This is a genomic window from Stenotrophomonas cyclobalanopsidis (assembly GCF_008710035.1).
GTDB classification, from domain to species: Bacteria; Pseudomonadota; Gammaproteobacteria; order Xanthomonadales; family Xanthomonadaceae; genus Stenotrophomonas; species Stenotrophomonas cyclobalanopsidis.
The window spans coordinates 39,920-97,038 of the sequence record NZ_VYKI01000009.1 but is presented as its reverse complement, the minus strand read 5'-3'; the positions used below and the strand labels follow the sequence as shown (position 1 = coordinate 97,038).

Here is a 57,119-nt window from a genome sequence, read left to right as displayed (position 1 = left end):
CGCTTCCTGCGCGACCAGGAACTGGCCTGCGATGCGCGCACCGTTGCCGCGCAGCCGACGCAGCGCCGTCTTTATGCCAGCACGCTGCTGAAGGCGCAGCTGGTCCACCCGGTTGCACCGATGGCCTGTCATTGGCGCAGCCAACCCGTGTTGAAGGAGCGTATCGCCATGTTGAAGCAGTCGAAGCGGAAGGCATTGCCGAAGGTGTCCGGCCAGGTGTTGCTGATGGGGTTGTGCATGGGTGTTGCTGCGTTGGCCTGGGCCAGCCAGGGCGCGGTGAAGGGCACGCCGTCGGTCAGCGCCGAACCGTTCCAGCACGCCGCGGCGGATGCCGCCAAAGCCCGCCTGGACAGCCCGATCCAGGCCCAGAAGATGTCACCGCCGAGCTATCCGGCCGAGGCGTTCGAGAAGGGCCTGACCGGTGTGGTGAACCTGATCGTGTCCGTCGATGCCAAGGGCACCGTCGCCGACGTGAAGGTGGAAAGTGCGACCAACCCCGGAGTATTCGAAGCTGCCTCGATCGCAGCGGCGCGTAAGTGGACCTACACGCCGGCGATGAAGAATGGCAAGGCGGTGGCCGGCAAGCTGCGCATCCCGATCACCTACGCCATGGACAACACCGAGGCTGCCGGCGGCCAGACGCAGTGAAGGCAGCGATGAAGGGCGCACCGCTGTGCATCGCAGCGGTGCTGCTGGCAGGCTGCGCCAGCCATGAGCGGCTGACCACGGTCGACACCCGCAACGAGAACGTCGGCCACCAGCGCCTGCAGCCCGATGCCGGCGGTGGTGCTGGGCAGATCCAGCCGTATACGCTGGCCGCCAGCGAGGGCTACCGGATGCCGCAGCTGTACGCGGCACCGGACCCGGTAGTGGGCGAGAGCGACCCACGCACCTCGCTGCCACCGACCACGGTCTGCCTGCAGGTGGTGGTGGACGCGCAGGGGCGGGTTGAGCGCAGCCAGCCGCTGACCGACCGCAGTGAATGCAGCGCAGGGGCAGTGGCGGAGAACGGACCGCTGCTGCAGGCCGCACGGGATGCGGTCGCGCAGTGGAAGTACTCGTCAGCGGCGGTCTGCCGTTTCGCGCCCGGGAAAGCGCCCAAGGACCGCAGCGACTGCCAGGGCGCCGACAGCATCCAACCGGTGGCGGTCACCCTGCAGTACGCCTTCACTTTCGAGATCGTGCAGGGCCAGCACGTGGTACGCACGCAGGGCCGGTAGCGCCGGGCCACGCCCGGCGGTTTTCGGCGGTCGTGGTCAGGCACCGCCAACGATGTTGGCCTTCACCGCCGGCTGCATCAGCTTCGGCTCGGCCAGGGTAACATCACGCGCTTCGCGCACGCTGACGAACGTCGCTTCATCCACGCCGTCGTGCACGTGGATGTTGTGCGCGCGCTGTTCGCCGATGGTGGTTTCGTTGGCGAACGCGCGTCCGCCCGGACCGTAGTCGTGGCAGACGAACACGCGGGTGGCATCGGGCAGGGCAAGCAGGCGCTGGATCGAGCGGTACAGCTGCGCGGCATCACCGCCGGGGAAATCGCAGCGGGCGGTACCGCCGTCAGGCATGAACAGCGAATCGCCGGTGAAGACCGCATCGTCGATCAAGTAGGCGATGCTGTCGCTGGTATGGCCGGGCACGGCGATGATGCGGCCCTGCAGCTGGCCCAGCGCGAAGGTCTCGCCATCGGCGAACAGGTGATCGAAGTGCGCATCCTGCGCCGCCAGCTGCAGGCCGTAGCGCGGCGCGAAGGTCGCCTGCACCGCGCGGATGCCTTCGCCGATGGCCAGGGTCGCCTGCGGGAAGCGCTGCTTCAGCCGTCGCCCGGCCGACACATGGTCGGCATGGGCGTGGGTTTCCAGCAGCCAGCGCAGCTGCAGGCCCTGCAGTTCGATGGCGTCCAGCAGCGGGCGCACCGGCGCGTCGCTGCTGGCATCGGTGTCCGGGTCGTAATCCAGGACCGGATCGATCAGCGCCGCCTCCCTGCTGGCCGGGTCGACGACCAGGTAGCTGAAGGTATTGCTGTCGCGGTGGAAGAAGGATTGGACCTGGACCGCCATGGGAACCTCCTCAGCGCGTGCCGAGCACGCGGTTCAGCAGCTGCGCGAGATTTTCGCCGGCCAGCCGCAGCTGTGCTTCGGCCACCGGGCGATAGCGCTCGGTGTACTCATCGCCGATCTTGTGCGTGGCCGGGTACACGCCCGGCTGCACCGAGATGCGGCAGCTGGCTTCGGCCCAGCGCTGCGGGTCGCGCTGCGGGTTGGACTGGCGCGCCAGCTTCGGTGCCGGCAACGCACGCAGCACCGGCAGGTAGCCGGCGTCATCCAGCTTGCGGGTGTTGAGCATGCCGCTGTCCCACAGCGAATGCAGGTTGGTACCGCGGTTGCCGAACTGCAGCTGGAAATCGTTGCCGCCCTTGTCGTGGCCGTAGCCGGCGTGCATCGGCTGGTGCACGTCACCGACCATGTGCACGACGAACTTCAGCGCCTGCAGGCGCTCGCCGTCGGTCAGGCTGTGGTCGCCAAGAATGGCGCTCTGCGCCTTCAGCGCCTCGACGATGCAGTTGCCGTTCCTGCAGTGCTTGGCCGGCTCGTACTGGCAGCCGTCCTCGGCGATGTTGACGTAGTGCCAGCCGGCGGAGCGACGGCCCAGGCCGGGGTCCTTGGCACGCAGCTGGTCGGCCCACGGCGCGATGCTGGCCAGGGTGGCGCCGGGCTCGGCGGCCAGCAGGCGGTCGACCTCGGCATGTGCGGCCGGGTTGAGACGGGTGTCGGCCACTTCGGCCACCAGGCGATGGCCTTGCGCGCCCCAGGCATGGGCGGGGGCGGACAGGGTCAGCAGGGCCGGCGCAAGGGCGGCAGCGAGGATCAGGGAGTGCAGGGCTTTCATGCGCCCATTCTAGCGGGGGGCGCGGGGACTGGATTGACGCGATGGGGCCAGTCGCCATCCGGTGTTGACAGTGGACGGGGTAGGGTGGGGCCCGATTGAGGGGAGGGATGGATGATCATTGAAAACAGCCGCGCCGAAGCGGCTGCCAACGCCGACCAGGACTTTGCCGACAGTTTCAACGCCCAGGTCCTGTGGCGCATGCGTTGCGCCTGCATCCTGGCGGCGTTGCTGGCGCTGGTCTTTGCCGTGCTGGACCGTGGCTGGCTTCCGCCCGACGTGAATGCCGCCGTATTCCGTTGGCGCGCCGGCCTGCTGCTGCCTGCGCTGCTGATCGGGGTAATGCTGACCTTCGTGCCGGTCTTCCGCCGTCGCCTGCAGACGCTGGGGGCCTGCGTCGTGCTGGTGGCAGGCCTGGCGCTGGTCATGATGGTCTGGACCGCCCATCGCGCGGGGGTGAACTATCCCTATGAAGGAATCAGCCTGTTCCTTCTGCTCAACTACTTCCTGTGCGGCCTGCGCTTCGCGGTCGCGGCGGTAGCTGGCTCCGTGGTCAGCGCGGCCTTCGCCCTGGCCGAGTTCAGCCTGGGCTGGCAAGGGGCGCTGCAGGGGGTGATGTTCGTGCTTGCCAGCAACACGGCGGGCATCGTGGGCAGCTACATTTCCGAACGACAGGCCAGGGCCACCTGGCGGGCCGAGCGTCAGCTGGATGCCATGGCCAACCATGACGCGCTGACCGGTCTGCTCAATCGCCGGGCCTTTGCCCGCCGCGCCCGCGAGATCTTCCAGGGCTATCTGAAAACGCCCCACGCACCCGGCGCGCTGCGGATCGCGATGATCGATATCGACTATTTCAAGCGTTACAACGATCACCACGGTCATCCGGCGGGCGACACGGTCCTGCATGCGGTTGCCCTCACCCTGGCTGCGCAGCTGCAGGGCACCGGCTCGGTGGTGGCGCGCTATGGTGGCGAGGAATTCGTGGCGCTGGGTTACTGGACGCCGGGCGAACCGGAAACGGCACCGTTCGAGCAGATGCGGCAGCGGGTGCAGGCGTTGGCGATCACGCACGTGGCTTCGGATGCGGCGCCCGTGGTGAGCGTAAGCATCGGCGTAGCACGCTGGCATGACGAGGGTGGCGACACACTGGAGCAGGCGTTGCAGCGTGCCGACAAGGCCCTGTACCGAGCGAAGGCAGCCGGCCGCAACCGGGTGGAAGTTGCCGCAGACCCGTAGGTCCACGCCCTGCGTGTAGGCTTTCAATGACCGCGGCGAGGCAGAAAAAAGCCCCGGCACACACACCGGGGCAATATGCTGCGAGGGTTGCGGGTGTCTTAGAACTTGAAAACGTAGGACACGCCGTAAGCGAGCGGGTCGATGTTCACCGTGCCGATCTTCTCGCCATTGAGCTTCACCTTGCTGTCGATGTCGATCCAGCGCAGGTCCACGCGCAGCGCACCCTTCTCGCCGATGGCGAAGTCCACGCCGGCATGCGCGGCCAGGCCCCACGAATCCTGCAGGTTCAGCTTGCTGCCGGCCAGTGCGCCGGTGGTGTCTTCGCTGAAGAAGGTCGTGTAGTTCAGGCCCGCGCCGAGGAAAGGCGAGACCTTGCCCGCGCTGTTGAAGTGGTACTGCAGGCTGACCACCGGCGGCAGGTGCTTGGTGCTGCCGACCCGGCCCAGCCCATCGATGCTGATGTCGTGCTTGAACGGCAGGGCCGCCAGCACTTCAATGCCCAGATTGTCGGCAATGAAGTATTCGCCGGTGATGGTCGGCTTGATGTCACTGTCGACGTCCACCTTCAGGGTGCCACCGGCCAGCGAGCCGTTGTTCGACTTCGGGGCGACCTGGTGGACCCCGGCCGAGACGGTCCAGTCGCCCTTGGACTGGGCCATGGCCGGGGCGGCGGCCAGCGAGAGGGCGGCGGCCAGGCCGGCCAGGATCAGGGGGGAGGTCTTGCGCATGGGGGTGTTCTCGTTGCGGGGTGGATGTGGCCAGTCTCCGCCTCACGCCGCGCTAACGCTTTGATCCGGATCAAATCCTGTCTGGCCGCCTTCCGGGCCGGGCGGCTGGCCCGCGGTGGCCAAAGGTGTGCTGCTAGACTTATGGGCCCTATCCATCCCGCCGCACCTGTCGCGGCTGCAGGAGCTTCTGAACATGGCAATCAAGGTTGGTATCAACGGTTTCGGTCGCATCGGACGCAACGTCCTGCGCTCGGCGGTGCTGAACTTCGGCGATGACATCGAAATCGTGGCCATCAACGATCTGCTGGAGCCGGACTACCTGGCGTACATGCTGAAGTACGACTCCGTGCATGGCCGCTTCAAGGCCGACGTGGCCGTGCAGGGCAACGACCTGCTGGTCAACGGCAAGAAGATCCGTCTGACCCAGGAACGTGACCCGGCCAACCTGAAGTGGGACGAAGTCGGCGCCGACGTGGTGCTGGAAGCCACCGGCCTGTTCCTGACCAAGGAAACCGCGCAGAAGCACATCGATGCGGGCGCGAAGAAGGTCATCCTGTCGGCTCCGTCGAAGGACGACACGCCGATGTTCGTGTTCGGCGTGAACGACAAGACTTACGCTGGCCAGGCGATCATCTCCAACGCCTCGTGCACCACCAACTGCCTGGCCCCGCTGGCCAAGGTCATCAACGACAAGTGGGGCATCAAGCGTGGCCTGATGACCACCGTGCATGCGGCCACCGCCACCCAGAAGACCGTCGATGGCCCGTCCAACAAGGACTGGCGTGGCGGCCGTGGCATCCTGGAAAACATCATTCCGTCGTCCACCGGTGCAGCCAAGGCCGTCGGCGTGGTCATCCCGGAACTGAACAAGAAGCTGACCGGCATGAGCTTCCGCGTCCCGACCTCGGACGTGTCGGTGGTCGACCTGACCGTCGAGCTGGAAAAGGAAGCCACCTACGCCGAGATCTGCGCCGAAGTGAAGGCACAGAGCGAAGGCGCGCTGAAGGGCATCCTGGGCTACACCGAAGACAAGGTGGTGGCCACCGATTTCGTCGGTGAAACCCACACCTCCGTGTTCGATGCCGACGCCGGTATCGCTCTGGACGGCACCTTCGTCAAGCTCGTGTCGTGGTACGACAACGAGTGGGGCTACTCGAACAAGTGCCTGGAAATGGCCAAGGTCGTCGCGGCCAAGTAAGGCCCGCGACGATCCGCACACGAACCCCGGCTTGCCGGGGTTCATTGTTTATGGGTCCCGGCCTGGCCGGGGTTCGTCGTATCTGGGCCCGGCTGACGTAGCATGGGCCACGGACCGCTGCCGCTGGGGCGCGGCTGCGTTGGGGTATAGACGAAGAATGGAAGCACTGATCGTCCTGTTGGTTCTGGCCCTGCTGGCGATACCGCTGCTGCTGGTGGTGGCGCTGGTGATGATTGTCGGCCTGCGCCGGCGCGTGACCGCGCTGGAAAGCGCACTGGCCGAGGGCATCACGGCCGTCGCCGCACCGCTGCGTGAAGCCGAGGCTCCCGTGCTACCGGCTCGGCCGGCCGCCGCCACCGTGGAGACCAGCGAACCGTCGTTCCTGCGCCCGGCCGCCGCCGCGCCGCCGCCGGTTCGGCCCCCCGAACCTTCCGTTGCGCCGCCCGCACCGGCACCTGTCGCACCGCCTCCGGTGCCGGCATGGCCGCCATTGCCAGCGGAACCGGCGATGCCCAACGTGATCGAACGCGCCGTGGGCGCGGTCAAGCGCTGGTTCACCGAAGGCAACGTGCCGGTGAAGATCGGCATGCTGGTGCTGCTGGCCGGCGTCGCCGCGCTGCTGAAGTACGTCAGCGACCAGGGCTGGCTGGTGCTGCCGATCGAGCTGCGCCTGGCCGCCATCACCGTGGGTGCGCTGGGCCTGCTCGGCTTCGGCTGGCACCAGCGCGAACGCCGCCGGTTGTTCGCGCTGGCCCTGCAGGGCGGCGCCATCGGCGTGCTGCTGCTGACCATCTTCGCCGCGTTCAAGCGCTTTGAACTCATCAACCCCGGCTTCGCCTTCGCCAGCTCGATCCTGCTGGTGGCGGGCCTGTGCGTGCTGGCCGTGGCACAGAACTCGCGCACGCTGGCGGTGCTGGGCATCCTCGCCGGCTTCATGGCGCCGCTGTGGCTGTCCACCGGCAGCGGCAATCACGTGGGCCTGTTCAGTTACTACGCGGTGCTCAATGCGGGCATCTTCGCCATCGCCTGGTTCCGCCCGTGGCGCGCGCTCAACCTGCTGGGTTTTGCTTTCACCTTCGGCATCGGCACGTTCTGGGGCGTGCTGCAGTACCGCGCCGACAAGTTCGCCAGCACAGAGCCGTTCCTGCTGCTGTTCTTCGCCTTCTACCTGCTGATCCCGCTGCTGTACGCACGCCGCCAGCCGGCCGAGCGTCGCGACCTGGTCGACGGCAGCCTGGTGTTCGGCACGCCGCTGATCGCGTTCTCGCTGCAGGCCGGCATGCTGCACGAGCAGCCGATGACGCTGGCGCTGTGCGCGCTGGGCCTGGCCGCGATCTATGCGGTGCTGGCACGCGCATTGATCCATCGCACCTCGTACAGCGTGCTGGCGCAGTCGCACGCGGTGCTGGCGGTGGGCTTTGCCACCCTGGCGGTGCCGCTGGCGCTGTCGGCACGCGCCACCGGTGCGGTGTTCGCGCTGGAAGGCGCCGGCCTGGCCTGGCTGGGGCTGCGGCAGCAGCGCTGGCTGCCGCAGGTGGCGGCTGCGCTGCTGCAGCTCGGCGCCGCGTTCGCGTTCGTGGTGGGTGCCGACTACTGGCACGGCGACACGCGGTTCCTGCTCAACCCCACCGCCATCGGCGCGCTGCTGCTGGCCGTGGCCGGTTTCGCCACTGCGTGGAGCTACCAGCGCCGCGCGCGGCATGACGTGGCCGTGGTCTATTACCTGTGGGGCCTGCTGTGGTGGCTGGGCGCGTTCGTCCATGAGATCGGCCGCTTCATCGAGCACGCGGCGCAGGCCGACGCGCTGCTGGTGCTGGCGGCGGTCACCGCTTGGCTGGCAGCCGAGGTGCAGCGTCGCCAACCGGCACGCGCGCTGGGCATGACCGCACTGGTGATGCTGGCCGCCGGCTTCCCGCTGGCCCTGCTGCAGAGCGATGCGCACCAGCAGCCGTTTGCCGGTTACGGCGCGCTGGGCTGGGCGGTGTTCGCCGTGCTGGGCGTGCGCACCCTGCTGTGCCTGCGCCAGGGCGGCGACGGCGTGGCCCGTGTCGCCCAATTCCTGTGGTGGCTGCTGTGGCCGTCGCTGCTGTCCTTGCTTGCGCTGTGGAGTAGCGATACCGCGCACTTGGCCCAAGGCTGGAGCGCGCTGCTGGTGACCCTGCCGTGGCTGCTGCTGGCGGCGTTGTCGCTGTGGCGCTGGACGTGGCTGCGCTGGCCGCTGGGGGATGCCTTCGATGCCGCGCGCGTGGCGCTGCAGAGCGTGGTGGTCGGCGTGCTGGCCTGCGCCTGGTGGATCGGCATCAGCCTGGCCGGCGATGCCGCACCGCTGCCGTGGCTGCCGGTGCTGAACCCGGCCGAGCTGGCACAGTGGCTGAGCCTGCTGCTGGCCGCGCGCTGGCTGTTCGGCAGCGAGGCCCCGGCGCTGTTGCAGCGCCTGCGCGTGCCGCTGATGGCCCTGGCCGGTTTCATCGGCCTGACCAGCACCGTGCTGCATGGCGTGCACCACTGGGGCGGTGTGCCCTGGGCGCCGTCGATGGCCCGCGAGAGCCTGGCCCAGACCAGCCTGACCGTGCTGTGGAGCGTGCTCGGCGTGATCGCCTGGGTCTGGGGCTCACGCCGGGGCCAGCGCGTGCTGTGGATGGTGGGCGCCGTGCTGATGGCCGTGGTCCTGGCCAAGCTGGTGCTGATCGACCGCCAGCACCTGGGCAACCTGCTGGGTATCGCATCGTTCATCGCCTACGGCCTGCTGTGCACGGTCGTGGGCTATCTCGCGCCGGCGCCCCCGGGCACCGCGCCGACCGTGGAGAACACACAATGAAGAAGTGGAGCAGGGCATTGCTGCCGATGTTGCTGGCGCTGGCCGGCGTCGCATCCGCGCAGGCCACCGACTACCGCGCGCACTACGCCGAGCAGTGGCCGTTGAGCCTGTCCAGCGCGCAGTCCGGCGCCTACCGCGTGGTGCTGGAGCCGGCCATCTACCGCCGCGCCGGCAGCGCCGATCTCAGCGACCTGCAGGTGTTCAACGCCGCGGGGCAGGCGTTGCCCTCCGCGCTGCTGGCTCCGGACCAGCCGCTGGCGCAGCCACCGGTGCAGCGCGAGCTGCCGTGGTTCGCGCTGCCGCCGTTGGCCGAGGCGCAGCGCAATGACCTGCAGCTGCTGACCGAGCGCGACACCGATGGCCGCGTGCGCCGGGTCGAAGCGCGCGTGGGCGGCGGTGCCGTGGCGAACGGGCAGGGCGGTTGGCTGATCGATGCCAGCGTGCTGGGCCAGCAGCCGCTGGCGGCACTGGTGCTGGACTGGGCCGACAGCGGGCAACCGCTGCAGGCGCAGGTGCAGCTCGATGCCAGCGACGACCTGCAGCACTGGCGCGTGGTCGCGCGCGATGTGCCGCTGGTGGACCTGCAGCGCGCCGGCAAGCGCCTGCTGCAGCGTCGCCTGCAGGTGGATGGCAACGCACGCTACCTGCGCGTGCTGCCGCAGGGCGACGCGCGCCTGCCGGCCCTGCGCAGCGTACTGGCCGAACTGCCGCCGGCGCCGGCGACGCTGCCGTGGGAGTGGCTGTCGCTGGAACCCACTGCTGCCGGCAAGGGTGAATACACCTTCGAGCTGGATGGACGCTTCCCGGTCAGCAAGGCCGACGTGGCCAGCACCGACAACAGCCTGGTGCAGTGGACGCTGTACAGCCGCGACGATCCCGGCGCCGAATGGCAGCGCCGCAGCGCGCCGTGGATCGCCTACCAGGTGCAGCAGGGCGCCGCGGGCCAGCGCCAGCAGTCGGCCGCGCAGTCACTGGGCGGCCCCTGGCGTGACCGCTACTGGAAGTTGGTGGCCAGCCCGGCGGAAACGGCCACGGCACCGACCCTGCGCCTGGGCTATCAGCCAGAAGTGATGGTGTTCCTGAGCCAGGGCGCGGCGCCGTACGCGCTGGCCGTGGGCAGCGCCACCGCACGCCGCGCCGAAGCACCGATCGCGGTGCTGATCGAGGAACTGCGCCAGCGCAACGACCCGTCGTGGCAGCCGACGCTGGCGCGGCTGGAAGGCGCGCCGGAGACGCTGGCTGGCGACGCGGCGTTGAAGCCGCAGCGCGACTGGAAGGCGTGGTTGTTGTGGGCGCTGCTGGGCTTGGGCGTGCTGGTGGTGGGTGGTTTGGCGGTCAGCCTGCTGCGGCAGAAGCCTGCGCCTTCGGCGTAGGGTCCTGCGAACGGCGCAGCCCCTCGTGGGTGGGCAGTCGGTAGAGTCGACTGTTAGTCGACTGGCCTTGCGAGGTAGGCCGGGCGGGTGGGTTGTCTGGGGGACGCCGTGAATTGGCTAGGCGCTCTTTGTAGAGCCGAGCCCACGCTCGGCTGCTCTGCGCGAAACCTCCAGCCGAGCATGGGCTCGGCTCTACATTCCTTCTCCATTCGACATCAGAAACCGCTCTTGGCTTTGCCACCCACACCGCCCTGGCCCCGCACGGACAACCCAGAGCCGGCCATGCGGGCTGTTGCTGTTGCTCTGCGCCTCTGCCTGCCGCAGGCATCGCCACCCGATACAATGCCCGTCTGCCGTACACCGGCATCCTGTCCCCGAGCCAAAGAGTTGCCCATGTCCATCGTCCGCATGACCGACCTCGACCTCTCCGGCAAGCGCGTGTTGATCCGCCAGGATCTGAACGTGCCGATCGAGAATGGCCGCATCACCTCCGAACAGCGCATCACCGCTTCGCTGCCGACGCTCAAGCGCGCGCTGGAGCAGGGTGCCGCCGTCATGGTCACCTCGCACCTGGGCCGCCCGAAGGAGGGCGTGTGGAGCGAAGCCGACTCGCTGGCGCCGGTCGCCGCACGCCTGTCCGAGCTGCTGGGCCGCGAGGTTCCGCTGGTGCGCGACTGGGTCGACGGCGTCGATGTGCAGCCGGGCCAGCTGGTGCTGCTGGAAAACTGCCGCATGAACGTCGGCGAGGGCAAGGATGACGAAGCCCTGTCCAAGCAGTACGCCGCGCTCTGCGACGTGTTCGTGATGGATGCCTTCGGTACCGCACACCGCGCCCAGGCCTCCACCCACGGCGTCATCCGTTTCGCCCCGGTCGCCGCCGGTGGCCCGCTGCTGATGGCCGAGCTGGACGCGCTGGCCAAGGCGCTGGACGCACCGGCCAAGCCGCTGCTGGCCATCGTCGCCGGCAGCAAGGTCAGCACCAAGCTGGAACTGCTGGCCAACCTGGTCGGCAAGGTCGACCAGCTGATCGTCGGTGGCGGCATCGCCAACACCTTCATCGCCGCCGCCGGCTACAAGGTGGGCAAGTCGCTGTACGAACCGGACCTGCTGGATACCGCGAAGAAGATCGTGGCCGATGCGCAGGCACGTGGCGCGGCCATTCCGCTGCCGGTGGACGTCGTCACCGCCAAGCAGTTCCTGCCCGATGCCGCCGCCGAAGTGAAGGCCGTCGACGCCGTGGCCGAAGATGACCTGATCCTGGACATCGGCCCGCAGACCGCCGCGCAGTACGCGCAGCTGATCGAGAAGGCCGGCACCGTGGTCTGGAACGGCCCGGTCGGCGTGTTCGAGTTCGAGGCCTTCAGCAAGGGCACCGAAGCACTGGCCCGTGCCATCGCCAGCTCCAAGGCGTTCTCGATCGCCGGTGGCGGCGACACCCTGGCGGCCGTCGACAAGTTCGATATCGCCGGTGATGTCAGCTACATCTCCACCGGTGGCGGCGCGTTCCTGGAATTCCTGGAAGGCAAGACCCTGCCGGCCGTGGCTGCGCTGGCCGCACGCGGCGCATGAGCGCCAACGTGCGTGCTGACGGAGAAGAGCGTGCAACGCTCTTCTTCGACATGGATGGCACCCTGATCGATTCGGAAGTGGGCATCACCACCTGCATCGCCTATGCGCTGCAGAAGATGGGCCACCCGGTGCCGCCGCAGGAAACCCTGCTGGGCTGGATCGGGCCGTCGCTGCGCACCACCTTCGGCCCGCTGTTCGGCGACGACGTGCGGGTGGAGGAGGCCGTGGCCTTCTACCGCGAGCGTTTCGACGTGGAAGGCTGGCGTGAGCACACCATTTACCCGGACATCGAAGCGACCGTGCGCGCGCTGCACGGTCGCGGCCACCGCCTGGCCGTGGTGACCGCCAAGAACGAGCCGCACGCGCGGCGCATCGTCGAGCACCTGCCGTTCGGCAGCCTGTTCGACGAGGTGATCGGTTCGACGCCGGATGGTTCGCGCAGCAGCAAGCCGCAGCTGGTCGGCGAGGCGCTGCAGCGCCTGCAGCTGCAACCGGCGCAGTGCTGGATGATCGGCGACCGCCGCATGGACATCGAAGGCGCGCGCCACCACGGCCTGCGCAACGTGGGCGTGCTGTGGGGCTTCGGTGGCGAAGCCGAGCTGACCGAGGCCGGTGCCAGCCACCTGGCCCGCGAACCGGCGCAGTTGCTGGCCCTGCTGGCCTGAGTTTTGGCGCTCCCGGTCGCCGGGCATGGCCCGGCGCTACCGGGGCGGATCGACAGGTAGCGCCGGGCCATGCCCGGCGGGCCTCGGCCAGCCTATGTCCGGAACATGTCCGTTCGATGTCCCGCAGAGTCAGGCGCGCCAAGGCTGTAACCGTATACATGGGGCGTGAAGGATGTGCTAATTTCCCACCTTTAACGGGAGAGGCCCAGTCACCATGTTCGAGCGTCAGCGTCGCACCAAGATCCTAGCCACCCTCGGTCCGGCGACCGACCCGCCGGGCGTGCTGGAGGATCTGTTCCGCGCAGGCGTGAACGTGGTTCGCCTCAACTTCAGCCACGGTGACCCGTCCGGCCAGGCCAAGCGCGCCGCCGACGTCCGCGCGGCCGCAGCCCGCGTGGGCGTGGAAGTGGGCATCCTGGCCGACCTGCCGGGCCCGAAGATCCGCATCGAGCGCTTTGCCGAAGGCAAGGTGTACCTGAAGGCCGGTGACCGCTTCGACCTGATCGCCAGCGACAACGCCGGCCCGGGCGATGCCAGCCAGGTGGGCGTGAGCTACCTCGGCCTGCCGCAGGACGTGGGCCCGGGCGATGTGCTGCTGCTCGACGATGGCCTGATGCAGCTGCAGGTGGTTGAAGTGCAGGGCGAGCGCATCATCAACACCGTGCTCAACGATGGCGCGCTGTCCGACCGCAAGGGCCTGAACAAGCAGGGCGGTGGCCTGTCGCTGGGCGCGCTGACCGAGCGCGACAAGGAACTGATCGGCATCGTCGCCAAGATCGGCGTCGACTTCATCGCCGTGTCCTTCTGCCGCAACGCGCAGGACATGAACGATGCCCGCCAGATCGCCGAATCGCACGGCTGCTACGCCGCGCTGGTGTCCAAGATCGAGCGCACCGAAGCCATCGAGAACCTGGAAGAAATCGTCGAAGCCAGTGACGTGGTGATGGTGGCCCGTGGCGACCTCGGCGTGGAAATCGGCGATGCCGAGCTGCCGGGCCTGCAGAAGAAGATCATCAAGGCCTCGCTGGCGCAGAACAAGGTAGTGATCACTGCGACGCAGATGCTGCAGTCGATGGTGGAAAGCCCGATCCCGACCCGTGCCGAAGTGCTGGACGTGGCCAACTCGGTCATCGACGGTACCGATGCGGTGATGCTGTCGGCCGAAACCGCCGCCGGTGCCTACCCGGTGAAGGCAGTCGAAGCGATGGCCCGCATCTGCCTGGGCGCCGAGCGCCAGTTCCAGACCGAAACCGACTTCAACGCCTCGCCGCGCAACCTGGAGCGTGCCGACCAGGCCATCGCCATGGCCACCATGTTCCTGTCGCAGCACGTGGGCGTGCGTGCCATCGTGGCGATGACCGAATCCGGTGGTACCGCCCGTTACCTGTCGCGCTTCCGCGCCAAGGCACCGGTGTTCGCGGTGACCCGCCATGACGGCGCCCGCCGCCAGATGGCGTTGATGCGCGATGTTTACCCGATCAACTTCGACAGCCGTGGCCTGACCCCGCGCGAAGCCGCACGCGGCAGCATCCGCCTGCTGGTGGAATCGGACCTGCTGCAGGCCGGTGACCGCGTCGTGTTCACCAGCGGCGAGCACATGGAAACCCACGGCGCCACCAATACGCTGCGCCTGCTGGAAGTGGGCCAGGACGGGCGTGCCAGCGGCCTGGGCGATCTGTAAGGTACGCGCCATCGCATGCGCGCTGCCGCCCCACGATCTGCTGTGCAGATCGTGGGCCCCTTCTTACCAGCATCCAGACCCCCGCCGCTGCGCGGCCGCCCCCTGACTCAGGGGGCACTCGTCCCGGCATACGGGTTTGCGTGGTACCCACGCTCAGTCCGCAAGGGTCAATGTCTGTCCTGCGCAGACATGGAAGCGTTTCCATCCTGTCCTCGACGGCGAGGCAACGGGCAGCGGGGCTATACTTACGTTTTTCCCGCACCCGCCACAGGAAATACATGAGCATCGAACAGCTGGCTGAAACCGCCCAGGCCATGGTCGCCCCGGGCAAGGGCATCATCGCGATCGACGAATCCACCGCTACCATCGCCAAGCGTTTCGCCGGCGTCGGTATCGAGAACACCGAGGAGAACCGTCGTGCCTACCGCGAGCTGCTGCTGACCACGCCGAAGCTCAACGAGCACATTTCCGGCGCCATCCTGTACGACGAAACCATCCGCCAGTCGACCAAGGACGGCGTGCCGTTCGCCAAGTACATGGCCGACCACGGCATGATTCCGGGCATCAAGGTGGACAAGGGTGCACATCCGCTGGCCGGCTGCCCGGGCGAGCTGGTCACCGAAGGCCTCGACGGCCTGCGTGAGCGCCTGCAGGAGTACTACAAGCTGGGTGCGCGCTTCGCCAAGTGGCGTGCGGTCATCAATATCGGCGACAACACCCCGTCGGGCACCTGCATCGAGTCCAACGCCCATGCGCTGGCCCGCTATGCCGCCCTGTGCCAGGAATGCGGCCTGGTGCCGATGGTCGAGCCGGAAGTGATCATGGACGGCGACCACGACATCGAGACCTGCTACGAAGTCACTGAAGCCACCCTGCGTTCGCTGTTCGATGCGCTGTACCAGCAGAACGTGCTGCTGGAAGGCACCATCCTGAAGGCCTCGATGGTCATCTCCGGCAAGGGCTGCGATGAGCAGGCCGATGTCGAGGAAGTGGCCGAGTCCACCGTGATGTGCCTGAAGAGCACCGTGCCGGCGATCCTGCCGGGCGTGGTGTTCCTGTCCGGTGGCCAGACCGACGAGCAGTCGACCGAGCACCTGAACGCGATGAACCAGCTGGGCAACCTGCCGTGGCCGCTGAGCTTCTCCTACGGCCGCGCCATGCAGCAGGCCGCGCTGAAGCTGTGGGCCAAGGACATGAAGGGCAACTACGCCGCTGCACAGAAGACCGTGTACGAGCGCGCCAAGGACAACGGCCTGGCCGCGCTGGGCAAGTGGAACGGCTGAGCCGCCTGCTTCCCCGCATGAGGTAACACCGCAGGCGCCGGCATCATGCCGGCGTCTGCTTTTGTGGGTATCGTTGCTGCTCCCCTGCGCAGGGCCTGTGCGCCAGGGCTTTCCGCAAAGGCCATGGAGAATCCCAATGCGTACCACCGCAATCGCGCTGGCCATCGCCACGCTGCTGTCCGTGGCAGGCTGCAACCGTACCGTACCGGCCCGGCCGAGCCGGCGGGCAGGGTGCCCGTGCTGCAGTTCGACAGGCCGGTGTCCGGCGAGATCACGGCGCGCAGCGGCATGAACTTCAACAACGGCAGCCGCCATCAGCTGTACCAGATCACCGTGCAGGACAAGCAGCGCGTCGGCATCACGTTGACCGGCACCCTACGCGGCGCGATGACCGTCTTCCACGACGGCAAGGTGGTGGCCCGCAGCCGCACCCACTACGAGGGCGGCGACGTTGCTGTCGCGTTCCGTGCCGAGGGTGGCGGCAGTTACCAGGTGGCGGTGAACGCCAATGCGCCGGAGACCTACGGCCCGTTCCGGCTGCGCGCGGAAGTGCTGAAGCCCCACGACGGCTCGCCGATCATCAACGCGGGCCATGTGTCCGACCTGCTGCTGGAGTCGTCGCAGGCGTACACGCTGCAGGTGGACACGGCCGGCCTCTACACCATCGATCTGCGTTCGGACGTGTTCGATACCCTGCTGGCGCTGGAGGGCGAGGGCCAGGATGCCGAGAACGACGATGGCGGCGAAGGCAGCGATTCGCGCCTCAGCCTGCTGCTGCAGCCGGGCCGCTACACGCTCAACGTCAGCAGCCTGGATGAGGAGGAGAACGGCGCGTTCACCCTGGATGTCCAGCGCAGCAACGCGCCGGCCGAATCGCACAGTAGATCCACGCCACGCGTGGATGATCGGCATCACCGGTAGAACCACGCCATGCGTGGATGGCGTTTCCGCCACCCACCCTGCTGGGTGTCAATGCGCCGCAGCGTACCCGGCATCACCCAGCGGCGGCTGCGGCAGGATGCGTTCGGCCTCTACCGCCTGGCCGGCCGCACTCAACGCCTGCTGATAGGCCTTCGCCGTGGCGGTATTGAACGCCACCAGCACGATGCGCATCGGCTGCGCATGGCTGCGCTGCCACGCCAGCGTCTCGGTCACCGCCACCTGCGCGGCCTGGTACAGCGGGTAGCCGTAGACGCCGCAGCTGATGGCCGGGAACGCGATCGACTGCACGCCCAGCGATTCGGCCAGCTGCAGCGATTTCCAGTAGCAGTTGGCCAGCAGGGCGGGTTCGTCGCGTTGGCCGTCATGCCAGACCGGGCCGACCGTGTGCAGCACGTGCCGCGCGGGCAATGCATGAGCGTCGGTGGCACGCACTTCGCCGGTCGGGCAGCGCACACCCGGGCGCAGTTCCGGCAGGCGTTCGCACTCGGCCAGCAGCCCCGGTCCGGCTGCACGGTGGATGGCACCGTCCACACCGCCCCCGCCGAGCAGGGTTTCGTTGGCCGCGTTGACGATCGCATCCACCGCCAGGGTCGTGATGTCGCCCTGCCACACTTCGATCTTCATGCGTCCGTCTCCTGCCTGTTTTAGTTGCGCGCCGTGCCCGCGCTGGCTGCACCCACCGTAGTGGAGAGGGCATCCATGCTGCGTCATGACCGTCTCACGCGCTGCGATTACGGCCCTTGCGCACGATGGGGGCAATAACCTTCACGCAGGCTGAAGTGGTAGCGCCGGGCCATGCCCGGCGGAAAACGAAAACGCCGGGCAGGGCCCCGCGCTACCGTGGGGTGACCAACCCGTGCCGCTTAGGGCAGGCCGGCCAGCCAGTCGTCGTCGGAACCTTCGTTCACATCGGCGAACAGCGGCGTGGAGAAGTAGCGTTCACCGGTGTCCGGCAGCATCGCCAGGATCACCGCGCCCGGCTCGGCGCGGGCGGCCACGTCCAGCGCGCTGGCGAGCGTCGCGCCGGCGGAGATGCCGACGAAGATGCCTTCCTCCGCCGCCAAGCGGCGCGCGGTGGCGATGGCGCGGTCGTCCTCGACGGTGAGCAGTTCATCGACCACGTCGCGGTTGAGCACGTCCGGCACAAAATCCGGGGTCCAGCCCTGGATCTTGTGCGGCTTCCAGTCATCGCCCTTCAGCAGCGCGGCGCCGGCCGGTTCGGTGGCGACGATGCGGGTCTGCGGGCGCGCGACCTTCAGCACTTCGCCGACGCCGGTGAGGGTGCCGCCGGTGCCCCAGCCGCTGACGAAGTAGTCCAGGCGCCTGCCGGCGAAGTCGCGCAGGATCTCCGCCGCCGTGGTGTTGCGGTGGTAGGCCGGGTTGGCCGGGTTGGCGAACTGGCTGGCGAGGAACCAGCCGTGCTCTTCGGCCAGCTCGCGCGCCCTGCGCACCATGCCGCTGCCGCGTTCGGCGGCCGGGGTCAGGATCACCTTGGCGCCATAGGCGCGCATCAGCTTGCGGCGCTCCACCGAGAAGGTCTCGACCATGGTGGCCACGAACTTGTAGCCGCGCGCGGCGGCGACCATCGCCAGGGCCACGCCGGTGTTGCCCGAAGTGGCCTCCACGATCGTGTCGCCGGGCTTGAGCAGGCCGCGTTCTTCGGCGTCGAGGATGATGGCCAGCGCCAAGCGGTCCTTCACCGAGCCGCCCGGGTTGAACGACTCGACCTTGGCGTACACGGTGACGCCCTGCGGAGCCAGGCGCTGCAGTTTGACGATGGGGGTGTTGCCGATGGTGTCGAGGATGGAGTCGTACAGGGCCATGGAAGCGCTCCGGAAGCGGGCCGCGCCGGGGGGCCGGCGGGCGGAAGGGGGGAGGCTGGCCGTTCAGGCCAGCGGCTGCCGGCTGACCGTAGCGCCGGCTTATGACGCCCGGAAATGACCAGATACCTTTCTTAAACAACGTTTGGTTATAAGCTGGTGATGGCAATAGACCCTAGAGTGAACCTCCGCCCCCCGCGCCCCCGCCCGCCATGACGCTTACCCAGCTGCGCTACCTGGTCGCCATTGCCGACGCCGAGATGAACATCACGCTCGCGGCCTCGCGCGTGCACGCCACCCAGCCAGGCCTGTCCAAGCAGCTCAAGCAGCTGGAGGACGAGCTGGGCTTCCTGCTGTTCGTGCGCAAGGGGCGCAGCCTGGAATCGGTCACCCCGGCAGGTACCGAAGTGATCACCCGCGCCCGCGCGGTGCTGGCCGAGGCCAACAACATCCGCACCTATGCCGCCAATCAGCGCCGCGAAAGCCAGGGCCAGCTGATCCTGACCACCACCCACACCCAGGCGCGCTTCGTGCTGCCGCCGGCGGTGGCAGCGATCAAGCAGGCCTACCCGCAGGTGAGCGTGCACCTGCAGCAGGCCGGTGAGGCCGATGCGCTGGACCGGCTGAACCAGGGTGATGCCGATATCGCGATCATCAGCACGGCCGGTGGCGAACCGACCGATGGCATCGCCGTACCGCTGTTCCGCTGGCGCCGGCTGGTGGTGGTGCCCAAGGGCCACCCGCTGGACCGTGCCGGCCGCGCGCCGGACCTGGTCGCGCTGTCCCGCCAGCCACTGATCAGCTACGAATCCTCCACCCGCCCTAATTCCTCGCTGCAGCGTGCTTTCGCAGCCAACGGTCTGGTGCCGGACCTGGCGCTGACCGCGCTGGATGCGGACCTGATCAAGACCTATGTGCGCACCGGCCTCGGCGTCGGCCTGCTGGCCGAGATGGCCGTGAGTGCCAATGACGAAGACCTGCGCGCGTGGCCGGCGCCGGAGCCGATCACCGAGTGCATCGCGTGGGCGGTGCTGCCGCGCGACCGGGTGCTGCGTGATTACGCGCTGGAGCTGGTGCGTGTGCTGGCCCCGCAGATTGATCCGCGTGACCTGCGGCGGGTGCTGGATGGCAACCAGGCGGCTGCGTGGCCGGTGCCGCCGACGTGGGAGTCGCTGACCCAGACCATCACGGTCTGAGGGGTGGGGTTTTGGCAGGGCTTGCAGCCCTGCACCTGCTGCAATCAACGGCAACGTCAAAAGCGGGCGATCCGTGGGTTGGCGGGTCGGTGTCGGATTGCGGGGACGCCGCAAGTACGTTCCTGTAGGCTTGGCCACCGCATCCATGCGGCGGACACCCCGCAATCCGACACCGCCCCACCTTCGACAGGTTCACGCGGCTGTTGGTAGGTGTCGACCGTTGGTCGATACATCTGTCAGATATCGATATTTAAAATTGGGTCGGAGCCCGGCTGGTAGATCCACGCCATGCGTGGATGAAATCTGTCAGACATCGAATGAACTCATCCACGCATGGCGTGGCTCTACTGTGTGGACTCCGACCCAGTGCCGACCAACGGTCGGCACCCACCAAAGCAGAACGACGGACTGACAGATCGCGGAAAACTGTCGAAGGCGGGGTGGGTCCGGTTGAGGGGGCGTGAGCCGCATGGATGCGGCGACCGAGCTTACATGGACGTACTTGCAGCGTCCCCCTCAACCGGACCCACCCCGCCAACCCACGGATAGCACGCTTCTGCTGTTGAGGTTGCCGGCCAGCGGCCGGCACTACCGCAGGTGCAGGGCTGCAAGCCCTGCCGGGACAAAAAAAACAGGGCCGGACCCCGCCAGGGCCGACCCCCGCCTGGCGCCCTCAGCCAGGCAGCCTCGACTGTACGATGACAGCGCACGATAAAGTGCGCGTGGATACATCCCGACATACGCCGACACTGCCCCGGCGAGCCTTGCACGGAACGGGTTCACGGCGCCACCGCAGGGCCTGTTCCACGCCAGTAAACGCTTGGCACATATCGCTTTCGCAGCCCCTTGCCTACACTCGGCGGCCGTGCATCAACCAGGACCTTTCATGTTGGCTCGTATTGCTTCGATCCTGGCCCTTGGCCTCAGCCTGGCCGTCCTGGCTGGGTGCGCAGGCAAACAGGAGGCCGCCGCGCGTCGGCAGGGCGAAGCGGTGCCGGTCACCGCGCAGGTCGTGCAGCCCTCGCAGTGGAACGACACCCTGCAGGCGCTGGGCACGGCCAAGGCCCGTGAATCCATCAGCGTCACCGCCAAGGTCAGCGAGATCGTCGACCGCGTGCACTTCGAAAGCGGCCAGCAGGTTGCCGCCGGCGCGCCCATCGTGACCCTGCGCGGGCAGGCCCAGGAGGCGGCGCTGGTGCAGGCGCAGGCGACCTTCCACGAGGCCGACCAGCTGTACAAGCGGCAGCGCGAGCTGGCCACCCAGCGCCTGGTCTCCAGCGCCACCCTCGATACCCAGAAGTCGATCCGCGACGCCGCCGAAGCGCGCGTGGCGCAGATGCAGGCGGACATCGGCGACCGTCGCGTACGTGCACCGTTTGCCGGCGTGCTCGGCATCCGCCAGGTCAGCCCGGGCACGCTGCTGACCCCGACCACGGTCATCGCCACCCTCGATGACATCGAGCGCATGCACGTCGATTTCCAGGTGCCGGAAGTGGAAATGGCCGCGCTCTCCAACGGCGACAAGGTCAGCGCGACCAGCGTCGCCTGGCCAGGCCGCACCTTCGAAGGCGAAGTGACCACCATCGATGCACGCGTCGATCCGGCCACGCGTGCGGTGACCGTGCGCGCCGACTTTGCCAACGCCGACCACGCGCTGCGCCCGGGCATGCTGCTGGACGTGCGCCTGTTCCGCCCCGAGCGCCCCGCGCTGGTGGTGCCGGAAATCGCCGTGGTGCAGGTCGGTCGCGATACCTTCATCTACCGCATCAAGGCCGACGACACTGTCGAACGCGTTGATGTGACCACCGGCGCGCGTCGTGCCGGCGTGGTCGAGATCCGCCAGGGCCTGCAGGGCGGCGAGCGCATCGTCGTCGATGGCACCGGCAAGCTGCGCGCCGGCCTGAAGGTCGCCGCCACCGACGCCGCGCCGGCCAACGGCAGCGCACCGGCCAAGGCGCCGGCTGCGGCACCTGCACCGGCCGAGGGCAACGGCGGATGAAACTGTCGGACATTTCCATCCAGCGGCCGGTGTTCGCCGTGGTGATGAGCCTGCTGCTGGTGGTGCTGGGCATCATGTCCTTCACCCGCCTGACCCTGCGCGAGCTGCCGGCCATCGATCCGCCCATCGTCTCGGTGTCGGTGGACTACACCGGTGCTTCGGCGGCAGTCATCGAGAGCCGCGTCACCCAGGTGCTGGAAGATGCGCTGGCCGGCATCGAAGGCATCGATACGATCAACGCGCGCAGCAGCAACGGCCGCTCGCAGGTCAGCATCGAATTCACCTCCAACCGCGATATCGAAGCGGCCGCCAACGACGTGCGCGACGCGGTCAGCCGCGTGGCCGACCGTATGCCCGAAGAGGCGCGTCCGCCGGAAATCGCCAAGGTCGAGAGCGATGCCGATCCGATCATCTGGTTCAACATGTCCTCCACCACGATGGACACGCTGGAACTGAGCGACTACGCCGACCGCTACGTGGTCGACCGTTTCTCCAGCCTGGACGGCGTGGCCCAGGTCCGCATCGGTGGCCGCCAGCGTTACGCGATGCGCATCTGGCTGGACCGCGACCAGCTGGCCGCGCGCGGCCTGACCACCGGCGACGTGGAAACCGCGCTGCGCAACGAGAACGTGGAACTGCCGGCCGGCCGCATCGAATCGACCGACCGCGACTTCACCCTGCGCGTCGAGCGCAACTACGTGAAGCCCGAGGATTTCGCCACCATCCCGCTCGGCAAGGGCAGCGACGGCTACGTGGTGCGCATGGGCGACGTGGCCAAGATCGAGCTGGCCTCGGCCGAGCGCCGCGCGTATTTCCGCAGCAACGGCGAACCCGGCGTCGGCCTGGGCATCGTAAAGACCTCGACTGCGAACTCGCTGGACGTGGCCCGGGCCGCGCGCGCTGAAGCAGAAAAGATCGCCGCGACGCTGCCCGAAGGCACGCAGATCGTGGTCACCTTCGACAACACCACCTTTATTGAAGCAGCGGTTGACCGCGTCTACGCGACCCTCGTCGAAGCAATGCTGCTGGTGCTGGCGGTCATCTGGCTGTTCCTGGGCAGCTTCCGCGCGGCGCTGATTCCGGCAGTGACCGTGCCGGTCTGCCTGGTCGCGGCCTTCATCGCGCTGTACGCCTTTGGTTTCTCGATCAACCTGCTGACCCTGCTGGCCCTGGTGCTGTGTATCGGCCTGGTGGTGGACGACGCGATCGTGGTCGTGGAGAACGTGCAGCGCCGCATCGACCTGGGCGAACCGCCGCTGGTCGCCTCCAAGCGCGGCACCACCCAGGTCGCGTTCGCGGTCATCGCTACCACCGCCGTGCTGGTGGCAGTGTTCCTGCCGGTCGGCTTCCTGGAAGGCAACACCGGCCGCCTGTTCCGCGAACTGGCCGTGGCGCTGGCCGCAGCGGTGGCGTTGTCGGCGTTCGTCGCGCTGACGCTGACCCCGATGATGGCTTCCAAGCTGCTCAAGCCGCACACCGGGCACGCGCCGCGCGGCCTGTATGGCGTCATCAACCGCAACCTGGAACGCCTGGCGTCCGGCTACGGCCGCGTGCTCGACCACCATGTCGACCGCCTGTGGATCTACCTGGTGGTGATGGCGCTGGCGCTCGCCGCCAGCTGGGGCCTGCTGAAGATCCTGCCGTCCGAGCTGGCCCCGGCCGAGGACCGCGGTTCGTTCCAGATCATGATCGACGGCCCGGAAGGCGCCGGCTACGACTACACCGTGCAGCAGGTACAGCAGGTCGAAGCACTACTGGCCCCGCACGTGGGCGCCGACAAGACCATCGCCCGCGCCAACCCGCGCGTGCCCGGCGGTTTCGGTGCCAGCGAGGAAATGCACACCGGCCGCGTCAGCGTGTTTCTGCAGCCGTGGCGTCAGCGCACCGAAAACACCGTGGACGTAGCCAACGACCTGCAGAAGGAACTGGACACCCTGCGCGGCGTGCGCGTGCGGACCCAGGTCGGTGGCGGCCTGGTGCGCAGCGGCGGCCAGCCGTTCCAGATCGTGCTGGGTGGCCCGGAATATGCCGAGATCGCGCAGTGGCGTGACCGCATCCTGCTGCGCATGGCCGACAATCCCGGCCTGGTCGGCCCCGATTCGGACTACAAGGAAACCCGCCCGCAGATGCGGGTGAACATCGACCGCCAGCGTGCGGCCGACCTCGGCGTGCCGGTCACCGCGATTGGCTCTGCGCTGGAAACCATGATGGGCTCGCGCCGCGTCACCACCTTCGTCGACAACGGCGAGGAGTACGACGTGCTGGTGCAGGCCGGCCGCGATGGCCGCGCCAGCCCCGCCGACCTGGCGGCCATCCGCGTGCGAGCCAACTCCGGCGAACTGGTGCCGCTGTCCAACCTGGTCACCCTCAGTGAAGTGGCCGAGGCCGGCACCCTGAACCGCTTCAACCGCCTTCGCTCGATCACCATCAGTGCGGGTCTGGCGCCGGGCTATCCGCTGGGCGAGGCCATCGCCTGGGCGCAGCAGGTCACCCGCGAGGAGCTGCCGCAGTATGCGCAGATCAACTGGAAGGGCGAGTCGCGCGAATTCCAGAGCGCGGGCGGCGCGGTGCTGCTGACCTTCGCGATGGCCCTGCTGGTGGTCTACCTGGTGCTGGCGGCGCAGTTCGAAAGCTTCATCCACCCGCTCACCATCATGCTGACCGTGCCGCTGGGCGTGCTCGGCGCGCTGGTCGGCCTGTGGGTGAGTGGCGGCACGGTGAACCTGTTCAGCCAGATCGGCATCGTGATGCTGGTCGGCTTGGCGGCCAAGAACGGCATCCTGATCGTCGAGTTCGCCAACCAGCTGCGCGATGACGGGCGCACCGTGCGCGCGGCCATCATCGAATCGGCCGTGGTCCGCCTGCGCCCGATCCTGATGACCTCGATCGCCACCGTGGTCGGCGCCATCCCGCTGGTGGTGGCCGGCGGCCCGGGTTCGGCCAGCCGTGGCACCATCGGCATCGTGATCATCTTCGGCGTCACCCTGTCCACGTTCCTGTCGCTGTTCGTGGTGCCGGCGTTCTACGCGCGCCTGGCCCCGTACACGCGTTCGCCCGAAGCAGTGAAGCGCGAACTGGAGAAGCAGGAAGCCGAGTCGCCTTCGGTGGGCGGTCATGCCTGACCGGCATGCACGTGGGGTCGGACCCCTTTCCCCGGGGGAAAGGGCTCTAACCCCAAGCCTGCAGGGCGAAGGTTTCACCCTGCGCCCTGGCACGCCGGCGACCTCGAATCGCTGCTGCACCACGCCAACGACCCCGCCGTCTCGCGCGGCCTGCGCGACCGCTTCCCGTACCCGTACACCCGCGAGGATGGCGAGGCCTTCCTGGCCGGCCGTGTACTCGCCCCCGGCACCCTCAACCTGGCCATCGAGATCGACGGCAGGGTAGAGTCGACTGTTAGTCGACTAACACGCGCGGCGCGGGCATTTCCGCGACTGGGCGTAAGATCAGTCGGCTAACAGTCGACTCTACCGGGCGCGCCAGGGCATCATGACCCGCGTCGTGGCCTTGTTCGCCCCCTGGGTGATGGACGAGCTGCGCCTGTTCAGGCTGCAGGCCGAGGTGCTGGACTTCAACGAAGGCTCAGCCCGCGTGCTGCTGGCCAATGGCTTCATTGAAGAGGGCACTGCCCGCTGCGCGGTGTACAAGCGTGGCCAGCTGCACGATCTGCGCCGCTTCGCCCGGGTACGCAGGCAGCTGCCCTGCCCGGCGGAGAACATGCCCCGCATCTGGCGCTACCGCAGCGACCTTCGATCAGGGAGAATCGGTTCCGTCCCTTCCAGCCGACGGGACGTCCTCACAACCCGCCGACTGGAGAGAGCGCGCGTGGAAGCAACCATCCATTTCATCAACAGCATCATCTGGAGCAAGGCCCTCATCGTGGTGTGCCTGGGCGCCGGCCTGTACTTCAGCCTGCGCACCCGCTTCATGCAGATCCGCGGCTTCTTCGAGATGTGCCGCCTGACCGTGCAGGGCGAGAAGTCCGAGGCCGGCGTGTCTTCCTTCCAGGCCCTGGCCATGTCGATGGCCGGCCGCATGGGCATCGGCAACATCGCCGGCGTGGCCACCGCCATCGCCTTCGGCGGACCGGGCGCCATCTTCTGGATGTGGGTGATGGGCTTCCTCGGCGCATCCACCTCGTACGTGGAATGCACCCTGGCGCAGATCTACAAGACCAAGGACGCCGAAGGCCGCTACCGCGGTGGCCCGGCGTACTACATCGAAAAGGCCATGGGCCTGAAGTGGTATGCGCTGGCCTTCGCCATCGCCACGATCATCGCCGCCGGTTTCCTGATGCCGGGCGTGCAGGCCAATGCCATCGCTGACAGCGTCATCAACGCCTGCCGCGGCACCGCTGTGTGCGGCCCGCTGGATGGCCAGATGCTGGGCATGAGCGCGGTCGAAGCGCTGAAGCTGGGCATCGGCATCGTCGTCGCCCTGCTGCTGGGCGTGGTGATCTTCGGCGGCGTCAAGCGCATCGCCAACTTCGCCGAAGTGGTGGTGCCGTTCATGGCCGCCGCCTTCATCCTGATGGCCATCGTCATCATGATCATCAACTACGACCGCGTGCCGGAAATGTTCGGCATCATCTTCGACAGCGCGTTCGGCACCCATGCCGCGTTCGGCGCGATGATGGGCCTGGCAGTGGAGTGGGGCATCAAGCGCGGCATCTACGCCAACGAAGCCGGCCAGGGCTCGGGCCCGCACGCGGCTGCCGCGTCGGAGGTCTCGCACCCGGCCAAGCAGGGTTACGTGCAGGCGTTCGCCATCTACTTCGACACCATGATGGTGTGCACCGCCACCGCGTTCCTGATCCTGGCCAGCGGTACGTACAACGTTTACTCGCCTGCGGGCGCCAGTGCGCCTCCGATTTTCCAGGGCCTGGCCGGTATTCCGGAGGGCGCCGGCTACGCGCAGGCCGGCGTGGAAGCGGTGCTGCCGGGCTGGGGCGCGGCGTTCGTCTCGATCGCCATCTTCTTCTTCGCCTTCACCACCATCATGGCCTATTACTACATGGCCGAAACCAACCTGACCTACGTCAACCACAACAAGAAGCGCCCGCTGACCGTGCTGGTGCTGCGCCTGGGCATCATCGCCATGGTCGTGTTCGGCGCATTCCACAATGCGACCCTGGCCTGGGCGCTGGGTGACATCGGTGTGGGCCTGATGGCCTGGCTGAACATCATCGCCATCCTCATCGTGCAGAAGCCGGCCATGCTGGCCCTGCGTGACTACGAACGACAGAAGAAGCTGGGCCTGGATCCGACGTTCGACCCTGATGCCCTGGGCATCAAGAACGCGGACTTCTGGCGCCAGCGCAAGCAGGAGAGTGTGTAAGTGAACAACCCTTGGAACAACCGCCGTCCGTCCGCCCGTCCGCCGCGCGCAACGCCGTTGCCGCGCGCGGAGGTGCCGGCCACCGGCGGTGGCGGCCGCGGAGGCAACGATGAGCTGCGCCTGTTCGGCCTGAACGCCGTGCTGGCCGCCTTCGAAGCGCGCCCACAGGCGCTGCGCAAGCTGTACCTGCTGGAGGCGCGCATTCCGCGCCTGCAGCCGTTGCTGAAGTGGTGCGTGGCCAACCGCGTGGGCTACCGCGTGGTGGAGGACGGCGACCTGAACAAGCTGGCCGGCACTACCCACCACGAAGGCGTGGTCGCCGACGTGCTGCGTGCGCCGGCGCTGCCGCTGGCGCAGTGGCTGCAGCAGGTGGGCGATGGCCCGGCACTGGCGCTGTGGCTGGATGGCGTCGGCAACCCGCACAACCTGGGCGCGATCCTGCGGTCGGCCGCGCACTTTGGCGCGAAGGCGCTGCTGCTGCCGGCCGGCAGCACGCTGGCGCTGTCGGGTGCCGCCGCGCGCGTGGCCGAAGGTGGCGCCGAGGCCCTGCCGCTGGTGCAGCTGCCCGATGACGCAGATGCCATGGCGCAGTTGCGTGCTGCCGGCTTCGGCCTGGCCGCAACCCTGGTCGAGGGTGGCCAGGACGTGTTCCGTGCCGAGCTGCCGGCGCGCCTGGTCTACGTAATGGGTGCCGAGAGCGAAGGCATGGACCGCGCGCTGGCCAGCCAGTGCGACCAGCAGGTCTCCATTCCCGGCAGCGGCGCGGTGGAGAGTCTAAACGTCGCCTCGGCGACGGCGGTGCTGCTGGCACAGTGGGCCAGCCGACGCGGCTGAGTTGCCGGATCGGGGTCAGAACCCTCGCGCATGCGAGGGCGCTGACCCTAGGCAGTTGCTAAGCACGCTTTGCAATTCGCAACGCCCGTTGATCATTTGAAACTTTCCTTATTGGTCTGCCATTTCCGGCGACGCAGGGTGGAACTCCATCCCTCGTTGTTACCGGAGTGGCTGTCATGTCCCACCTGCAACGCACCCTGTCCGTCTCCCTGCTGCTGGCCTGTGCACTGGCCAGTGCCAGCGCCCGTGCTGATGCCAGCGAGCACAGCCTGGAAAACGTCAATTTCATGGGGCCGTTGATCACCCCCAATCCCGCCGGCCTGCCGCAGGGCCGCTGGTTCCTCGAACCCTACCTGGTCCGCGTCGACAGCACCGCGCACTACGATGCCGACGGCAAGCGCCGGCGCAGCGCGCAGGACAGTGGTGCCTGGGCGGTGGTCATGCCGGTGATGTACGGCTTCAGCGACCGCCTCATGGGCCAGGTCAACCTCAGCGCCTCGCGTGCCGAATCCGGCGGAGGGCACAGCGGCGGCTTCCGTGCCGGTGATACCACTGCCCGCCTGCAGTACCTGCTGCAGGCACCGAATGCCGATGGCACCCGGCCCGCGGTGTCGCTGGCGCTGACACAGCGCTTCAGCACCGGCAGCCACGACCGCATCGGCGGCAACCCACTGGATGCGCAGGGTGATGGCGTGCAGCGCACGACCCTGGCGCTGGGCATGCAGCAGGTGGTGTGGATGCCTAACGGGCGGCCATTGCGCTGGCGCGGGCAGCTGATGGCCGGGCCTGCGCCCGCGCGTACGGCACTATCCGGCGCCAGCGTCTACGGCACCGAAGCGGGCTTCCAGGGCCACATCGCGCGAGGCTCGGTGCTGGGGCTTTCGGTGGCCGGCGAGTACAGCTTCAACGACCGCTGGGTGGGGGTGATGGAAGTCGCCGCCAGCCGCGAAACCGGCCAGCGCCTGATCGGCTTCATGCCCAGCCCCGACGGCAACGGCCGTCGTGTCAATGAACTGCGCCCGGCCAGCCGCTCGCTGACCCTGGCGCCGGCGGTCGAGTACCACTTCAGCCCGTCGCTGGGCCTGATCGCCGGCGTCGAGTTCACCGTGGCCGGCCGCAACACCGGCCGCATCGTCAGCCCCCAGGTCGCCCTGGGCGTGTTCTTCTGAGGGGCCGCACATGATGAGCATCGAATCGATCGTCAACGTCCTGCTGGGCATCATCTGGAGCCCGTGGCTGGTCGTGCTCTGCCTCCTGGCCGGCCTGTATTTCAGCGTGCGTACGCGCTTCATCCAGCTGCGCGCGCTGCCGGACATGCTGCGCCTGATGTTCCGCCACGAGCGGTCCGCCGCGGGCGTTTCCCCCTTCCAGGCGCTGTCGCTGTCACTGTCCAGCCGGGTCGGTGTGGGCAACATCGCCGGTGTCGCCATGGCCATCGCCTTCGGCGGCCCGGGGGCCATCTTCTGGATGTGGATCGTGGCCTTCCTCGGCGCCTCCAGTGCCTTCATCGAATCGACGCTGGCGCAGATCTACAAGGAGCGCGATGCCAGCGGCCAGTACCGGGGCGGCCCGGCCTATTACATCGAAAAGGGCCTGGGCCAGCGCTGGTATGCGGTGCTGTTCGCGCTGGTCACCGTGCTGGCGGGGGCGATGTTGGCCGGCACCCAGTCCAATGCCATCACCAGCGCGGTGAACGAGGCCTGGGGCATCCCGGTGGCGGGCACCACGGCGGTGCTGCTGGCTGTCCTTGCGGCGGTGCTGTACGGCGGCGTGCGCCGCATCGCCCGCGTTGCCGAGTGGGTGGTGCCGATCATGGCCGTGGCTTACCTGCTGGTCGCCGCCGTGGTCATGGTCATCAACGTCGACAGGGTTCCCGAGGTTCTCGCGCTGGTGCTGCGCAGTGCGTTCGGCGTGGACGCCGCGTTCGGCGCGATGATCGGCACCGCCATCCAGTGGGGCGTGCGTCGTGGCGTGCTGTCCAACGAGGCGGGCATGGGCAGTGGTGCGCATCCGGCCGCAGCGGCGGAAGTCTCGCATCCGGTCAAGCAGGGCCTGGTGCAGTCGTTCTCGGTCTACATCGATACCATGGTGGTGTGCAGCGCAACCGCGTTCCTGATCCTGTCGACCGGGCTGTACAACGTCTACGATCCGGCCGTGAACGGTGTGCCCGACGAGGCACGCCTGCTGTTCGCAAACCTGCCGGGTGTCGAGGCCGGGCCGCGTTACGTGCAGCATGCGGTGGAATCGGCGCTGCCGGGCTTCGGCAAATCGTTCGTCGCGCTTGCGATCCTGCCGTTCGCGTTCACCACGATCCTGGCGCTGTACTACATGGCCGAAACCAACGTCAGCTACCTGTGCCGTGATCGTCCCGGACGCGCGACGGTTACCGGTTTCCAGCTGCTGTTCCTGGCCGCCACGGGCTATTCGGCGGTCAACACCGCAACGGTGGCCTGGGCACTGGGCGATATCGGCGTTGGCATGATGAGCTGGTTGAACATCATCGCCATCCTGCTGCTGCAGCGCCCCGCACTGGCGGCACTGCGCGATTACGAGCAGCAGAAGCGCAGGCGGCGTGATCCCTTGTTCAACCCGCAAACCATCGGAGTGCGCAACACACGGGTCTGGGAGAGCTGAACGAAAGCGGGGTCAGATCCCTCGCCCAAGGGCGAGGGATCTGACCCCATCACATCACCGCCTCACTCGTTCGGCGGCGTGGTCGCCTTGGCCTCGCTACCGAAGGTGCCATCGGCCTCGGCGGCCAGGTAGGCGAACACGGTGTAGGCGGCCACGTTCTGCGCCAGCGCCTTCGGGTCGATCTTGTCCAGGGTGTCGTCAGCAGTGTGGTGCAGGTCGAAGTAGTCCGAGCCGTCCTGCGCCAGCCATGCCCACGCGCCGCCCTTGGCAGCCAGCGGGCCGACGTCCGGGCCCGGGCCGCCCTTGTCGACCATGTACTCGATGCCCAGCGGCTTCATCACTTCGGCAATCTGCGCGGTGGCCTCACGCGAACCTTCCGGGTTCGGCGAGCCGGTGTTGAACGCGTAGATGCGGCCGGCACCGAAATCGCTCTCGGCGGCCAGCTGGTGCCGCGCCACGTCCTTGGCATGGGCTTCGGCGTACGCCTTGCCGCCGTACAGGCCCTGTTCTTCGTTGGCGAAGGCGACCACGCGGATGGTGCGCTTGGGCGCCTGCTTGAGCTGGCCGATCAGGTGGCCGGCGGCCATGGTGATACCTACGCCCGCGCCGTCATCGATGGCGCCGGTGCCCAGGTCCCAGGAATCGAGGTGACCACCGATCACCACCACTTCCTTCGGCAGGCTGCGCCCGGTGATTTCACCGATCACGTTGTAGGAGGTGGCGGTGCCGTCCCAGCCGCAGTCCAGGGTCACCTTCACGGTGGTGCTGCCGCGCGCCACCAGGCGTGCCAGCTGGTCGGCATCGGGCACCGACAGCGCAGCCGACGGCACCGGGGTCAGGCCGTCGTCATAGCGGGTGATGCCGGTGTGCGGCACGCGGTGCGAATCGGTGCCGGCCGAGCGCATCAGGAAGCCTACCGCGCCCTTGCGGATCGCCTCGGACGGGCCCTTGCTGCGGATCGCGCCGCCACGGCCGTAGTCGCGGCCATCGCGGAACGGCAGCATCTGGTAATCGACGAAGGCGATCTTGCCCTTCAGCAAGCTTTCCGGTGCGGCCTGCAGCGCGGCGAGGTCGGCAAAGCGCACGACTTCGGCTTCGACGCTGCCGCCCGGGCTGCCGCCCAGCGCGGTGATCTGCAGCGGCTGCTGGTGCTTGCCGGTCACGGCGGCGTGTTCACTGCGGCGTTCCCACTTGGGGAAGGTCACCGGTTCCTTCCATACCTTGTCAAAGCCGAGCGCCTTGAACTTGGCTTCGGCCCAGGCCACGGCGCGGGCATCGGCTTCGCCGCCAGCGATGCGCGGGCCGATCTCGGTGGTCAGCGATTCCACCACCTTCCAGCCGGTGTCATCGGCCAGCGCCTGGTCGCGCAGCTGCGCGGCCGTGGCCAGCGAAGCCGGGGGGAGGGTGGTGGTGCGCGGCGCCGCAAAGGCCGGCGCGGCCAGCAGGGCGAGGGAGGATGCGATGGCAAGGACGCGGCGACGCATGGACAGCTCCGGGAAGGGAATCAGCCTCGGAGCTTAACAGTCGTTCAGTGCCGCGCATGGGTGGGAGGTCACGGTGGCGGCGAACGCTGTTTTCCGGCCATGACCGGCAAAGCGGTAGCGCCGGGCCATGCCCGGCGGAGGTCCACGAACCGCTTCGCTCGCCGGGCATGGCCCGGCACTACCTTGACGACTGTCCGGCCCAGTCGAGCATGGCTCGACTCTACAGGTACGCGGAACGCCTTATTTCTTCAGGCTGTCGCGGATCTCGCGCAGCAGTACCACTTCTTCCTTCGGGCCGGCCGGTGCCGCTTCCTTCTTGCGCGACAGGCGGTTGATCACCTTGATCACCATGAAGATGGCGAAGGCCACGATGATGAACTGCACCAGCGTGTTGAGGAAATCACCGTAGCCGATGACCACGGCGGGTATCTCGGTGCCGTCGGCGCCGACACGTGCAGGCGCCAACGTCCAGGCCAGATCGGAGAAATCCACCTTGCCGATCAGCATGCCCAGCGGCGGCATGATGATCTTCTCCACCAGCGCAGTGACGATCTTGCCGAAGGCCGCGCCAATGACCACGCCAACGGCGAGGTCGATGACGTTGCCACGCATCGCGAATTCCTTGAATTCGGTGAGCATTCCCATTCTTGTTGTTCTCCTGAGGGCGAGGGTTCGAGCGCAGGTTAACGCAGCCGATGTCAGCCCGCGATGACGCCGTGGCGTTCGGCCACGTTTTCCAGTCGAGCACTGAAACGGTCGCCCGGCTTCAATGCGGCCACGCCCGAGGGGGTGCCCATGAACACCAGGTCGCCGGCGCGCAGCTGCCACAGCTTGGACAGCTCATGCAGGATTTCCGGCACGTTCCAGATCATCTGGTCGAGCAGTGACTGCTGGCGCACTTCGCCGTTCACTTCCAGCGACAGGTTCAATGCGGCCAGGTCGCCCACTTCACCGGCGTGCACGATCTCGCTGATCGGTGCGGAGGCATCGAAGCCCTTGGCCGAATCCCACGGGTGGCCCTTTTCCTTGGCGGCGGCCTGCAGGTCGCGGCGGGTCAGGTCCAGGCCCACGGCATAGCCATAGATCAGCGCGTCGGCATCAGCCACGGCCAGTTCGCCGGCTGGCGCATCAACGCCGATGGCCACCACCAGCTCCACTTCGTGGTGCAGGTTGCTGGTGGCGGGCGGGTAGGGGATCACATCGTCATGGCCTACAACGATAGCGTCGGCCGGCTTGCAGAAGAACATCGGGCGGCCGCGGTCATCGGTGGCTGGCACCGCAGCGCCCATCTCACGCGCATGGTCGGCGAAGTTGCGGCCGACGCAGTAGATGCGGTGGACCGGGAACGTGCCACCACCCACCACCGGCACGCGCGGCACGACGGGGGCGGGGATGACATCGGAAACAGCGGCAGTGGACATGCGGGGGTTCCAGTAGGAAGGCCCCTTCAGTCTAGAACGGCGTGGCGCCCACGTCAGCGGGCGGCCGCATCAGCGCGACATCGGCAACGCTGACTTGCGCACCACGCGGTATTCGCCTTCGACGACGTTGGCATCGGCCGCACGGCGTGCGCCGACGGTCTTGCGCGAGGCCAGCAGCTTCCACGCCAGGCCGATCAGAATCATCGCCGCACCCACGAACACGCCGATGAACACCATTGCTGCCAGGATCGCCAGGCCGAGCAGGCCCACGGCAACGCGCACCAGCGGGTGGCGCGGCTTGCGCGGCGCGAACAGGGTGCGGAACTGGTTGAAGGCGGAAGCGCGAGTGAACATGGCGGCTCGATAGGGCTGGGATCAGCGAAACCAGAGTATCGGGATGCGCCACTTTCGTTGAGTGAAAAACTCGTTAAATATAGCCAAGGCTTATTACGGATCAATGACTTGTGTTCATCCCGCAGCCAGTCATATGAGCGGGCATGCGACAATCCGGTTTTCCGCAAGAGCCTTCCGCCATGACTGCCGCCGCTGCCCTGATCGCCCTTGATGCCCTTGCCGATGGGGCGTTTGCCGAGGTCGAAGCGGTCGTGGAGGGTGATGCCGAATCGCTGGTGCTGTACCGCGACGGCGCGCAGGTGCGCGCGTTCCTGAACATCTGTCCGCACGCCGGGCGCCGGCTGGACTGGGCACCGGGCCAGTTCCTGAAGAGCCGGGAAGGCCACCTGGTGTGTGCCGCCCACGGCGCCTCGTTCGCCCTGGACAGCGGCGACTGCATTGCCGGCCCCTGCAAGGGCGACCGCCTGCGCGCGGTACCGGTCGACATCCGCGACGGCCAGGTCTACCTGGCTTGAGGCGAGGGTCTGGTAGGTGCGGACCGTTGGTCCGCACGGCAAAGAGGTAGGTGCAGACCGTTGGTCCCCACGAGACTCCTTTGCATCAGAGCGTACGGACCAACGGTCCGCACCTACCAGGTGCTGCCCGCACCTACCGCAGGCTCAGGGGCCTCAGAACATCAGGTTGATCATCACCACCACCACCAGCGTGTAGATCAGCGACAGCGGTCCGCCGACCCGCCACATCTCGCGCGGGGTGTAGTTGGCCGGGCCGGTGATCATCGAAATCACCGGATTGGAGGCCGTCATCAGGTTGTTGGACGCCGACAGCGCCACGATCAGCGCGAATGCGGTCGGGTTGCCGCCTGCTGCCAGCGCCAGGTTCACCGCTATGGGCACCATCACGATGGTCGCGCCCACGTGGCTGATCACCAGCGAGAACGCGGTGGTCAGCAGCGCCAATGCCACTTCCAGTACCCAAAGCGGGATGCCGGTGGGCAGCTTGTCGATGGTGTGCCCGGCCACCCAGGCCGCTGCACCACTGGAATCCATCGCCCAGCCGAGCGGAATCAGCCCGGCCATCATGAACACCGTCTTCCAGTTGATCGAGGCATAGGCCTCGTCCATGCGCAGCACGCCGGTCAGCAGCATGCCTGCCACGCCGGTCATCAGGGTCAGCGCCACCGGCAGCTTGCTGGTCAGCGCGATCAGGATGGTCAGGGCGAAGATCGACATGGCGATCTTGAACTTGTGCGGGCGCTGTTCGCCGGTCGGGTAGTCGGTCACCACGACGAAGTCGCGGCTCTTGGCGGCTTGCGCCAGATCGGTCCAGATGCTGTGGAAGACCAGCATGTCGCCAGCGCGGAGCGGAACATCGCGCACGTCCTCGCGGATGACCTGCTTGTCGCGATTGATCGCCAGCAGGCTCATGCCGCGCTCCTTGCGCAGGCGCAGGTCGGCCGCGCTCTTTCCGATCACATTCGAGGTCGGCGGCACCACCGCCTCGGAAATGCCGGCGCGGCTGGGGTTGAACAGGTCGCCCAGGTGCTTCAGTCGTGAGGACATGCGCAGGAACTGGTTCTGCGCGAAATCCTGTACTTCCCCGCGCGGCCCCATAACGCCCAGCACGCTGCCCACCCAGATGCGCATCTCCGCCGGTGGCGCCAGGCGGGTGTCGTTGCCGGTTTTCAGCGCCAGCAGCAGCGGCGCATCGTGCAGGGTCTCGGCCTCGCCCAGGGTCATGCCCACCAGTGGACTTTCCGCGGTCACCATCAGCTCGAACACATCGCCTTCGATGCCGTAGGTCTTGGCGAAGTAGCTCTCGGTGCGCGCCGGGGTCACCCCGTCGTTGACCAGGCGTTCCTCTTCGATCAGCTTGCGGTCGCCGTAGTAGCGGAAATACAGCAGCGAGGCGATCAGCAGGGCCACGCCGATCGGCAGCGGCGCGAACATGCGCAGCGGCTCGATGGTGGCCAGGCCCGAGGGCAGGTTGTTGTTGGCCGAGGCCAGCAGATCGTTCAGCAGGATCAGCGGCGAGTTGCCGACCATGGTCAGCGCGCCGCCCATCACGATCGCCGCCGAAATCGGCAGCAGCAGGCGCTGCATTGTCAGCCCGGTACGCGCCGCCAGCCGCGAGGCCACCGGCAGGTACAGCGCCATCACCGAAGGGTTCTGCATGAAGGACGAGTTCAGGCCGGCGATGGCCGTGGTCATCATCAGCAGCCGCTGCTCCACGCCATGGCCGCGCCGCAGCAGCCACGCGGCCAGCCGGTTCAGTGCCCCGGTGCGGTCCAGGCCCGCACCGAGGATGGTGGTGGCGATGATGCTCATCACCGCGTTACCCGAGAAGCCTCCGAAGATTTCTTCCGGGGCGATCAGGCCGGTGACACCGAGCACCACGAGCACCACCAGCGCGACCACGTCGGCGCGGATGCGCTCGAACAGGAACATCGCCATCGTGAAGCCGACCAGCCCGAGCACGAGCTTCATGTCGTTGGTCAGCGTCAGCGCGGTATCCATGTGGGGCGCAGCGTCCTCGTGCGTGGGTCAGGTGCGGTCGTACAGCAGGTCCCAGACGCCGTGGCCCAGGTTCTGGCCGCGGGTCTCGAAGTGCGTCTGCGGGCGCCAGTCCGGGCGCGGCACGCTGCCACGCGGGCCGGCACGGTTGACCAGGCCGGCAGTGGCGTCGAGCACGTCCCACATCTGCTCGGCGTAGTCTTCCCAGTCGGTGGCGCAATGCAGGCGGCCACCCGGGCGCAGCTTGCGCACGATAAGCTCGGCAAACGCCGGCTGCAGCAGGCGGCGCTTGTTGTGGCGCTTCTTGTGCCACGGGTCCGGGAAGTAGATGCGTACTTCATCCAGTGCACCGTCGGCAATCTCGTTCTGCAGCACTTCCACGGCATCGTGGTGATACAGGCGCACGTGGTCGGCGTTGTCATCGGCCAGCGCGTTCAGCAGGCGGCCCACGCCCGGGGCGTGCACTTCGATGCCGATGTAGTCGCGCGAAGGATCGTGCTGCGCAGCGAAGCGCATGGCCGCGCCATTGCCGAAGCCGATTTCCAGCACCTTGTGCGCCGGCCGGCCGAAGGTGGCGTCCAGGTCGCGCGGCTGGCCGTTGTAGTCGATGCCGAAGCGCGGCCAGCGTTCGTCGAACGCGCGCTGCTGGGCGGGGGTGAAGCGGCCCTGGCGCAGCACGAAGCTGCGCACCTCGCGGCGGCCCTCGCTCACGGTGAAGGGCTTGGGCGGGGCCTTGGAACCGGCGCTGTCAAAAGGATTGGTCATCAGCCGATCAGCCCATCAATCGGGGAAGAGGCGCTGGCGTAGCGCTTGCGCGGGATGCGCCCGGCCAGGAAGGCCTCGCGGCCGGCTTCGACGGCCTTGCGCATGGCGCTGGCCATCAGCACCGGATGGCGCGCACCGGCGATGGCGGTGTTCATCAGCACGCCGTCGCAGCCCAGTTCCATCGCGATGGCGGCATCGGAAGCGGTGCCCACGCCGGCGTCGACGATGATCGGCACCTTGGCGTCCTCGATGATCTGCAGCAGGTTGTACTTGTTCTGGATGCCCAGGCCCGAGCCGATCGGCGCGGCCAGCGGCATCACCGCAGCGCAGCCGATCTCTTCCAGGCGCTTGGCCAGGATCGGGTCGTCGGAGGTATAGACCATCACGTCGAAGCCGTCCTTGACCAGCTGCTCGGCAGCCTTGAGGGTCTGCACCACGTCCGGGTACAGCGACTTCTGATCGCCCAGCACTTCCAGCTTGGTCAGGGAGTGGCCGTCCAGCAGCTCACGGGCCAGGCGGCAGGTACGCACGGCGTCTTCGGCGGTATAGCAGCCGGCGGTGTTGGGCAGGATGGTGTAGCGGTCCGGCGGCAGCACGTCCAGCAGGTTCGGTTCGCCCGGATTCTGCCCAATATTGGTGCGGCGGATGGCCACGGTGACGATCTGGGCGCCAGCGGCCTCGGTGGCCAGGCGGGTTTCTTCCAGATCCTTGAACTTGCCGGTGCCGGTAAGCAGCCGCGAGCCGTAGGTCTTGCCGGCGATCACCAGCGAATCGGGGGAGACAGGGAGGTTCATGATGCGATTATCGCTTATCCGCCTGAAGATGGGGTCACCTTGCGGAGGCCGCCGGGCATGGCCCGGCGCTACCACGCGCGTGCACCGGTAGCGCCGGGCCACGCCCGGCGAGCGCGAAGCGCGGGGCCTTGCCTCAACCACCGCCCAGCGCGTGCACGATCTCCACCACATCGCCTTCGGCCAGCACATGCTCGCCATGGCGGCTGCGGCTGACGATTTCGCCATTCACTTCCACCGCCACCCGGCGCTGCAGCAGCTGCTCGGCGGCGAGCAGATCGTGGAGGGTCGCCAAAGCGGGGAGGATGCGGGGTTCGCCATTGAGCTGGATGTTCATCGGGGCATTGTCGCCGATGGCCCGCCGGGATCGGAACAGTTGCATTCTGGCCCGCACGCCACCTCCAGCACACCCCGTCCGTGCCGGTTCAGGCGACAATTCATGCGGCGGCGCAGCGTGAGCAATCGGCGGCACGGTGAAACCATTCACCGTGCGCCGGCGTACGTGTGCGCTGGATCCCAACATTTCCCCCCAGGAGTTTCTACATGCTGCTCAGCAAACGCCCGATCCGCTCCCTGATGGCGGCCGCGATCGCGCTCGCCGCGCTGCCGGCCATGGCAGGCGAATCCCCGTTCACCCGCACCGTGTTCATCGGTGACAGCCTGACCGACAGCGGCTACTTCCGCCCGCTGCTGCCGGCCGACGTGCGCCCGGTGACGGGCCAGTCCACCACCAACCCCGGCTGGGAGTGGGCGCAGTGGGTGGCCGATTATTACGGCACCAACGCCAGCCCGAACGGCAACGGCCAGACCGGTGACAACTACGCGGTCGGCGGTGCACGTGTCGGTACCGATTTCCGCAACCCGCTGCTGGGCAACGTGCCGGTGCCGTCGCTGAAGACGCAGACGGCCAACTACCTGGCTGCCAACGGTGGCAAGGCCGACCCGAATGCCCTCTACACGGTGTGGGGTGGCGCCAACGACCTGTTCCAGATCACCGCACCGGCCCAGGCCCCGGCGATCATCGGTGCGGCCGTGACCGACCAGATCGGCATCGTGGCCAGCCTCAAGCAGGCTGGCGCTCAATACGTGCTGGTGCCCAACCTGCCGGACATCGGTTCCACCCCGGGCTTCATCGACCGTGGCGCCGGTGCGCGCGCGCAGGGCACGGCCCTGTCCAACGCCTACAACAGCGCGCTGTACGGCGGCCTGAAGCAGGCCGGCATCGACTTCATCCCGCTTGATACCTATACCCTGCTGCGCGAGATCATCGCCACCCCTGGCATGTATGGTTTCAGCAACGTCACCGGCCGCGCCTGCACCGTGCCTTCGTCGCTGACCTGCAGCCCGCTGGCCTACGTGCGCCCCGATGCAGCCAGCACCTACCTGTTCGCCGACGATGTGCACCCGACCACGGCCGCCCACCAGATGCTCGGCCAGTACGCGATCTCGATCCTGGAAGGGCCGCGCCTGCAGCAGATCCTGACCCATTCGGCGCAGACCATCGGCCGTTCGCGTGCCGACCAGGTCAGCCTGCACCAGGCCGGCCGTCCGGCCGACGGCATGTCCTGGTGGGGTGGCGTGCGTGGCGACATGCAGCGCTACGACCACGCCGATGTGTACGACGGCCTCGCGCCGGCCGGCCTGTTCGGTGTCGACTGGGCGCGTGACGGCATGGTCGTCGGCGGCTTCGCCGGTTTCGGTCGCATGAACGCCGACTTCGGCAACAGCCGTGGCGACTTCACCCAGAAGGACACCACCGCCGGCCTGTTCGCGGGCTGGTACGGCGACCGCATCTGGGTCAACGGCCAGGTCAGCTACACCTGGCTGTCCTATGACGTGAACCGCAAGGTCCAGCTCGGCCCGGCCACCCGTGAACACGGCGGCTCGCCGGACGGCAGCAACCTGACCGCGGCCCTGAATGCTGGTTACGAGTTCGGCACCGAAGGCGGCTTCCGCCACGGCCCGATCGCCTCGGTGATCTGGCAGAAGGTGAAGGTCGACGGCTACACCGAATCCGCCGATGCCACCACCCTGGCCACCGCGCTGGGCTACGGCAGGCAGGACGTCGATTCCACCGTCGGCCGCATCGGCTGGCAGGCCCGCTTTGATGGCGGCGCCGTCAAGCCGTACGTGCAGGTGACCTACGACCACGAGTTCGAGGACACCAAGCAGGCCAGCGCCTGGGTGCAGAGCCTGCCGGACGTGGGCATGTACCGCGTGCCGGGCATGGACTTCGACAAGAACTACGCAACCGCCATCTTCGGCGCGCGCATGGAACTGTTCGGCCTGCAGAGCAACATCGGCCTGAGCGCCACTACACTGCAGAAGCGTGCGCAGGACGCGACGCTGTTCGCCAGCTTCAGCGGCAGCTTCTGATCCAGGGCGGGGTCGGATCCCTTTCCGCAGGAAAGGGCTCTGACCCCATTGCCCAACACGGGCTGCTCCGCATAGACTTCCACCCTGCAATGCGGGCGTAGCTCAATGGTAGAGCTGTAGCTTCCCAAGCTACTGACGAGGGTTCGATTCCCTTCGCCCGCTCCAGCTTCCAGAACCCCGGTAACGGCCGCGCCGTTGCCGGGGTTTTTTTTGTCTGCCATAGGCGCGTTTTCCAACAATCCTCATGGCGGTTAGCGTCATCGGCCCGCTAGGGTTCTTCAACGTCAAGGGAAACCCGAAGCATGAAGAGCCATAAGGACATCGTCACTTGCCTGCACAAGATCTACCTGTCCGCCGGCACTGGCTCCAACAAGCAGCTTGAAGCCGTGCGCGCGCTGGGCCGCGCCGGTGGCCCGCACGCGGCTCAGCTGATCGAACAGATCTACCGCGAAGCCTTCGCGGGTTCGACCCTGCAGATGGCCTGCGTGGCGGCACTGGGTGAAGCCGCGCGGGGCTGCGCCCCAGGCGCGGCAGACAGCGGCTGAGGGCACGTCGACAGGCCTGTGCCGGCAGCATCATCCCGCCGCAACGCCGCCGCGCTATGCTGCGCGCCTGCCGTCCACTGCCACCGCGATGAAGCTCGCCATCCTGTCCCGCAACAGCTCGCTGTACTCCACCCGCCGGCTGGTCGAGGCGGCCCGTGCACGTGGCCACACCGTCCGCATCCTCGACCCGCTGCGCTGCTACATGCGCATCGCCGCCGATGGCTTTTCCATGCACTACAAGGGTCGGCCCATGACCGGCGTGGACGTGGTCATCCCGCGCATCGGTGCGTCCATTACCCGCTACGGCACCGCCGTGCTGCGCCAGTTCGAACTGATGGGCGCGCGCACCCCCAATCCGTCCGACGCGATCCTGCGCTCGCGCGACAAGCTGCGCGCGCACCAGCTGCTGGCGGCCAAGGGCATCGACATGCCAGTGACGGTGTTCGGCGACAACCCGGACGATACGGTCGACCTGCTGTCGATGCTCGGCCCGCCGCCGCACGTGGTCAAGCTCAACGAGGGCACCCAGGGCCGCGGCGTCATCCTCACCGAGAAGGCCAGCGCCTCGCGCGGCATCGTCGAAGCCCTGCGCGGCCTGTACGCCAACTTCCTCATGCAGGAGTTCATCGGCGAGGCCAAGGGCGCGGACCTGCGCTGCTTCGTGGTGGGCGACCAAGTGGTGGCCTCCATGCAGCGCCAGGCGCCGGAAGGCGACTTCCGCTCCAACCTGCATGCCGGGGGCACCGCGGTGCCGGCCAAGGCCAGCCGGGCTGAACAGCAGGTGGCGGTGCGCTCGGCCAAGGCGCTGGGTCTGTCGGTGTGCGGGGTCGACCTGATCCGCTCCGAACGCGGCCCGCTGGTGCTGGAGGTCAACTCCACGCCGGGCCTGGAAGGCATCGAAGCGGCCTGCCAGGTGGATGTGGCATCGCGCATCATTGCCCACGTCGAGAAGATTAAAAAGCCTTGATTATCAATGGCTTGAAATTTTCCTGAAGGATCGCCACCGGGTTTAACAAGCCTTTAATCGGGCCCGGCGTAGGCTTCAGCGAACCGCAGCTCTGCCTCTCAGCAGGATCGGTAATCGGGATACGACTTCAGGCCCAGGCGGTTAGACCGCCTGGGTCTTTTTTATGGCCGGCCTGGCCACGGCGGACCCGGTCAAAGGTCCGTTGTGGCGGCGCGGGGGCGGCTCGTTGAGTTGGGCCTTCGTTCCGGGATGGATCCGTGCAGAACGAGGTCTTCAATGACCAGGAACGGATCAACACCTTCCTTACCCGCACCACGGGCAGCAACATGCCCAAGAGCCTCTGCCTGACCGTGGCCGAACGGCGCCGGATCGAGGGAAAGGGCAAGGCGCTGCTGAACGACCAGCGCAGCTACAGGACGCTCTCGCCGCCTGCAGGGCGCTGACTGAGGGGCCTAGGTCACTGTGGCGGTGGTCCCTTGTCGACGCGCCTGCGGAGCCGTAGAGTCGGAAATTCTTCATGGACGACAGGAGAGGGAACGATGCATCGTAAGACTACGCTTGGCCTGGCTTTGAGCCTGGCAATGACCTTGGCGTTTACGGCACATGCCCGCGTCGACAAGGACGCTGAGGTCAAACTTGACTCAACCGCGCCGGTGGCCGAGCAGATCGCCGCTATCGAAAAAGCAATGAGTTCAGACGATTACTCTGAGATCAGCATGGAGCAGAAAAGCACCGTGCAGCAGGCGCTGGGGCGCATCCGGCTGAAGATGGGTGACCATCAGCGGGTGGAAGAACTGAGCCCGCAAGCGCGTGTCGAGATCTTCAACGATCAGGAGAGGGTCAATACGATCCTCACGCAGGCCCGCGACGACAGCCGCATGGTGTGCCGTCGCGAGCGCTCTACGGGCAGCAACATGCCGCAGCGGGTATGCATGACGGTGGCGCAGCGGCGCGAGGCCCTGGAAGCTGCCCGCAAGACGATGCGCGACAGCCAGTCCATCAACAATCTGCAGCCGTCAGGGGGGCTGTAAGCGGCGCGCACGAAATGTTAAGACTGCAACCTGTATCGTTCAGCGGGTAGACGTGGCGTCCACCCGCTCAGGCCCATCCTGAGCGGGTTGGCATCCCCCGACGACCCTTAATGAATCAGAGGTCCCAGTGCGTATTCTCGTAATCGAAGACAACAGCGACATCGCAGCCAACCTTGGCGATTACCTCGAGGATCGGGGCCACACGGTGGACTTCGCTGCCGACGGCGTGACCGGGTTGCACCTGGCCGTGGTGCACGAGTTCGACGCGATCGTGCTGGATCTCAATCTGCCGGGCATGGACGGCATTGAAGTCTGCCGCAAGCTGCGCAACGAAGCGCGCAAGCAGACCCCGGTGCTGATGCTGACCGCGCGCGATTCGCTGGACAACAAGCTGGCCGGTTTCGATTCGGGTGCCGATGACTACCTGATCAAGCCGTTCGCGCTGCAGGAAGTGGAAGTCCGCCTCAACGCCCTGTCGCGCCGCGGCAAGGGCGTGCAGACCCGCGTGCTGGAAACCGGCGACCTGGAATACAACCTGGATACGCTGGAGGTGCGCCGCCAGGGCAAGCTGCTGCAGCTCAACCCGACTGCGTTGAAGATCCTGCAGGCGCTGATGGAGGCCGCCCCGGCGGTGGTCACCCGCCAGGAACTGGAAACCCGCGTCTGGGGCGAGGAGCTGCCCGATTCGGATTCCCTGCGCGTACACATCCACGGCCTGCGCGCGGTGGTCGACAAGCCGTTTGAAGTGCCGCTGATCCAGACCCGCCATGGCATCGGTTACCGCATCGCCCTCCCGGAAGCCTGATTCGGTGGCAACCAAGGGGGAGCGTCGGCGCACGCCCTATCGGCGGCGCCTGCGCAGTCGCATCATCGTCTCGTTCGTGTTGTTGGGCTTCTGCCTGACGACACTGTTCGCGTTCGCCACCAACTGGGCCCGCATGCGCGTGGAAAACCAGCTGGTGGAAGACGTGATGAACCGCAACATCAACGAGTACGCGCGGCGCTTCTACGAGCACCCCGGACGCAACCCCGAAGTGCCGGTGCAGCAGATCCGGGCGTACGCGTATTCGAGCGACAAGTTCGACCGCGTGCGCGAAAACCAGCCGGATTGGGCGGCGTTGCCCAACGGCAATTACAACCTCAGCGGCATCGACGACCAGAACCAGCCGTATGCCTACAAGCTGGCCGTGCGCAAGGCAGATGACGCCTGGTTCTTCCTCGCCTATGACATGACCGACAGTGTGCGCGGCGGGCAGCAGCTCAACCGCGCGCTGGTGCTGTCGGTGCTGGTCTTCAGCCTGCTGTCGCTGGTGCTGGGCTGGTGGTCAGCGTCGAAGGTGATGAAGCCGGTGTCCGACCTGGCCGCGCGGCTGCGTGCCTACCGCGGTGGCACCAGCGATCCCGAGCCGTTGGCGCCGCGTTTCCCCGACGACGAAGTGGGGCAGCTGGCGCAGGCTCTGGATGACTATTCCTCGCGCCTGACCGAAGTCGTGCAGCGCGACCGTGAGTTCAATGCAGACGTCAGTCACGAACTGCGCACGCCACTGGCGGTGATCCGCGGCGCGACCGAGCTGCTGCTGACCCGTCCCGGCCTGGACGAGAAAGTGCTGCAGCGCCTGCAGCGCATCCAGCGTGCCGAACAGCAGTGCAGCGATCTGATCGGTGCCTTGCTGCTGCTGTCGCGCAACGAGCGCGGGCAGGGCACCAGCAACGTGGCGCGGGTGGCCGAGCAGCTGCTGGACGCGCACCGCGCGCAGCTTGGCGGCAAGCCGCTGGAGCTGGTGCTGGAAGGCGAGCGCGGCCTGGTGATCGATGCACCGGAAGCGGCCTTGTCGGTGGCGCTGGGCAACCTCATCGGCAATGCCGTGAAGTATTCGCAGGATGGCAGCGTGCGCGTGCACGTCAGCAGCAATGCGGTGTCGGTGACCGACAGTGGTCCCGGCCTGAGCGAAGAAGACGCCGCCAAGCTGTTCCAGCGCGGTTATCGCGGCACCCATGCCGGCCACTCGCAGGGCGGCGGCATCGGCCTGTCGATCGTCAGCCGCCTGTGCGATCTGTACGGGTGGCAGGTGAGCGTGCGCCCCGGTGGTGATCGCGGCGTGATCGCGACGCTGACGTTCTCGCCGAAGCCGCTCTGACGCCACCTCGCTGCGTGGGTGCGGACCGTTGGTCCGCACTGTTGATCCCCATCCACGCATGGCGTGGATCTACTGACCGGGTGGTCCGCGTATGGCGTGGATCCATTGTCGCAACCGGCATCTATGGGCCCGGCTTTCGTCGATGGACGCCCATGCTTTCCCCTGCCACGGACCGCTGTGACGCATTTGCCTCCTGACATTCGCCCGTGCGGATGGCCAGATGCGCTGTCACCTGCGAGGAGCTCGGCCATGTCACACCGTACCCGTTACCCCAACCTGCACCAGCTGGTCGGCGATTCCATCGACGTGCTTTCCGCCGATATCGCTGCACGCATCGAAGCCGTGCTGAAGGATCCCGGTGACCTGATGTCCATCCTGCAGGAGAGGATGGAAGCCGACGATGCCACCGACCACGCGGCGGCGCGTGCCGGGCTGACCGACCAGCAGAGTGGCACGGTGGCCGGGCTGAGGCGCACCGTGTCCGGCATCAGTACGCTGACCAGGCTCATGCATGCCGCGCACATCGCGCGCACGCATGGTGGTCCGCTGCAGGCCGTGCCGCCGGAGACGATGGAGGGGCTGATGGTGGCCGCACGCGAGCTGACCCGTCATGTGCAGCAACAACTGCAGGCCGAGCGCATGCGCGGTGCGGCGACGCTGCAGTAATGTAGAGCCGAGCCCACGCTCGGCTGCCTTCGCGGCTGCGCCGCCGCCACTGTAGAGCCGAGCCCACGGCCGGCTGCCTTTGCGGCTGCGCCGCCGCCCGAGCATCGGCTCGGGCGCTACGGCTGCGATGTCTCAGCTGCTTTGCTGGAGGCAGACTCGCCGGGAATGGGGGTCGGCGTGCCCAATGTCTCCACCACATACAGGCGCTTGACCAGCACGAACAACACCACGGTCAGCGGTGCGGCCAGCAGTATCCCCGCCGGGCCCAGCAGTGCGCCGATGCCGAACAGCGAGAACAGCAGCAGGGCAGGCGGCAGGTCGACGGCACGCTGCTGGATGAGCGGCTGCAACAGATGCCCCTCCACCTGCTGCACCACCACGAACAGCGCCACCGTGGCCAGGGCGATTTCCGGGCTGACCGTAAACGCCAGCAGGATGGCCGGCACCGCGGCCAGGATCGGGCCGACGATCGGCACGAAGTCCAGCAGCGCGGTGATGATGCCCAGCCCGAAGGCCACCGGCACACCCAGCGCCCACAGCCCCAGACCGGTCAGCAGCCCGACCACGGCCATGGCCAGCAACTGCCCGCCCAGCCAGGCCTTCAGCGCATTGCCACTGGCATGAAACGCATCATCGACGGCCGGGCGCTGGCGGGTGGGCAGCAGCTTGAGCAGGCCCGTGCGATACAGATCCGGTTGCGCCGCCAGATAGATGCCGCCGATCAGTACCAGGAACAGGTCCGCGATCCCGCCGGTAGCTGACATTGCCAACGACCCGGCGCGGGCCGCCATCGTAGAGACGCTGGACTGCGCGTTCTGGGTCAGCTCATGCACGGTGGGGCCGACCGGACTGTCCGCCAGCCAGGTCTGGAAATTCTCCCAGGCGGCTGGCAACGTCTGCCGCAGCGTCGCCATCTGCGCCCCCAGCTGCGAACCGAACAACCACATGGCCGCTGTGAACAGCGCCACCAGCAGCAGCACGGTCAGGCCCAGCGCCCAACCCTCCGAGAGGGGTGTGTAGCGCCGCACCACGCCAACGATCGTCCGCAGCAGTGCCGCCACCACCACCGCCCCGAAGATCAGCAGGACCAGTTGCGACAGCTTCCACAGCAGCAGGCCGAGGGCGACCAGCGCCAGGGTCACCACCACGCGGGCGGTATAGGAACGGAGGGAGGCGGTGGGCACGTTCGATCTCACAGGCATGCAATACAGGCGCAGGACCATAGCGGGGCGCGTGAGAAGACGGTGTGTGTCTGCCGGGTTACAGCGTCGCGGTTGCCATTGCCTCAGGTAGCGGCAAGTTGCAGATACCGCATGTGCAGCGCTTCCACCTGCGCCTGCAGCTCATCGGGATGGCCGTCGTTGATCACCACGTCATCGGCCAGTGCCTGCCGCTGTGTCCGGCTGGCCTGGGCGGCAATCATCCGGTCGGCCAATGCAGCATCGATGCCATCGCGCTGCATCAATCGGGCGTGCTGCACGGCCTCGGGCGCATCGACCAACAGGATCCGGTCCAGCCACGGGTACGCCTGGCGGCCGCCGACCTCGGTCAACAGCGGAATCGCCGCCAGCGCATAGGGGCTGGCCGCCTGCTCGCATTGCTGCTGCATCAAGCGCCGGATGGCCGGATGGGTGATCGCCTCCAGAGCGAGCCGCTCGGCAGGATCGGCGAACACATGGGCCCGCAGGCGGGCCCGGTCCAGGCTGCCATCGGCCAGCAGCATCTCCGCACCGAAGCGTTCGGCGATGGTGGCGAGGGCCGGGCTGCCGGCCGCAACGACCTCGCGCGCGGCCAGGTCCGCGTCGGCCACCACGATCCCCAGCGCCTCGAAGCGCCGGGTCACCTCGCTCTTGCCGGCAGCGATGCCGCCGGTCAGGCCGACCACATAACGGCTCATGGCGGCAGCGTCAGCGCAACCCGCTCATGACCAGGTACTGGTTCACCACCGGCTCGCCCCACATGAAGTACACCCAGCCAGCCAGCGCCAGGTAAGGACCGAACGGGATCGGCGTGGCCTTGTCGCGGCCGCGGGTGTACAGCCAGATCGAGCCGATGACGGCGCCCAGCACCGACGACAGCAGGATGATGGGCAGGATGCCCTTCAGCCCGCACCAGGCGCCCAGCGCAGCAAGCAGCTTGGCGTCGCCGCCCCCCATGCCGTCGCGGTTGGTCACCAGCTTGTACGCCTTGGCCACGATCCACAGCACAAGGAAGCCTGCAGCGGCACCGATCAGGGCAGGTTTGGCCGGCATGTACAGGTTGTCCATGCTCCCGACCAGGCCCAACCACATCAATGGCAGGGTGATCTGGTCCGGCAGGTACTGCGTGCGCAGGTCGATGCCTGACAGGGCAATCAGGAAACAGGTCAGCACGATCGCGCCAAAGCCCTGCCAGCCGAAGCCGAACTGCCAGACGCAGCCCAGCACCATCACCGCGGTCAGCGCTTCCACCAGCGGGTACTGGATGGAGATGGGCGCCTTGCAGTGGCGGCACTTGCCGCCTTGGACGATCCAGCTGAACAGCGGGATGTTCTCGTACCAGGACAGCTTGTGCTTGCAGTGCGGGCAATGCGACGGCTCGACCACGATGCCCGGTGGTGGCGGGTCGTAGATGTCCGGCTGCTCCAGGACCTCGCGCGCCTCGCGCTTCCACTCCCACATCATCCGCTTGGGCAGGCGCAGGATGACCACGTTGAGGAAACTGCCCAGTAGCAGCCCCAGAGCGGCCGCGGCGGGGTAGCCGAGGCCGGGATGCTGATCGAGAAATGCCATTGTTACCTTTAGCCGATGACGGCGCCGAGTTTGAAGATGGGCAGGTACATGCCGATGACGATGCCGCCCACTACAACGCCGATGAATACCATGATCATCGGTTCGAGCAGGCTGCTCAAGGCATCCACGGCATTGTTGACTTCCTGCTCATAATACTCGGCCACCTTGAACAGCATGGCATCCAGCGCACCGGCCTCTTCGCCGATGCCGGTCATCTGGATGACCATGTGCGGGAACAGATTGGTCTGCTTCATGGCCATGTTGACCGGGTAGCCGACCGAGACGTCATCGCGCATGCGCAGCACAGATTCCTCGTAAACCTTGTTGCCCGTGGCGCCGGCCACTATACCCAGGGCCTCCACTAACGGCACGCCGGCCTTGAAGGTGACGGCGGTGGTACGGGCGAAGCGGGCGATGGCGCTGTTGTTCATGATCTGGCCGATCACCGGGACCTTCAGAATCAACCGGTCGAACGTGTGCTGCAACTTGGGGGATCGTTTGTACGACATGACAGCCGCAACCACTGCCCCTATCCCCACAATGGCCATCAGCCACCACCAAGAGATCATGAAGCGAGAGGCAGCGACGATCATCTGAGTGAAGGCAGGTAGCTCGGCACCAAAACCCTTGAATACGTCTTCGAACTGGGGTACCACGAAGATGAGCATGATGGCGCTGACCAGCACCGCTACCACAATCACCATAGCCGGATAGAAGAGGGCCTTCTTGATCTTGCCCTTCAGCGCCTCGATGTTTTCTTTGTAAGTAGCAACAGTATCCAGCACGGTCTCTAGGACGCCCGCGCCCTCACCAGCTCGAACCAGGTTCCGATAGAGTTCATCGAATTGCACAGGGTGCTTGCTGACGGCTTCGTAGAGCGAAGAGCCGCCCTCGATATCGGTCCGGATGGTATCCACCATCTTCTTCATGCGCGGGTTCTTGTGCCCGCTCCCGATTATTTCTAGCGCCGAGACGATCGGCACGCCGGACTTCATCATCGTAGCCATCTGTCGGCTGAAGAAGGCGATGTCCTTGGCCCCCACCGCCTTGCCCGCAGCGCCGAACAGCGGCTTGGGCTTGACCTTGACTTGGCCGGGGTTGATCCCCTGGCGACGCAACTCGGCACGGAGCAGGTTGGCATTCTTTGCCAGCTGCTCACCCTTCATCTTCACGCCACGTTTGTCGGTCCCCTCCCAGACAAACGGTTGCAGCTCCATGGTGCTACGCGCCACGGGCTCTTTCTTGATCGCACTGCGACTGACAGACATGTTGGCTCCCCAAGACCCGCCATCCCCAGGCGGGCATCATGACTGCCGATGTTAGCTGGTTCATGGCCATCTGGGCAGGCCGGGAAGGGGGAGGAATGTGGAATCGTGCCGACTTCCGCCCAAAGGTGACGCACTGCGTCACATTGCCGTATCCGTCGCATTTCCTGTCCAGGGGGCTTCACATACAAGAATTTGCTGCCATGATTGGGCCCGGGGAAATTCAAGGGGAGGCGTGCAGGAGTTGGCACGCAACCTGCGTTGATCCACCCGCAGGGCGCAGGACCCGCTCAGCCGGCCGTCGGACCGGTCCCGCGCACTGAACTCAACCACCACCTAATCTTGGGGATGTACACAATGAAGAACCAGAAGGGCTTCACCCTCATCGAACTGATGATCGTCGTCGCGATCATCGCCATCCTGGCTGCCATCGCGCTGCCGGCTTACCAGGACTATGTTGTCAAGTCGCGTGTTTCTGAAGCGATGGTGCTGGCTGATGGTCTGAAGGCCGTTGTTGCCGACAACGCTGCTCAGGGTGAATCCGACCTTGGTAAGGGTGCGACCCTGACCACGGCGGACGACAAATCCCCGAACGTGACCAAGACCGAGATCACTGCCAAGACCGGCGCAATTGTTGTGACCACCACCGACAAGGCTGGCAAGGGCACCGTGACTTTGACGCCGAATGCTGGCGGCGCAGCTCTGGTTGCTGGCACTCCGCCGAGCGGCACCATTACCTGGATCTGCACCTCGACGCTGAAGCAGAAGTATCTGCCGAGCAGCTGCACCGGCGCCTAACGCAGGCAAGCAGTCGCACGATGTTCAAGAAAGCCCTCTTACGAGGGCTTTCTTCTTAGTGCGGATGACGAGGATATGCACAACATCGCATGGGGGGACGTATCGTGCACACGAAACACGATGCCGGCTTTACTTTGATCGAGCTGATGATCGTGATCGCCACCATTGCGATCTTGGCCGCGCTCGCCGTTCCGGCCTATCAGAACTATGTGGTACGCGCTCGAGTGTCAGAGGCGCTGGTGCTCGCCAGTGGCCTCCGCGCTACGGTGGTGGCCAACGCATCCACCAATTCGACGAATCTTGGTCTCGGGGCATCGTTGACTGCGGCGACTGATAATTCGCCGAATGTGAAATCTACCAGTATTGATGCTGATTCTGGCGCGATCACTGTGGTGATGCGGGATAAGGCCGCGGCAGGAAACATCTTCCTGACGCCCTTCGGTGCGAGTGGTGGGGCGCTGGTGGCTGGGCAGTCGCCGGAAGGCAACATCACTTGGCGATGCACATCCGATATGGCCCAAAGGTACCTGCCATCCGGTTGCTCAGAATTGTAGTGCCGGCGGTGGTGTAGCATGCGGCGCGCCGCGTCCTTTTGCTGGTGATAGGCTGGGGGCGCGGCGTCGCTCATTTTGGGATTCGAGAATCATGAACGCAGTCATCTCTGCCAACCTCGTCGGTATCACCGGCCTCGCCCGCCGTCTGGTCCAGGACGGCGCCCTGGACGAAGTTGCGGCTCGAGACGCGATGGCCAAGGCCGCAGCGGCCAAGCAGCCGCTGCCGACCTGGTTCGCCCAGAGCAAGCTGGTCAGCTCTGCACAGCTGGCAGCCGCCAACTCGGTCGAGTTCGGCATGCCGCTGTTCGACGTGTCCACGTTCGACAGCAGCCAGAACGCGATGACCCTCGTCAGCGAGGAGCTGCTGCGCAAGCACAACGTGCTTCCGCTGTTCAAGCGCGGCGGCCGCTTGTTCGTGGGTACCAGCAATCCGACCCACTCGCTGGATGAGATCAAGTTCCACACCAATCTGGTGGTGGAGCCGATCCTGGTCGATGAGGACCAGATCCGGCGCACGCTGGAACAGTGGCACACCAGCCACGACACCATGTCCGACGCGCTCGGCGGCGACGACGAGGGGATGGCCAACCTCGACATCTCCGGCGGTGATGAGGACATGGCCTCGACCGACAGCGGCGTCGACGCCAAGGGCGACGACACCCCGGTGGTCAAGTTCGTCAACAAGGTGCTGGTCGACGCGATCCGCAAGGGCGCGTCCGACATCCACTTCGAGCCCTACGAAGATGATTACCGCGTGCGCCTGCGCATCGACGGCCTGCTGAAGATGGTCGCGCGCGCGCCGGTCAAGTTGAACCAGCGCATCGCCGCGCGCCTGAAGGTGATGGCGCAGCTGGATATCGCTGAAAAGCGCGTGCCGCAGGACGGACGCATCAAGCTGAACCTGTCCAAGACCAAGCAGATCGACTTCCGCGTCAGCACCTTGCCGACGCTGTTCGGCGAGAAGGTGGTGCTGCGTATCCTGGATGGCAGCGCGGCCAAGCTGGGCATCGACAAGCTCGGTTACGAGCCGGACCAGCAGAAGCTGTTCCTCGATGCGATCCACAAGCCCTACGGCATGGTGCTGGTGACCGGCCCGACCGGTTCGGGCAAGACCGTGTCGCTGTATACGGCGCTGGGCATCCTCAACGACGACACCCGCAACATCTCCACCGCGGAAGACCCGGTGGAAATCCGTCTGCCCGGGGTCAACCAGGTGCAGCAGAACAACAAGCGCGGCATGACCTTTGCGGCCGCGCTGCGCTCGTTCCTGCGACAGGATCCGGACATCATCATGGTCGGCGAAATCCGCGACCTGGAAACGGCCGAGATCGCGATCAAGGCGGCGCAGACCGGCCACATGGTGCTGTCCACGCTGCATACCAACGATGCGCCGCAGACCATCGCGCGCCTGATGAACATGGGTATCGCGCCATACAACATCACCAGTTCGGTGACCTTGGTGATCGCCCAGCGTCTGGCCCGCCGCCTGTGCAGCAACTGCAAGCGGCCGGCCAATCTGCCCGCCCATGCGCTGCTGGCCGAAGGCTTCACCCAGGAGCAGCTCGATGCCGGCATCCATCTGTACGAAGCGGCGGGCTGCGACGAGTGCACCGAGGGTTACAAGGGCCGTACCGGTATCTACCAGGTGATGCCGATGACCGACGAGATCTCGACGATCATCCTGGCCGGTGGCAATGCGCTGCAGATTGCCGAGGCGGCACAGGCGATCAAGGTGAATGACCTGCGCCAGTCGGCACTGAAGAAGGCCGCAGCGGGCGTGACCAGCCTGGCCGAGATCAACCGCGTTACCAAGGATTGATGCGCTTGGGGTCAGAGCCCTTTCCTGCGGAAAGGGATCCGACCCCGGCAGTAGATCCACGCCATGCGTGGATGGCGCGGTCAGAATGGGGTCGGAGCCCTTCAAGCTGTGGGGCTGATGATGTCCAGCCACTGCAATACAGGCGCAGGAACGTCTGCGCCCGTATCGCGGCAGTCAAATTCGACCTTGTTGCCAAGCTGGACGCGGCACACCGTGAAAGCTTCGCTTACGCTCAGGCTGTTGTCGCTCAGAATGCAGGCATCGGCCAGCGGCGCGGCGGCCGCGATGGCCTTCTGGGTCCTGGGAAAGCGAGCAACGAGTTTTTCCTGGTCCACATTGTGGCCGCCGCTGGCAACGCGTGTGCCCACCCGGCCGATGGAAAGCTGATCGCTGGCGAGGCCCACAAAGAAAAGGATGACGAAGTAGCCTGCTTTCTGCAGTTGCACGATCCGATCAATCTTCGACTCGACCTTGCCGTTGCCGAGGTCACGCCAGTGCGAGAAGACCGTTTCCAGCGCAAACGGGATATTGGCGGTCATCGCGTGGCCCACAAACGCTTCCACCCCTTGCTGGGCCACCTTCATCCACGCCGGATCTTCGTCGCGCAGCGCCTGTGCCCAGTCAGGCAGCTGGCCGCTGACAGTTTCGGGCAGGATCGACATCATCATGCGATCTGCATTGATCAACGGTATCTGCAGCACATCGGCCAGATGCTTGTACCACAGCGTCGATTTGCCCGATCCGTTGTGCCCTGCAAGGATGACCGCCAACGGCTTGTCAGTGCGCTGTCTGGCGACTTCTACCTGGTGAAGTGCTTGCGCCAGGTCAGGCTGCGATTTCCTGGAACTTTCCATCCACAAACCGTCCTTGGGCCTGCTTTCCATCGAGAACGCGGATGATCACGCCGGGATGCTGTGGATCTGCACTGTAGTAAGGAACCCCCGGGTGTGCGGTCACTTCCACGCCAGGGTGAATCAGTGCCCGGCCCAGCGCGTTCAGTGCCCGACGGCTTTCGGCGCGACCTTGCTGGATCGTGCGGGCGTCTACGCCACCCGAGCTGACGTGCGCAGAACCGAACTTCACCACTCGCACCGCCTTGGTCTTCGTGGTCGGCGTGATGACGTTCGTGTACGACGAAAAAGGCGCATTGCCAAGCGTCTGCTTGGTCTTCGGCAGGGGCGGCTTCCGGGGCATGGGTAGTACGCTAGCAAACACACTTGAGGCGGGCAAGTGCCTCTGCCGCTTCGTTTTCTGACATTAATACGGATCGACGGCCACTCCCCGAGCGGGGGGCCGTAGATCCACGCCATGCGTGGATGGCGTGGTCCGAATGGGGTCGATCCGAATGGGGTCAGAGCCCTTTCCTGCGGAAAGGGATCCGACCCCTTACTCCATCCCCAGCTTCTTCAGCTTGTAGCGCAGCGCCCGGAAGGTGATGCCCAGCTGTGCGGCCGTGCGGGTCTTGTTCCAGCGGTTCTCTTCCAGCGCACGCTGGATCGCGCTGCGCTCGAGCTGCTCGATGTAGGAGGGCAGGGCGGCGCTGCCGGGGTGCAGGTCGACCACGGCTTCGGGTGCGGCCGGGCCGCCGGCGGTGCGCGGGGCGTGCTGCGGCAGGCGCAGGTCGTCGGCGCCGATGCGGTCTTCCTCGGCCAGGGCCAGGGCGCGCTCAAGGATGTTCTCCAGTTCGCGCACATTGCCCGGGAAGCCGTACTGGGCCAGCGCGTCCAGCGCCGAGGGCGCCAGCAACGGAGTGGAGCGGCCGTGGCTGCGGGCCAGCCGGGCGAGGATCGAACCGGCGAGGTCCGGCAGGTCCTGGCGGCGCTCGCGCAGCGGCGGCACCCGCAGCTCGATGACGTTGATGCGGTAGTACAGGTCGTGGCGGAAGCGTCCGTCCTCGACCAGCTCGGCGAGATCCTTGTGGGTGGCCGAGAGGATGCGCACATCCACCGGTTCTTCGTTGGCCGCACCCAGCGCGCGCACCGACTTTTCCTGGATGGCGCGCAGCAGCTTGACCTGCATCTGCAGGGGCAGCTCGGCCACTTCATCCAGGAACAGGGTGCCGCCGTGCGCCGCCTGGAACAGGCCGGGCTTGTCGGCGTGGGCGCCGGTGAAGCTGCCCTTGCGGTGGCCGAAGAACTCGCTCTCCATCAGCTCGGTCGGGATGGCGCCGCAGTTGACCGGAATGAAGGGGCCCGAAGCGCGTGCGCCCTGGGCGTGGATGGTGCGTGCGACCAGCTCCTTGCCCACCCCCGATTCGCCCAGGATGTAGACCGGCGCCTGGCTGCGGGCGACCTTGCCGATGGTGGCGCGCAGCACATCCATGGCGGGCGAGTCCCCGAGCAGGCGGGCAGCCTGTTCGGTGGCGGCCGCCGCGACCGGGCGCTCGCTGTTGTTGAGTTCCAGGGCGTGCTTGACCAGGCCACGCAGCACGCTGATGTCCACCGGCTTGCTGACGAAGTCGAAGGCACCGGCCTTCAGTGCCTCCACAGCCAGATCCATGCTGCCGAACGCGGTGATCATCGCCACCGGCGTGCGCGGGTAATGCTGGGCGATCTCGCTGACCAGTTCGATGCCGTTGCCGTCCGGCAGCCGCATGTCGGTGATGCACAGGTCGTAGGGATTGCTGGCCAGCAGTTCGCGGGCCTCGGCGAGGTTGGCGGCGGTGCTGATGCGAAGGCCCATGCGGCCAAGGGTCAGCACCAGCAGTTCGCGGATGTCGCGTTCATCGTCGACGACGAGGGCGCTGCGGGTTTCGTTCATGGGCAGGGAAGATAAACGAGGGGGGCTGGAAGCGACAAATGTTTGACGCGGCGGGTCAATGCGGGAGCAGGGTGTGCGGGCCGGGCAGGACCAGGCGGAAGCAGGAACCGCCGGCCGGCACGGGGATGTAGTCCAGGCGCGCCTGGTTGGCCCGGCACAGCTCGCGGGCGATGTAAAGCCCCAGGCCGGTGCCGTGCTCGGAGGTGGTGAAGAAGGGGCGGAACAGCTGCGCAGCCACGGCTTCGGGGATGCCGGGGCCGCGGTCCATCACATCGATCACCGCGCTGCGCTCGTGCTGGGCCACGCGCAGGCGCACGCGCGCCGGCTGCTCGCCGATGCGGCCGTATTTCAGCGCGTTGTGGACCAGCACGGTCAGCACCTGGTAGAGGTGGCGGGTGTCGACCAGGGCGGGCACCGAGGTGTCGTTGATGATCGGCTCGATGCTGTCCGTCTCCAGGGTCTGGCCCTGCTTGTACTCCAGCACGAAGCGGCGCACGAAGGCAGCCAGGTCGACGTTTTCGGGGTTGGCGCGCTCGCGGCGGGCCAGGCCCAGCACGCTCTCGACGATGCCGTTGGTGCGCTGGCACTGCTGGTGGATGATCTGCAGCAGGCGGCGGTCGCTCTCGTTGAAACCGGTACCTTCTTCCAGCAGCTGCACGGCGTAGTTGATGGCCGCCAGCGGGTTGCGGATCTCGTGCGCCAGGCTGGCCGAGAAGCGGCCCATGGCCGAAAGGGTGAGCGACTCGGCGCGGCGCGAGACCACGCTGGAGTCGTCCAGGAAGACCAGCGCCAGCTCGCTGCCGGCCAGCAGGCGGGCGAACCGCGGCTGCACCTCGGGCTGGTCCGGGTTGAGCTGCAGCGGCAGTTCGTCCTGGGCCCAGCCGTTGCGCCAGCGGGTCAGGCGCCGGGCCAGTTCGGGGGCGATGCTGGCCAGGTCCAGCTGGCCGGTCTCGCCGACCCCGTCGCGGTCGCCCAGCAGCAGCGAGGCGGCTTCGTTGGCCAGGGTGATGCGGTTGTCGCCATCGACGACGATCACCCCGGTGCGCATGCGACGGATGATCAGCTCGTTGATCTGGAACAGGTTGGCCACTTCATCGCCGCGCTGGTTGGCCAGCTGCTGGTTGCGGCGCGCGCGGTTGCCGACCTGGTAGCTGATGAAGGCCAGGGCCAGGTAGCTGGTGGCGAACATCGCCAGTTCGGCCAGCGTGCGGGTGGGGTCACCGCCCTCCAGCACCTTCCACAGGTACTCGGCGGCGGTGGCGACGCTGGCGGCCAGGGCCAGCACCAGGCCCCAGCTGAGGGGCAGCAGGGTGGCCGCGGCGGCGATATTGAACAGCAGCGACATCGAAATGCCGGCACTGGCGCCGGGCAGAGCGTGGGCCAGCAGGCTGGCGGCGATGATGTCCAGCAGCACGCCGGTGACCACGATCGGCAGCAGCCAGCGCTCGCTGCGGCCCACCACCAGCAGCAGCAGGGACAGCACCAGATAGGCGGCCCCGACGCCGTACGCCAGGCGCGGGTGGTGCGCTTCGCCCACCATGGCCGACAGCGGGCTGTACAGCAGCGCGGCGATGACCGAAGCGATCAGCACGCGGTACAGCGCGAAGAAATACAGCTCGCGCCGGGGAATCGATTCGATGCGGTCGATCAATGAAGCACTGGGTGACACGCCGGAACTCCCCTTCTGGCTGCCTGGAACTGGATCTGACGGCGGTGGCACTGCAGCGTACCCGATGTTCCCCCGACCATCGGACACTTGCCCCGTAGAGTCGAGCTTGCTCGACTGTGTTTTCCGTAGAGTCGAGCTTGCTCCACTGCGTTTTCCGTAGAGTCGAGGGGGGGGGGGGGGGGGCAACAAACAGGCAGGCAAGAGCACAAAAAAGTAAGCCCACAATAAGTTGTGTG

50 protein-coding genes, 1 tRNA gene and 2 pseudogenes (1 of these 53 cut by a window edge) are annotated in these 57,119 nt (G+C 66.9%); 32 read left to right on the top strand and 21 right to left on the bottom strand.

The features are described 5' to 3' along the window. Both FJU31_RS09275 and FJU31_RS09270 read left to right on the top strand, forming a co-directional pair. On the top strand, window positions 1-648 hold the 3' portion of the coding sequence (locus tag FJU31_RS09275; RefSeq protein ID WP_150454496.1) for a M56 family metallopeptidase. It extends 615 nt beyond the left edge of the window; 648 of the gene's 1,263 nt are visible here — the last part of the coding sequence; the start codon falls outside the window, past its left edge; its stop codon occupies window positions 646-648. 8 nt (window positions 649-656) lie between these two features. Further along, entirely contained in the window at window positions 657-1,220 is a 564-nt protein-coding gene (locus FJU31_RS09270) for a hypothetical protein (RefSeq protein ID WP_150454495.1), read from the top strand. Window positions 1,221-1,256: 36 nt separating this feature from the next. Here the strand turns inward: FJU31_RS09270 and FJU31_RS09265 are convergent, their stop codons facing one another. Both FJU31_RS09265 and FJU31_RS09260 read right to left on the bottom strand, forming a co-directional pair. Continuing rightward, window positions 1,257-2,057, bottom strand: a complete 801-nt coding sequence (locus FJU31_RS09265; protein ID WP_150454494.1) for an MBL fold metallo-hydrolase — start codon at window positions 2,055-2,057, stop codon at window positions 1,257-1,259. Between the two features lie 10 nt (window positions 2,058-2,067). After that, complete coding sequence (locus tag FJU31_RS09260) at window positions 2,068-2,886, bottom strand: S1/P1 nuclease (protein WP_150454493.1); 819 nt, start codon at window positions 2,884-2,886, stop codon at window positions 2,068-2,070. A gap of 111 nt (window positions 2,887-2,997) precedes the next feature. On the opposite strand from FJU31_RS09260, the gene FJU31_RS09255 reads away from it, so the two are divergent. Next, entirely contained in the window at window positions 2,998-4,119 is a 1,122-nt protein-coding gene (locus tag FJU31_RS09255) for a GGDEF domain-containing protein (protein ID WP_150454492.1), read from the top strand. A gap of 98 nt (window positions 4,120-4,217) precedes the next feature. Here the strand turns inward: FJU31_RS09255 and FJU31_RS09250 are convergent, their stop codons facing one another. After that, window positions 4,218-4,847, bottom strand: a complete 630-nt coding sequence (locus tag FJU31_RS09250; protein WP_150454491.1) for an OmpW/AlkL family protein — start codon at window positions 4,845-4,847, stop codon at window positions 4,218-4,220. A gap of 193 nt (window positions 4,848-5,040) precedes the next feature. Between FJU31_RS09250 and gap the strand changes: the two genes are divergently transcribed. The 8 genes from gap to FJU31_RS09210 all read left to right on the top strand — a co-directional run bounded on the left by gap (window position 5,041) and on the right by FJU31_RS09210 (window position 16,355). Beyond that, the gene (gap, locus tag FJU31_RS09245) at window positions 5,041-6,045 is read left to right on the top strand and encodes a type I glyceraldehyde-3-phosphate dehydrogenase (RefSeq protein ID WP_079222994.1); all 1,005 of its coding nucleotides are present in this window, start codon (window positions 5,041-5,043) and stop codon (window positions 6,043-6,045) included. A 157-nt stretch (window positions 6,046-6,202) separates the two neighbouring features. Then, window positions 6,203-8,863, top strand: a complete 2,661-nt coding sequence (locus tag FJU31_RS09240; RefSeq protein ID WP_150454490.1) for a DUF2339 domain-containing protein — start codon at window positions 6,203-6,205, stop codon at window positions 8,861-8,863. Further along, complete coding sequence (locus FJU31_RS09235; protein WP_150454489.1) at window positions 8,860-10,236, top strand: DUF3999 domain-containing protein; 1,377 nt, start codon at window positions 8,860-8,862, stop codon at window positions 10,234-10,236. Before FJU31_RS09240 ends, FJU31_RS09235 begins: the two co-directional genes overlap by 4 nt. Window positions 10,237-10,629: 393 nt before the next feature. After that, on the top strand, window positions 10,630-11,805 hold the full coding sequence (locus FJU31_RS09230; RefSeq protein ID WP_150454488.1) for a phosphoglycerate kinase: 1,176 nt from the start codon (window positions 10,630-10,632) through the stop codon (window positions 11,803-11,805). 8 nt (window positions 11,806-11,813) lie between these two features. Then, window positions 11,814-12,470, top strand: a complete 657-nt coding sequence (locus FJU31_RS09225) for an HAD hydrolase-like protein (RefSeq protein WP_342788348.1) — start codon at window positions 11,814-11,816, stop codon at window positions 12,468-12,470. Between the two features lie 214 nt (window positions 12,471-12,684). Further along, entirely contained in the window at window positions 12,685-14,151 is a 1,467-nt protein-coding gene (pyk, locus tag FJU31_RS09220) for a pyruvate kinase (RefSeq protein WP_150454486.1), read from the top strand. A gap of 278 nt (window positions 14,152-14,429) precedes the next feature. After that, window positions 14,430-15,434, top strand: a complete 1,005-nt coding sequence (locus tag FJU31_RS09215; RefSeq protein ID WP_108766146.1) for a class I fructose-bisphosphate aldolase — start codon at window positions 14,430-14,432, stop codon at window positions 15,432-15,434. Between the two features lie 123 nt (window positions 15,435-15,557). Continuing rightward, window positions 15,558-16,355 carry a hypothetical protein gene (locus tag FJU31_RS09210; RefSeq protein WP_150454485.1) on the top strand — a complete coding sequence of 266 codons (798 nt, stop codon included), beginning with the start codon at window positions 15,558-15,560 and terminating at the stop codon, window positions 16,353-16,355. Window positions 16,356-16,403: 48 nt separating this feature from the next. Here FJU31_RS09210 and FJU31_RS09205 read toward each other — a convergent pair whose 3' ends face one another. Together FJU31_RS09205 and cysK are read right to left on the bottom strand one after the other, a co-directional pair. Then, a complete protein-coding gene (locus FJU31_RS09205) occupies window positions 16,404-17,000 on the bottom strand; it encodes an O-acetyl-ADP-ribose deacetylase (protein WP_150454484.1) in 597 nt (198 codons plus the stop codon). Between the two features lie 239 nt (window positions 17,001-17,239). Beyond that, window positions 17,240-18,199: a cysteine synthase A gene (gene cysK, locus FJU31_RS09200; RefSeq protein WP_150454483.1), complete on the bottom strand. Its 960-nt coding sequence runs from the start codon at window positions 18,197-18,199 to the stop codon at window positions 17,240-17,242. A gap of 209 nt (window positions 18,200-18,408) precedes the next feature. Between cysK and FJU31_RS09195 the strand changes: the two genes are divergently transcribed. The 8 genes and pseudogenes from FJU31_RS09195 to FJU31_RS09160 all read left to right on the top strand — a co-directional run bounded on the left by FJU31_RS09195 (window position 18,409) and on the right by FJU31_RS09160 (window position 30,196). After that, the gene (locus FJU31_RS09195) at window positions 18,409-19,392 is read left to right on the top strand and encodes a LysR family transcriptional regulator (protein ID WP_150454482.1); all 984 of its coding nucleotides are present in this window, start codon (window positions 18,409-18,411) and stop codon (window positions 19,390-19,392) included. Between the two features lie 886 nt (window positions 19,393-20,278). Beyond that, the gene (locus FJU31_RS09190) at window positions 20,279-21,391 is read left to right on the top strand and encodes an efflux RND transporter periplasmic adaptor subunit (protein WP_150454481.1); all 1,113 of its coding nucleotides are present in this window, start codon (window positions 20,279-20,281) and stop codon (window positions 21,389-21,391) included. Further along, the gene (locus tag FJU31_RS09185) at window positions 21,388-24,513 is read left to right on the top strand and encodes an efflux RND transporter permease subunit (RefSeq protein WP_116862709.1); all 3,126 of its coding nucleotides are present in this window, start codon (window positions 21,388-21,390) and stop codon (window positions 24,511-24,513) included. Before FJU31_RS09190 ends, FJU31_RS09185 begins: the two co-directional genes overlap by 4 nt. After that, window positions 24,506-25,078: pseudogene (locus tag FJU31_RS19625) on the top strand (GNAT family N-acetyltransferase); the annotation flags it as partial. The gene FJU31_RS09185 and the pseudogene FJU31_RS19625, both read left to right, overlap by 8 nt. Window positions 25,079-25,216: 138 nt before the next feature. Beyond that, window positions 25,217-26,728: an alanine/glycine:cation symporter family protein gene (locus tag FJU31_RS09175; RefSeq protein ID WP_150454529.1), complete on the top strand. Its 1,512-nt coding sequence runs from the start codon at window positions 25,217-25,219 to the stop codon at window positions 26,726-26,728. After that, on the top strand, window positions 26,729-27,562 hold the full coding sequence (locus FJU31_RS09170; protein ID WP_150454480.1) for a TrmH family RNA methyltransferase: 834 nt from the start codon (window positions 26,729-26,731) through the stop codon (window positions 27,560-27,562). A gap of 176 nt (window positions 27,563-27,738) precedes the next feature. Continuing rightward, window positions 27,739-28,731, top strand: a complete 993-nt coding sequence (locus FJU31_RS09165; protein ID WP_150454479.1) for a hypothetical protein — start codon at window positions 27,739-27,741, stop codon at window positions 28,729-28,731. A 13-nt stretch (window positions 28,732-28,744) separates the two neighbouring features. After that, window positions 28,745-30,196, top strand: coding sequence for an alanine/glycine:cation symporter family protein (locus FJU31_RS09160; protein WP_150454478.1), 1,452 nt, complete (start codon window positions 28,745-28,747; stop codon window positions 30,194-30,196). A gap of 62 nt (window positions 30,197-30,258) precedes the next feature. On the opposite strand, the gene FJU31_RS09155 is transcribed toward FJU31_RS09160, so the two are convergent. The 4 genes from FJU31_RS09155 to FJU31_RS09140 all read right to left on the bottom strand — a co-directional run bounded on the left by FJU31_RS09155 (window position 30,259) and on the right by FJU31_RS09140 (window position 33,455). After that, on the bottom strand, window positions 30,259-31,680 hold the full coding sequence (locus FJU31_RS09155; RefSeq protein WP_150454477.1) for a M28 family peptidase: 1,422 nt from the start codon (window positions 31,678-31,680) through the stop codon (window positions 30,259-30,261). Between the two features lie 240 nt (window positions 31,681-31,920). After that, window positions 31,921-32,325: a large-conductance mechanosensitive channel protein MscL gene (mscL, locus tag FJU31_RS09150; protein WP_150454476.1), complete on the bottom strand. Its 405-nt coding sequence runs from the start codon at window positions 32,323-32,325 to the stop codon at window positions 31,921-31,923. Between the two features lie 53 nt (window positions 32,326-32,378). After that, on the bottom strand, window positions 32,379-33,101 hold the full coding sequence (locus FJU31_RS09145) for a fumarylacetoacetate hydrolase family protein (protein ID WP_150454475.1): 723 nt from the start codon (window positions 33,099-33,101) through the stop codon (window positions 32,379-32,381). Window positions 33,102-33,170: 69 nt separating this feature from the next. Then, complete coding sequence (locus FJU31_RS09140; RefSeq protein WP_108769809.1) at window positions 33,171-33,455, bottom strand: hypothetical protein; 285 nt, start codon at window positions 33,453-33,455, stop codon at window positions 33,171-33,173. A gap of 179 nt (window positions 33,456-33,634) precedes the next feature. Between FJU31_RS09140 and FJU31_RS09135 the strand changes: the two genes are divergently transcribed. Next, the gene (locus FJU31_RS09135; RefSeq protein WP_079222968.1) at window positions 33,635-33,970 is read left to right on the top strand and encodes a Rieske (2Fe-2S) protein; all 336 of its coding nucleotides are present in this window, start codon (window positions 33,635-33,637) and stop codon (window positions 33,968-33,970) included. A gap of 153 nt (window positions 33,971-34,123) precedes the next feature. Here the strand turns inward: FJU31_RS09135 and FJU31_RS09130 are convergent, their stop codons facing one another. The 4 genes from FJU31_RS09130 to thiS form a co-directional block, all read right to left on the bottom strand. Then, a complete protein-coding gene (locus FJU31_RS09130; protein ID WP_150454474.1) occupies window positions 34,124-35,971 on the bottom strand; it encodes an SLC13 family permease in 1,848 nt (615 codons plus the stop codon). A gap of 27 nt (window positions 35,972-35,998) precedes the next feature. Then, complete coding sequence (gene trmB / locus FJU31_RS09125) at window positions 35,999-36,733, bottom strand: tRNA (guanosine(46)-N7)-methyltransferase TrmB (protein ID WP_108769807.1); 735 nt, start codon at window positions 36,731-36,733, stop codon at window positions 35,999-36,001. Further along, window positions 36,733-37,527 (bottom strand): thiazole synthase, encoded by a 795-nt coding sequence (locus FJU31_RS09120; RefSeq protein WP_150454473.1) that lies wholly within the window; start codon window positions 37,525-37,527, stop codon window positions 36,733-36,735. The genes trmB and FJU31_RS09120 overlap by 1 nt, the downstream gene beginning before the upstream one ends. A 133-nt stretch (window positions 37,528-37,660) precedes the next feature. Further along, the gene (gene thiS / locus FJU31_RS09115) at window positions 37,661-37,861 is read right to left on the bottom strand and encodes a sulfur carrier protein ThiS (protein WP_150454472.1); all 201 of its coding nucleotides are present in this window, start codon (window positions 37,859-37,861) and stop codon (window positions 37,661-37,663) included. Window positions 37,862-38,067: 206 nt separating this feature from the next. Here thiS and FJU31_RS09110 point away from each other — a divergent pair, with 206 nt between their 5' ends. From FJU31_RS09110 to FJU31_RS09070, 9 genes and pseudogenes are all read left to right on the top strand, one after another. After that, window positions 38,068-39,900, top strand: coding sequence for an autotransporter outer membrane beta-barrel domain-containing protein (locus tag FJU31_RS09110; RefSeq protein ID WP_150454471.1), 1,833 nt, complete (start codon window positions 38,068-38,070; stop codon window positions 39,898-39,900). Between the two features lie 91 nt (window positions 39,901-39,991). Next, a tRNA-Gly gene (locus FJU31_RS09105) sits at window positions 39,992-40,065 on the top strand. A gap of 137 nt (window positions 40,066-40,202) precedes the next feature. Next, window positions 40,203-40,445 carry a hypothetical protein gene (locus FJU31_RS09100; protein WP_150454470.1) on the top strand — a complete coding sequence of 81 codons (243 nt, stop codon included), beginning with the start codon at window positions 40,203-40,205 and terminating at the stop codon, window positions 40,443-40,445. Window positions 40,446-40,533: 88 nt separating this feature from the next. Then, complete coding sequence (gene rimK / locus FJU31_RS09095) at window positions 40,534-41,412, top strand: 30S ribosomal protein S6--L-glutamate ligase (RefSeq protein ID WP_108769782.1); 879 nt, start codon at window positions 40,534-40,536, stop codon at window positions 41,410-41,412. Window positions 41,413-41,669: 257 nt separating this feature from the next. Then, window positions 41,670-41,855, top strand: a pseudogene (locus FJU31_RS09090) (hypothetical protein); the annotation flags it as partial. 96 nt (window positions 41,856-41,951) lie between these two features. Then, window positions 41,952-42,443, top strand: coding sequence for a hypothetical protein (locus tag FJU31_RS09085; protein ID WP_150454469.1), 492 nt, complete (start codon window positions 41,952-41,954; stop codon window positions 42,441-42,443). 127 nt (window positions 42,444-42,570) lie between these two features. Then, entirely contained in the window at window positions 42,571-43,248 is a 678-nt protein-coding gene (locus FJU31_RS09080; RefSeq protein ID WP_108769780.1) for a response regulator transcription factor, read from the top strand. Further along, entirely contained in the window at window positions 43,211-44,581 is a 1,371-nt protein-coding gene (locus FJU31_RS09075) for a sensor histidine kinase (protein WP_150454468.1), read from the top strand. The genes FJU31_RS09080 and FJU31_RS09075 overlap by 38 nt, the downstream gene beginning before the upstream one ends. Before the next feature lie 249 nt (window positions 44,582-44,830). After that, window positions 44,831-45,247, top strand: a complete 417-nt coding sequence (locus tag FJU31_RS09070; RefSeq protein WP_150454467.1) for a hypothetical protein — start codon at window positions 44,831-44,833, stop codon at window positions 45,245-45,247. A gap of 116 nt (window positions 45,248-45,363) precedes the next feature. Here the strand turns inward: FJU31_RS09070 and FJU31_RS09065 are convergent, their stop codons facing one another. The 4 genes from FJU31_RS09065 to FJU31_RS09050 form a co-directional block, all read right to left on the bottom strand. After that, window positions 45,364-46,431, bottom strand: a complete 1,068-nt coding sequence (locus FJU31_RS09065) for an AI-2E family transporter (protein ID WP_246161263.1) — start codon at window positions 46,429-46,431, stop codon at window positions 45,364-45,366. Between the two features lie 101 nt (window positions 46,432-46,532). After that, a complete protein-coding gene (gene coaE, locus FJU31_RS09060) occupies window positions 46,533-47,144 on the bottom strand; it encodes a dephospho-CoA kinase (RefSeq protein ID WP_150454465.1) in 612 nt (203 codons plus the stop codon). A gap of 10 nt (window positions 47,145-47,154) precedes the next feature. Further along, window positions 47,155-48,018 (bottom strand): prepilin peptidase, encoded by an 864-nt coding sequence (locus tag FJU31_RS09055; RefSeq protein ID WP_150454464.1) that lies wholly within the window; start codon window positions 48,016-48,018, stop codon window positions 47,155-47,157. A gap of 8 nt (window positions 48,019-48,026) precedes the next feature. Further along, window positions 48,027-49,286 (bottom strand): type II secretion system F family protein, encoded by a 1,260-nt coding sequence (locus FJU31_RS09050; protein ID WP_150454463.1) that lies wholly within the window; start codon window positions 49,284-49,286, stop codon window positions 48,027-48,029. Window positions 49,287-49,640: 354 nt separating this feature from the next. Between FJU31_RS09050 and FJU31_RS09045 the strand changes: the two genes are divergently transcribed. The 3 genes from FJU31_RS09045 (at window position 49,641) to pilB (ending at window position 52,454) form a co-directional block, all read left to right on the top strand. Next, a complete protein-coding gene (locus FJU31_RS09045) occupies window positions 49,641-50,081 on the top strand; it encodes a pilin (RefSeq protein WP_150454462.1) in 441 nt (146 codons plus the stop codon). 89 nt (window positions 50,082-50,170) lie between these two features. Then, window positions 50,171-50,635: a pilin gene (locus tag FJU31_RS19560; protein WP_150454461.1), complete on the top strand. Its 465-nt coding sequence runs from the start codon at window positions 50,171-50,173 to the stop codon at window positions 50,633-50,635. 91 nt (window positions 50,636-50,726) lie between these two features. Then, window positions 50,727-52,454 carry a type IV-A pilus assembly ATPase PilB gene (gene pilB, locus FJU31_RS09035; RefSeq protein ID WP_150454460.1) on the top strand — a complete coding sequence of 576 codons (1,728 nt, stop codon included), beginning with the start codon at window positions 50,727-50,729 and terminating at the stop codon, window positions 52,452-52,454. Between the two features lie 101 nt (window positions 52,455-52,555). Here the strand turns inward: pilB and FJU31_RS09030 are convergent, their stop codons facing one another. The 4 genes from FJU31_RS09030 to FJU31_RS09015 form a co-directional block, all read right to left on the bottom strand. Further along, window positions 52,556-53,308: a zeta toxin family protein gene (locus FJU31_RS09030; RefSeq protein WP_150454459.1), complete on the bottom strand. Its 753-nt coding sequence runs from the start codon at window positions 53,306-53,308 to the stop codon at window positions 52,556-52,558. Then, window positions 53,280-53,648: a hypothetical protein gene (locus tag FJU31_RS09025; protein WP_150454458.1), complete on the bottom strand. Its 369-nt coding sequence runs from the start codon at window positions 53,646-53,648 to the stop codon at window positions 53,280-53,282. The genes FJU31_RS09030 and FJU31_RS09025 overlap by 29 nt, the downstream gene beginning before the upstream one ends. Before the next feature lie 192 nt (window positions 53,649-53,840). After that, window positions 53,841-55,214, bottom strand: coding sequence for a sigma-54-dependent transcriptional regulator (locus FJU31_RS09020; protein ID WP_150454457.1), 1,374 nt, complete (start codon window positions 55,212-55,214; stop codon window positions 53,841-53,843). A 55-nt stretch (window positions 55,215-55,269) separates the two neighbouring features. Continuing rightward, the gene (locus tag FJU31_RS09015) at window positions 55,270-56,883 is read right to left on the bottom strand and encodes a sensor histidine kinase (RefSeq protein ID WP_150454456.1); all 1,614 of its coding nucleotides are present in this window, start codon (window positions 56,881-56,883) and stop codon (window positions 55,270-55,272) included. Window positions 56,884-57,119: the final 236 nt, after the last annotated feature.

Coding starts and splice junctions, on each gene's coding strand:
- FJU31_RS09270 (WP_150454495.1), top strand. CDS start 657: ATGAAGGGCGCACCGCTGTGCATCGCAGCGGTGCTGCTGGCAGGCTGC.
- FJU31_RS09265 (WP_150454494.1), bottom strand. CDS start 2,057: ATGGCGGTCCAGGTCCAATCCTTCTTCCACCGCGACAGCAATACCTTC.
- FJU31_RS09260 (WP_150454493.1), bottom strand. CDS start 2,886: ATGAAAGCCCTGCACTCCCTGATCCTCGCTGCCGCCCTTGCGCCGGCC.
- FJU31_RS09255 (WP_150454492.1), top strand. CDS start 2,998: ATGATCATTGAAAACAGCCGCGCCGAAGCGGCTGCCAACGCCGACCAG.
- FJU31_RS09250 (WP_150454491.1), bottom strand. CDS start 4,847: ATGCGCAAGACCTCCCCCCTGATCCTGGCCGGCCTGGCCGCCGCCCTC.
- gap (WP_079222994.1), top strand. CDS start 5,041: ATGGCAATCAAGGTTGGTATCAACGGTTTCGGTCGCATCGGACGCAAC.
- FJU31_RS09240 (WP_150454490.1), top strand. CDS start 6,203: ATGGAAGCACTGATCGTCCTGTTGGTTCTGGCCCTGCTGGCGATACCG.
- FJU31_RS09235 (WP_150454489.1), top strand. CDS start 8,860: ATGAAGAAGTGGAGCAGGGCATTGCTGCCGATGTTGCTGGCGCTGGCC.
- FJU31_RS09230 (WP_150454488.1), top strand. CDS start 10,630: ATGTCCATCGTCCGCATGACCGACCTCGACCTCTCCGGCAAGCGCGTG.
- pyk (WP_150454486.1), top strand. CDS start 12,685: ATGTTCGAGCGTCAGCGTCGCACCAAGATCCTAGCCACCCTCGGTCCG.
- FJU31_RS09215 (WP_108766146.1), top strand. CDS start 14,430: ATGAGCATCGAACAGCTGGCTGAAACCGCCCAGGCCATGGTCGCCCCG.
- FJU31_RS09210 (WP_150454485.1), top strand. CDS start 15,558: ATGGAGAATCCCAATGCGTACCACCGCAATCGCGCTGGCCATCGCCAC.
- FJU31_RS09205 (WP_150454484.1), bottom strand. CDS start 17,000: ATGAAGATCGAAGTGTGGCAGGGCGACATCACGACCCTGGCGGTGGAT.
- cysK (WP_150454483.1), bottom strand. CDS start 18,199: ATGGCCCTGTACGACTCCATCCTCGACACCATCGGCAACACCCCCATC.
- FJU31_RS09195 (WP_150454482.1), top strand. CDS start 18,409: ATGACGCTTACCCAGCTGCGCTACCTGGTCGCCATTGCCGACGCCGAG.
- FJU31_RS09190 (WP_150454481.1), top strand. CDS start 20,279: ATGTTGGCTCGTATTGCTTCGATCCTGGCCCTTGGCCTCAGCCTGGCC.
- FJU31_RS09185 (WP_116862709.1), top strand. CDS start 21,388: ATGAAACTGTCGGACATTTCCATCCAGCGGCCGGTGTTCGCCGTGGTG.
- FJU31_RS09165 (WP_150454479.1), top strand. CDS start 27,739: ATGTCCCACCTGCAACGCACCCTGTCCGTCTCCCTGCTGCTGGCCTGT.
- FJU31_RS09160 (WP_150454478.1), top strand. CDS start 28,745: ATGAGCATCGAATCGATCGTCAACGTCCTGCTGGGCATCATCTGGAGC.
- FJU31_RS09155 (WP_150454477.1), bottom strand. CDS start 31,680: ATGCGTCGCCGCGTCCTTGCCATCGCATCCTCCCTCGCCCTGCTGGCC.
- mscL (WP_150454476.1), bottom strand. CDS start 32,325: ATGGGAATGCTCACCGAATTCAAGGAATTCGCGATGCGTGGCAACGTC.
- FJU31_RS09145 (WP_150454475.1), bottom strand. CDS start 33,101: ATGTCCACTGCCGCTGTTTCCGATGTCATCCCCGCCCCCGTCGTGCCG.
- FJU31_RS09140 (WP_108769809.1), bottom strand. CDS start 33,455: ATGTTCACTCGCGCTTCCGCCTTCAACCAGTTCCGCACCCTGTTCGCG.
- FJU31_RS09135 (WP_079222968.1), top strand. CDS start 33,635: ATGACTGCCGCCGCTGCCCTGATCGCCCTTGATGCCCTTGCCGATGGG.
- FJU31_RS09130 (WP_150454474.1), bottom strand. CDS start 35,971: ATGGATACCGCGCTGACGCTGACCAACGACATGAAGCTCGTGCTCGGG.
- trmB (WP_108769807.1), bottom strand. CDS start 36,733: ATGACCAATCCTTTTGACAGCGCCGGTTCCAAGGCCCCGCCCAAGCCC.
- FJU31_RS09120 (WP_150454473.1), bottom strand. CDS start 37,527: ATGAACCTCCCTGTCTCCCCCGATTCGCTGGTGATCGCCGGCAAGACC.
- thiS (WP_150454472.1), bottom strand. CDS start 37,861: ATGAACATCCAGCTCAATGGCGAACCCCGCATCCTCCCCGCTTTGGCG.
- FJU31_RS09110 (WP_150454471.1), top strand. CDS start 38,068: ATGCTGCTCAGCAAACGCCCGATCCGCTCCCTGATGGCGGCCGCGATC.
- FJU31_RS09100 (WP_150454470.1), top strand. CDS start 40,203: ATGAAGAGCCATAAGGACATCGTCACTTGCCTGCACAAGATCTACCTG.
- rimK (WP_108769782.1), top strand. CDS start 40,534: ATGAAGCTCGCCATCCTGTCCCGCAACAGCTCGCTGTACTCCACCCGC.
- FJU31_RS09085 (WP_150454469.1), top strand. CDS start 41,952: ATGCATCGTAAGACTACGCTTGGCCTGGCTTTGAGCCTGGCAATGACC.
- FJU31_RS09075 (WP_150454468.1), top strand. CDS start 43,211: ATGGCATCGGTTACCGCATCGCCCTCCCGGAAGCCTGATTCGGTGGCA.
- FJU31_RS09070 (WP_150454467.1), top strand. CDS start 44,831: ATGTCACACCGTACCCGTTACCCCAACCTGCACCAGCTGGTCGGCGAT.
- coaE (WP_150454465.1), bottom strand. CDS start 47,144: ATGAGCCGTTATGTGGTCGGCCTGACCGGCGGCATCGCTGCCGGCAAG.
- FJU31_RS09055 (WP_150454464.1), bottom strand. CDS start 48,018: ATGGCATTTCTCGATCAGCATCCCGGCCTCGGCTACCCCGCCGCGGCC.
- FJU31_RS09050 (WP_150454463.1), bottom strand. CDS start 49,286: ATGTCTGTCAGTCGCAGTGCGATCAAGAAAGAGCCCGTGGCGCGTAGC.
- FJU31_RS09045 (WP_150454462.1), top strand. CDS start 49,641: ATGAAGAACCAGAAGGGCTTCACCCTCATCGAACTGATGATCGTCGTC.
- FJU31_RS19560 (WP_150454461.1), top strand. CDS start 50,171: ATGGGGGGACGTATCGTGCACACGAAACACGATGCCGGCTTTACTTTG.
- pilB (WP_150454460.1), top strand. CDS start 50,727: ATGAACGCAGTCATCTCTGCCAACCTCGTCGGTATCACCGGCCTCGCC.
- FJU31_RS09030 (WP_150454459.1), bottom strand. CDS start 53,308: ATGGAAAGTTCCAGGAAATCGCAGCCTGACCTGGCGCAAGCACTTCAC.
- FJU31_RS09025 (WP_150454458.1), bottom strand. CDS start 53,648: ATGCCCCGGAAGCCGCCCCTGCCGAAGACCAAGCAGACGCTTGGCAAT.
- FJU31_RS09020 (WP_150454457.1), bottom strand. CDS start 55,214: ATGAACGAAACCCGCAGCGCCCTCGTCGTCGACGATGAACGCGACATC.